The sequence below is a fragment of the Arthrobacter sp. TMN-50 genome, assembly GCF_054511125.1.
The window spans coordinates 57,255-114,925 of sequence record NZ_JBTNDG010000004.1 but is presented as its reverse complement, the minus strand read 5'-3'; the positions used below and the strand labels follow the sequence as shown (position 1 = coordinate 114,925).

The 57,671-nt window shown below is 64.0% G+C and carries 47 protein-coding genes and 2 pseudogenes (2 of these 49 cut by a window edge); 20 read left to right on the top strand and 29 right to left on the bottom strand.

Annotation, left to right across the window (positions count from 1 at the left end):
• The 4 genes from dxs to ACX80A_RS07915 form a co-directional block, all read right to left on the bottom strand.
• Positions 1 to 877, bottom strand: partial view of a 1-deoxy-D-xylulose-5-phosphate synthase gene (gene dxs, locus ACX80A_RS07930; RefSeq protein WP_459259157.1) — the 5' end (the start) only. 1,097 nt of this gene lie to the left of the window's left edge; 877 of the gene's 1,974 nt are visible here — the first part of the coding sequence; the start codon lies at positions 875 to 877; the stop codon falls past the left edge of the window.
• A 73-nt stretch (positions 878 to 950) separates the two neighbouring features.
• Positions 951 to 3,764 (bottom strand): aconitate hydratase AcnA, encoded by a 2,814-nt coding sequence (acnA, locus tag ACX80A_RS07925; protein WP_459259156.1) that lies wholly within the window; start codon positions 3,762 to 3,764, stop codon positions 951 to 953.
• 30 nt (positions 3,765 to 3,794) lie between these two features.
• Entirely contained in the window at positions 3,795 to 5,126 is a 1,332-nt protein-coding gene (locus tag ACX80A_RS07920; RefSeq protein ID WP_459259154.1) for a class I SAM-dependent RNA methyltransferase, read from the bottom strand.
• Between the two features lie 57 nt (positions 5,127 to 5,183).
• A complete protein-coding gene (locus ACX80A_RS07915) occupies positions 5,184 to 7,160 on the bottom strand; it encodes an APC family permease (protein WP_459259152.1) in 1,977 nt (658 codons plus the stop codon).
• 115 nt (positions 7,161 to 7,275) lie between these two features.
• Here ACX80A_RS07915 and ACX80A_RS07910 point away from each other — a divergent pair, with 115 nt between their 5' ends.
• The gene (locus ACX80A_RS07910) at positions 7,276 to 7,950 is read left to right on the top strand and encodes a potassium channel family protein (RefSeq protein ID WP_459259225.1); all 675 of its coding nucleotides are present in this window, start codon (positions 7,276 to 7,278) and stop codon (positions 7,948 to 7,950) included.
• On the top strand, positions 7,947 to 8,663 hold the full coding sequence (locus tag ACX80A_RS07905; protein ID WP_459259151.1) for a potassium channel family protein: 717 nt from the start codon (positions 7,947 to 7,949) through the stop codon (positions 8,661 to 8,663). The genes ACX80A_RS07910 and ACX80A_RS07905 overlap by 4 nt, the downstream gene beginning before the upstream one ends.
• Here the strand turns inward: ACX80A_RS07905 and ACX80A_RS07900 are convergent.
• From ACX80A_RS07900 to dut, 4 genes are all read right to left on the bottom strand, one after another.
• Positions 8,660 to 9,412 (bottom strand): DUF3159 domain-containing protein, encoded by a 753-nt coding sequence (locus tag ACX80A_RS07900; RefSeq protein WP_459259150.1) that lies wholly within the window; start codon positions 9,410 to 9,412, stop codon positions 8,660 to 8,662. The two genes, ACX80A_RS07905 and ACX80A_RS07900, sit on opposite strands and share 4 nt — an antisense overlap.
• Positions 9,409 to 9,789 carry a single stranded DNA-binding domain-containing protein gene (locus ACX80A_RS07895; RefSeq protein ID WP_459259148.1) on the bottom strand — a complete coding sequence of 127 codons (381 nt, stop codon included), beginning with the start codon at positions 9,787 to 9,789 and terminating at the stop codon, positions 9,409 to 9,411. Before ACX80A_RS07895 ends, ACX80A_RS07900 begins: the two co-directional genes overlap by 4 nt.
• Positions 9,782 to 10,678 (bottom strand): DUF3710 domain-containing protein, encoded by an 897-nt coding sequence (locus ACX80A_RS07890; RefSeq protein WP_459259147.1) that lies wholly within the window; start codon positions 10,676 to 10,678, stop codon positions 9,782 to 9,784. The genes ACX80A_RS07895 and ACX80A_RS07890 overlap by 8 nt, the downstream gene beginning before the upstream one ends.
• A gap of 67 nt (positions 10,679 to 10,745) precedes the next feature.
• Positions 10,746 to 11,240, bottom strand: coding sequence for a dUTP diphosphatase (gene dut, locus ACX80A_RS07885; protein WP_459259146.1), 495 nt, complete (start codon positions 11,238 to 11,240; stop codon positions 10,746 to 10,748).
• A gap of 124 nt (positions 11,241 to 11,364) precedes the next feature.
• Here dut and ACX80A_RS07880 point away from each other — a divergent pair, with 124 nt between their 5' ends.
• Positions 11,365 to 11,829, top strand: coding sequence for a DUF3093 domain-containing protein (locus tag ACX80A_RS07880; protein ID WP_459259145.1), 465 nt, complete (start codon positions 11,365 to 11,367; stop codon positions 11,827 to 11,829).
• A gap of 12 nt (positions 11,830 to 11,841) precedes the next feature.
• On the opposite strand, the gene ACX80A_RS07875 is transcribed toward ACX80A_RS07880, so the two are convergent.
• Entirely contained in the window at positions 11,842 to 12,141 is a 300-nt protein-coding gene (locus ACX80A_RS07875) for a DUF4193 domain-containing protein (RefSeq protein WP_459259224.1), read from the bottom strand.
• Positions 12,142 to 12,378: 237 nt separating this feature from the next.
• Between ACX80A_RS07875 and sepH the strand changes: the two genes are divergently transcribed.
• The gene (gene sepH, locus ACX80A_RS07870; RefSeq protein ID WP_459259143.1) at positions 12,379 to 13,692 is read left to right on the top strand and encodes a septation protein SepH; all 1,314 of its coding nucleotides are present in this window, start codon (positions 12,379 to 12,381) and stop codon (positions 13,690 to 13,692) included.
• Between the two features lie 26 nt (positions 13,693 to 13,718).
• Here sepH and ACX80A_RS07865 read toward each other — a convergent pair whose 3' ends face one another.
• The 4 genes from ACX80A_RS07865 to ACX80A_RS07850 form a co-directional block, all read right to left on the bottom strand.
• Entirely contained in the window at positions 13,719 to 14,432 is a 714-nt protein-coding gene (locus ACX80A_RS07865) for a thymidine kinase (RefSeq protein WP_459259142.1), read from the bottom strand.
• Positions 14,425 to 15,621 carry an alkaline phosphatase family protein gene (locus tag ACX80A_RS07860; protein ID WP_459259141.1) on the bottom strand — a complete coding sequence of 399 codons (1,197 nt, stop codon included), beginning with the start codon at positions 15,619 to 15,621 and terminating at the stop codon, positions 14,425 to 14,427. Before ACX80A_RS07860 ends, ACX80A_RS07865 begins: the two co-directional genes overlap by 8 nt.
• A 6-nt stretch (positions 15,622 to 15,627) precedes the next feature.
• Positions 15,628 to 16,302: a DUF5998 family protein gene (locus tag ACX80A_RS07855; protein ID WP_459259139.1), complete on the bottom strand. Its 675-nt coding sequence runs from the start codon at positions 16,300 to 16,302 to the stop codon at positions 15,628 to 15,630.
• A gap of 90 nt (positions 16,303 to 16,392) precedes the next feature.
• Positions 16,393 to 19,113, bottom strand: coding sequence for a bifunctional acetate--CoA ligase family protein/GNAT family N-acetyltransferase (locus tag ACX80A_RS07850; RefSeq protein WP_459259138.1), 2,721 nt, complete (start codon positions 19,111 to 19,113; stop codon positions 16,393 to 16,395).
• A gap of 81 nt (positions 19,114 to 19,194) precedes the next feature.
• Between ACX80A_RS07850 and ACX80A_RS07845 the strand changes: the two genes are divergently transcribed.
• Positions 19,195 to 21,675, top strand: coding sequence for a DNA gyrase/topoisomerase IV subunit A (locus ACX80A_RS07845; RefSeq protein ID WP_459259223.1), 2,481 nt, complete (start codon positions 19,195 to 19,197; stop codon positions 21,673 to 21,675).
• 15 nt (positions 21,676 to 21,690) lie between these two features.
• Here the strand turns inward: ACX80A_RS07845 and ACX80A_RS07840 are convergent, their stop codons facing one another.
• On the bottom strand, positions 21,691 to 22,710 hold the full coding sequence (locus tag ACX80A_RS07840) for a GNAT family N-acetyltransferase (protein ID WP_459259136.1): 1,020 nt from the start codon (positions 22,708 to 22,710) through the stop codon (positions 21,691 to 21,693).
• 135 nt (positions 22,711 to 22,845) lie between these two features.
• Between ACX80A_RS07840 and ACX80A_RS07835 the strand changes: the two genes are divergently transcribed.
• Together ACX80A_RS07835 and ACX80A_RS07830 are read left to right on the top strand one after the other, a co-directional pair.
• Positions 22,846 to 23,211: a BlaI/MecI/CopY family transcriptional regulator gene (locus tag ACX80A_RS07835; protein ID WP_459259135.1), complete on the top strand. Its 366-nt coding sequence runs from the start codon at positions 22,846 to 22,848 to the stop codon at positions 23,209 to 23,211.
• Positions 23,212 to 23,215: 4 nt separating this feature from the next.
• On the top strand, positions 23,216 to 24,196 hold the full coding sequence (locus tag ACX80A_RS07830; RefSeq protein WP_459259134.1) for a M56 family metallopeptidase: 981 nt from the start codon (positions 23,216 to 23,218) through the stop codon (positions 24,194 to 24,196).
• A 61-nt stretch (positions 24,197 to 24,257) separates the two neighbouring features.
• Here the strand turns inward: ACX80A_RS07830 and ACX80A_RS07825 are convergent.
• A pseudogene (locus ACX80A_RS07825) lies at positions 24,258 to 25,568 on the bottom strand (ISL3 family transposase).
• A 155-nt stretch (positions 25,569 to 25,723) separates the two neighbouring features.
• On the opposite strand from ACX80A_RS07825, the pseudogene ACX80A_RS07820 reads away from it, so the two are divergent.
• A pseudogene (locus ACX80A_RS07820) lies at positions 25,724 to 26,111 on the top strand (Asd/ArgC dimerization domain-containing protein); the annotation flags it as partial.
• A 284-nt stretch (positions 26,112 to 26,395) separates the two neighbouring features.
• Here the strand turns inward: ACX80A_RS07820 and ACX80A_RS07815 are convergent.
• The 4 genes from ACX80A_RS07815 to ACX80A_RS07800 form a co-directional block, all read right to left on the bottom strand.
• Complete coding sequence (locus ACX80A_RS07815) at positions 26,396 to 26,830, bottom strand: GNAT family acetyltransferase (RefSeq protein WP_459259133.1); 435 nt, start codon at positions 26,828 to 26,830, stop codon at positions 26,396 to 26,398.
• A gap of 104 nt (positions 26,831 to 26,934) precedes the next feature.
• Positions 26,935 to 27,699 (bottom strand): class I SAM-dependent methyltransferase, encoded by a 765-nt coding sequence (locus tag ACX80A_RS07810; RefSeq protein WP_459259132.1) that lies wholly within the window; start codon positions 27,697 to 27,699, stop codon positions 26,935 to 26,937.
• Positions 27,700 to 27,701: 2 nt separating this feature from the next.
• Positions 27,702 to 28,232, bottom strand: a complete 531-nt coding sequence (locus ACX80A_RS07805) for a hypothetical protein (protein WP_459259131.1) — start codon at positions 28,230 to 28,232, stop codon at positions 27,702 to 27,704.
• 263 nt (positions 28,233 to 28,495) lie between these two features.
• Positions 28,496 to 29,047: a GNAT family N-acetyltransferase gene (locus tag ACX80A_RS07800; RefSeq protein ID WP_459259129.1), complete on the bottom strand. Its 552-nt coding sequence runs from the start codon at positions 29,045 to 29,047 to the stop codon at positions 28,496 to 28,498.
• Between the two features lie 315 nt (positions 29,048 to 29,362).
• On the opposite strand from ACX80A_RS07800, the gene ACX80A_RS07795 reads away from it, so the two are divergent.
• Both ACX80A_RS07795 and ACX80A_RS07790 read left to right on the top strand, forming a co-directional pair.
• Complete coding sequence (locus ACX80A_RS07795; protein WP_459259128.1) at positions 29,363 to 30,220, top strand: hypothetical protein; 858 nt, start codon at positions 29,363 to 29,365, stop codon at positions 30,218 to 30,220.
• A 175-nt stretch (positions 30,221 to 30,395) separates the two neighbouring features.
• Positions 30,396 to 30,728, top strand: coding sequence for a hypothetical protein (locus ACX80A_RS07790; RefSeq protein ID WP_459259127.1), 333 nt, complete (start codon positions 30,396 to 30,398; stop codon positions 30,726 to 30,728).
• A gap of 391 nt (positions 30,729 to 31,119) precedes the next feature.
• Here the strand turns inward: ACX80A_RS07790 and ACX80A_RS07785 are convergent, their stop codons facing one another.
• Positions 31,120 to 33,228 (bottom strand): DNA gyrase/topoisomerase IV subunit B, encoded by a 2,109-nt coding sequence (locus tag ACX80A_RS07785; RefSeq protein ID WP_459259125.1) that lies wholly within the window; start codon positions 33,226 to 33,228, stop codon positions 31,120 to 31,122.
• Positions 33,229 to 33,485: 257 nt separating this feature from the next.
• Between ACX80A_RS07785 and ACX80A_RS07780 the strand changes: the two genes are divergently transcribed.
• Positions 33,486 to 33,710 (top strand): DUF7455 domain-containing protein, encoded by a 225-nt coding sequence (locus tag ACX80A_RS07780; protein ID WP_171585309.1) that lies wholly within the window; start codon positions 33,486 to 33,488, stop codon positions 33,708 to 33,710.
• 109 nt (positions 33,711 to 33,819) lie between these two features.
• On the opposite strand, the gene ACX80A_RS07775 is transcribed toward ACX80A_RS07780, so the two are convergent.
• The 3 genes from ACX80A_RS07775 to ACX80A_RS07765 form a co-directional block, all read right to left on the bottom strand.
• On the bottom strand, positions 33,820 to 35,070 hold the full coding sequence (locus ACX80A_RS07775; protein ID WP_459259124.1) for an RNA polymerase sigma factor: 1,251 nt from the start codon (positions 35,068 to 35,070) through the stop codon (positions 33,820 to 33,822).
• A 286-nt stretch (positions 35,071 to 35,356) separates the two neighbouring features.
• A complete protein-coding gene (locus tag ACX80A_RS07770) occupies positions 35,357 to 36,604 on the bottom strand; it encodes a DUF4192 domain-containing protein (protein WP_459259123.1) in 1,248 nt (415 codons plus the stop codon).
• Between the two features lie 109 nt (positions 36,605 to 36,713).
• Positions 36,714 to 37,751: a proteasome assembly chaperone family protein gene (locus ACX80A_RS07765; RefSeq protein WP_459259122.1), complete on the bottom strand. Its 1,038-nt coding sequence runs from the start codon at positions 37,749 to 37,751 to the stop codon at positions 36,714 to 36,716.
• Positions 37,752 to 37,929: 178 nt separating this feature from the next.
• On the opposite strand from ACX80A_RS07765, the gene ACX80A_RS07760 reads away from it, so the two are divergent.
• The 4 genes from ACX80A_RS07760 (at position 37,930) to ACX80A_RS07745 (ending at position 43,473) form a co-directional block, all read left to right on the top strand.
• Positions 37,930 to 39,468: a leucyl aminopeptidase gene (locus ACX80A_RS07760; protein ID WP_459259121.1), complete on the top strand. Its 1,539-nt coding sequence runs from the start codon at positions 37,930 to 37,932 to the stop codon at positions 39,466 to 39,468.
• Between the two features lie 189 nt (positions 39,469 to 39,657).
• Positions 39,658 to 41,040 (top strand): dihydrolipoyl dehydrogenase, encoded by a 1,383-nt coding sequence (lpdA, locus tag ACX80A_RS07755; RefSeq protein ID WP_459259120.1) that lies wholly within the window; start codon positions 39,658 to 39,660, stop codon positions 41,038 to 41,040.
• Positions 41,041 to 41,200: 160 nt separating this feature from the next.
• A complete protein-coding gene (gene sucB, locus ACX80A_RS07750; RefSeq protein WP_459259119.1) occupies positions 41,201 to 42,994 on the top strand; it encodes a 2-oxoglutarate dehydrogenase, E2 component, dihydrolipoamide succinyltransferase in 1,794 nt (597 codons plus the stop codon).
• A 47-nt stretch (positions 42,995 to 43,041) separates the two neighbouring features.
• Positions 43,042 to 43,473: an OsmC family peroxiredoxin gene (locus ACX80A_RS07745; protein ID WP_459259117.1), complete on the top strand. Its 432-nt coding sequence runs from the start codon at positions 43,042 to 43,044 to the stop codon at positions 43,471 to 43,473.
• Positions 43,474 to 43,567: 94 nt separating this feature from the next.
• Here ACX80A_RS07745 and ACX80A_RS07740 read toward each other — a convergent pair whose 3' ends face one another.
• Complete coding sequence (locus ACX80A_RS07740; protein ID WP_459259115.1) at positions 43,568 to 47,080, bottom strand: S41 family peptidase; 3,513 nt, start codon at positions 47,078 to 47,080, stop codon at positions 43,568 to 43,570.
• Positions 47,081 to 47,198: 118 nt separating this feature from the next.
• Between ACX80A_RS07740 and ACX80A_RS07735 the strand changes: the two genes are divergently transcribed.
• Entirely contained in the window at positions 47,199 to 48,098 is a 900-nt protein-coding gene (locus ACX80A_RS07735; RefSeq protein WP_459259114.1) for a TIGR01777 family oxidoreductase, read from the top strand.
• A 10-nt stretch (positions 48,099 to 48,108) separates the two neighbouring features.
• On the opposite strand, the gene ACX80A_RS07730 is transcribed toward ACX80A_RS07735, so the two are convergent.
• Positions 48,109 to 49,812, bottom strand: coding sequence for a serine/threonine-protein kinase (locus ACX80A_RS07730; protein WP_459259113.1), 1,704 nt, complete (start codon positions 49,810 to 49,812; stop codon positions 48,109 to 48,111).
• A 109-nt stretch (positions 49,813 to 49,921) separates the two neighbouring features.
• Between ACX80A_RS07730 and lipB the strand changes: the two genes are divergently transcribed.
• From lipB to ACX80A_RS07715, 3 genes are all read left to right on the top strand, one after another.
• The gene (lipB, locus tag ACX80A_RS07725; RefSeq protein WP_459259112.1) at positions 49,922 to 50,638 is read left to right on the top strand and encodes a lipoyl(octanoyl) transferase LipB; all 717 of its coding nucleotides are present in this window, start codon (positions 49,922 to 49,924) and stop codon (positions 50,636 to 50,638) included.
• A 3-nt stretch (positions 50,639 to 50,641) separates the two neighbouring features.
• The gene (gene lipA / locus ACX80A_RS07720; protein WP_459259111.1) at positions 50,642 to 51,646 is read left to right on the top strand and encodes a lipoyl synthase; all 1,005 of its coding nucleotides are present in this window, start codon (positions 50,642 to 50,644) and stop codon (positions 51,644 to 51,646) included.
• Between the two features lie 92 nt (positions 51,647 to 51,738).
• Positions 51,739 to 52,491, top strand: coding sequence for a DUF4191 domain-containing protein (locus ACX80A_RS07715; RefSeq protein WP_459259110.1), 753 nt, complete (start codon positions 51,739 to 51,741; stop codon positions 52,489 to 52,491).
• A gap of 137 nt (positions 52,492 to 52,628) precedes the next feature.
• On the opposite strand, the gene ACX80A_RS07710 is transcribed toward ACX80A_RS07715, so the two are convergent.
• On the bottom strand, positions 52,629 to 53,066 hold the full coding sequence (locus ACX80A_RS07710) for an RDD family protein (protein ID WP_459259109.1): 438 nt from the start codon (positions 53,064 to 53,066) through the stop codon (positions 52,629 to 52,631).
• A gap of 260 nt (positions 53,067 to 53,326) precedes the next feature.
• Here ACX80A_RS07710 and glnA point away from each other — a divergent pair, with 260 nt between their 5' ends.
• Positions 53,327 to 54,751 (top strand): type I glutamate--ammonia ligase, encoded by a 1,425-nt coding sequence (gene glnA / locus ACX80A_RS07705; protein WP_459259108.1) that lies wholly within the window; start codon positions 53,327 to 53,329, stop codon positions 54,749 to 54,751.
• Positions 54,752 to 54,821: 70 nt separating this feature from the next.
• Here the strand turns inward: glnA and ACX80A_RS07700 are convergent, their stop codons facing one another.
• The 3 genes from ACX80A_RS07700 to ACX80A_RS07690 all read right to left on the bottom strand — a co-directional run.
• On the bottom strand, positions 54,822 to 54,971 hold the full coding sequence (locus tag ACX80A_RS07700) for a hypothetical protein (RefSeq protein ID WP_459259107.1): 150 nt from the start codon (positions 54,969 to 54,971) through the stop codon (positions 54,822 to 54,824).
• A gap of 114 nt (positions 54,972 to 55,085) precedes the next feature.
• A complete protein-coding gene (locus ACX80A_RS07695) occupies positions 55,086 to 55,286 on the bottom strand; it encodes an AsnC family protein (RefSeq protein WP_459259106.1) in 201 nt (66 codons plus the stop codon).
• A 178-nt stretch (positions 55,287 to 55,464) separates the two neighbouring features.
• Positions 55,465 to 57,671, bottom strand: the 3' portion of a protein-coding gene (locus ACX80A_RS07690; RefSeq protein ID WP_459259105.1) for a bifunctional [glutamine synthetase] adenylyltransferase/[glutamine synthetase]-adenylyl-L-tyrosine phosphorylase. 805 nt of this gene lie beyond the right edge of the window; the window shows 2,207 of its 3,012 coding nt (coding positions 806–3,012); the start codon falls outside the window, past its right edge; its stop codon occupies positions 55,465 to 55,467.

The following is a 57,671-nucleotide window of genomic DNA, read 5'->3' as shown; positions in this document are numbered from 1 at the left end:
ACCCGTAGCCCTTCTCCGTGATCGCATGCACAATGACCGGGCCTTCGTAATTGCGAGCCTGGTGCAGGGCATGCTCGACGGCCGCCAGGTCGTGGCCGTTGATGGGTCCGATGTACTTCATGCCGAGGTCTTCGAAGAGACCCTGGGGTGCCCACCAGTCCTTGACGCCCTTTTTCGTGGCGTGCAGGCTCTTATAGGCGAAGCGGCCGAGCGGGCCACCGTTCTGGAGGCGCCGTTTGGACCACTCCAAAGTCCCTTCATAAACGCGGTGGGTGCGGACGGTGTCGAGGGTAGGTCGCAGGGAGGCCAGGTAGTCGGCCACTCCCCCAATGGTCGGCGCGTAGGACCGGCCGTTGTCGTTGACAACAATTACCACGCGACGTCGCTTGTCGGCCGCAATGTTGTTGATCGCTTCCCAGGCCATACCGCCGGTCAGGGCACCGTCGCCCACCATCACCACGGTGTAGCGGTCTCCTTCGCCGGCGATCACCCGGGCGCGGGAAATACCGTCGGCCCAGGAGAGGGAGGAGGATGCGTGGGAGCTTTCCACCACGTCGTGTTCGGATTCTGCGCGCGAAGGGTAACCGGATAGACCGCCCTGCTGGCGGAGCGTGCTGAAGTCCTGCCGTCCGGTCAGCAGTTTGTGCACGTAGGACTGGTGGCCGGTGTCGAAGATGATTGCGTCGCGGGGGGAATCGAAGACCCGGTGCATGCCGACGGTGAGCTCGACGACCCCCAGGTTGGGGCCGAGGTGCCCTCCGGTCCGGGATACGTTCGTGATGAGAAAGTCACGGATTTCCGCTGCCAGGCGGACCAGCTGGTCGCCGGTCAGCCGGTTGAGATCCTGAGGGTGGCGGATGGTTTCCAAGAGTCCCATCGGAGCCTCCTTGCGTTTGTCATTCCCGCCGGACGTGCACCTGCGGGTGATTAACTCTAACGCGGGTTGGCGGTCAGAGGCGCTCGATCGCTGTGAGCTGTCGTAGCACGTAGTGAAGAATACCGCCGTTGCGGTAGTAGTCGGCTTCACCCGGGGTGTCGATCCGCAGCACCGCGTCGAACGTGATCGTGTCGCCGCCTTCTTCCGGCACGGCGCTGACCTTGACGGTCGACGGTGTGCTGCCCTCGTTGAGGACCGTCACGCCGTCGACGGCGAACGTCTCGGTGCCGGTGAGGCCCAGGCTGGCGGCGCTTTCCCCCGCCGGGAACTGAAGCGGCAGCACTCCCATTCCGATCAGGTTGGAGCGGTGGATCCGTTCGTAGCTTTCGGCGATCACGGCACGGACGCCGAGCAGCGCAGTACCCTTGGCCGCCCAGTCGCGGGACGAGCCGGACCCGTACTCCTTCCCGGCGAGGATCAGCAGTGGAATTCCGGACGCCTCATAGTTCACTGCCGCATCGTAGATATAGGCCTGCGGGCCGCCAGTCTGGGTAAAGTCGCGGGTAAATCCACCCTCCACCCCCCGCAGCAGGGTGTTGCGCAGTCGGATATTGGCGAACGTTCCACGGATCATCACCTCGTGATTCCCGCGACGGGATCCGTAGGAGTTGAAGTCTTTCCGGGCCACTCCGTGTTCCAGCAGGTAGCGGCCGGCCGGGGTGTCGGACTTGAACGACCCGGCGGGGCTGATGTGGTCGGTGGTCACCGAGTCGCCTAACCTGGCCAGCACCCGTGCGCCCGAAATGTCGGTCACAGGATCCGGAACGGCCTTCATTTCCTCAAAGTACGGGGGTTTCCGCACATAGGTGGAGTTTTCGGCCCAGGCGAAGGTGTCGCCCTCGGGAGTATTAAGGGCTTTCCACCGGTGGTCCCCGTCGAACACCCCCTCATACCCTTTGGCGAACATTTCCTTGTCGATTGACTCGTCAATGATCTGCTGGACCTCGGCCGGGTTCGGCCAGATGTCGCGGAGGAAGACGTCGTTGCCGTCGTCGTCCTGACCCAGCGGGTCGGCGTCGAAGTCGAAGTCCATGGTGCCGGCCAAAGCATAAGCAACCACCAGCGGTGGGGACGCCAGGTAGTTCATCGTGATGTCCGGATTGATGCGGCCCTCAAAGTTCCGGTTCCCGGAGAGGACAGCGGCCACTGAGAGATCGTTCTCCTGGATTGCCGCGGTAATTTCGGCTTCGAGCGGGCCCGAATTTCCGATGCAGGTGGCGCAGCCATACCCGACGACGTAGAAGCCAAGCTTTTCCAGATAGGGGGTGAGCCCAGATTTATCGTAGTAGTCGGTGACCACCCTGGACCCGGGGGCGACCGACGTCTTCACCCACGGCTTGGAGGCGAGCCCGCGGCCCACTGCGTTCCGGGCCAGGAGGGCTGCTGCGAGCATCACTGAGGGGTTTGAGGTATTGGTGCAGGAAGTGATCGACGCGATGGTGACCGCGCCGTGGTCCAGCTCAAATGCCCGACCGTCGGACATGGTCACCGGGGCCGGCTTCGAGGGCCGCCCGATAGCGCTCGATCTCCCCGCGTGCCGCAGCGTGGACGTCATCGCCGGAACGTCGGACGCCGGAAAGGATTCCTCCAGCGCCTCATCCAGTGCCGCGTCACCCACCGAACCGACGTAGTTATGGATGTCCTTACGGAACTGTTTTTTGGCGTCGGTAAGTTCAATACGATCCTGGGGACGCTTCGGTCCGGCAATTGACGGGACCACCGTGGAGAGATCGAGTTCGAGGTTTTCGGAGAAGCGGATCTCCCGTGCTGGGTCGTGCCAGAGGCCCTGCTCCCTGGCGTAGGCCTCAACCAGGGCCACGCTCTGCGCTGACCGGCCCGTGAGCCTCAGGTATTCGAGGGTGACGTCGTCGATCGGGAACATTGCGGCAGTCGAGCCGAATTCGGGGCTCATGTTGCCGATGGTGGCACGGTTCGCCAGCGGCACGGCCGCGACACCCTCGCCGTAGAACTCAACGAACTTGCCCACCACTCCATGCTTGCGCAGCATCTCGGTGATGGTCAGAACGACGTCGGTCGCGGTGGCACCCGCCGGAATGGAACCGGCCAGTTTGAAGCCCACCACGCGGGGAATGAGCATTGAGACGGGCTGACCCAGCATGGCCGCCTCGGCTTCAATGCCGCCCACGCCCCAGCCCAGGACGCCCAGGCCGTTGACCATGGTGGTGTGCGAGTCGGTCCCGACGCAGGTGTCGGGGTAGGCCTGCAGGACGGTGCTGTCCCCGGTGCTGAGCTCGCGGGTCATCACGATTCGGGCCAGGTATTCAATGTTCACCTGATGAACGATCCCGGTACCGGGCGGCACCACTTTGAAGTCGGTGAAGGCAGTCTGCCCCCAGCGGAGGAACTGGTACCGCTCGCCGTTGCGTTGGTATTCGATGTCCATATTGCGTTCGATCGCGTCGGCGTTACCGAACACATCGATCTGAATCGAATGGTCGATCACCAGTTCCGCAGGTGCCAGGGGGTTGACCCGGTTCGGGTCACCGCCGAGGTCCCTGACTGCTTCACGCATGGTCGCCAGGTCCACAACGCAGGGCACACCGGTGAAGTCCTGCATGATGACGCGGCCAGGCGTGAACTGGATTTCGGTGTTCGGCTGGGCGTCTGCGTCCCAGCCCGCCAGGGCGCTGACGTGCCCGGCGGTTATGTTTGCTCCGTCCTCGGTGCGGAGCAGGTTCTCCAGCAGCACTTTGAGACTGAAAGGCAGGCTCTGGGCGCCGTCGACCGCGCTCAGCCGGAAGATCTCATACTCGGTCCCGGCGACCTCCAGTACGCCCCTGGAACCGAAGCTGTCCATACTTCTCACCGTTGGACTCCTCTCCCCTGCATTGTCATCCTAGTCCTTGGGCGTTGTCGATCCCCGCTCCGGACGAAGCACAGCGAAGGACTCCATGTGGTGGGTGTGGGGGTACAAATCAAACACGCGCAGCGTCTCCAGTTCCCAGCCTTCCTGCTGGAAGTAGCCGACGTCGCGGGCGAATGACGCCGGGTCGCAGGAGACGTAACCGACGGCCCGCGGGCCGGCAGCAATGATCTCGGAAATGGCCACCTGGCCGGCGCCAGCACGTGGCGGGTCCAGCACGACGACGTCGAGACCCGGTCTGCGCTCGTTGAGCACCCGATCGACTTTTCCCTGCACTATGTCCACCTGAGTGCGCCCGTGCAAATTCCGTTTCGCGTCACGGGACGCGCCGGGCGAACCCTCGACGGCCAGCACGCTGCCGGCGGCGCCCACGGCGTCGGCAATGGGTGCAGTGAAAAGCCCCGCGCCCGAATACAGATCGGCGGCGCGCTCCCCCGGCTGGATGTCCAGGCCGTCCAGCACGGCGTTCATGAGGAGGGCCGGCGCACCCCGGTGGATCTGCCAGAAACCGTCACCGGTGATCCGGTAGGTCTGCGATCCGACGGTCTCAGCCAGCCAGGTCCTGCCCCGGACCCGCTCCACTGTCGCCTTTTCCGGATCCCAGAGGGCTACCGAGGGTCCGTTGAGCTGGTGGATCACTGCAGCGGTTTGCTTCCGGCGCGCACCGGGTGCGGGTACCAGTAGCACCAGGGGTGGGCCCCCAGCTGAGCCGACCGCCACCTCCACCCGCTGGATTCCGGTGAAGTTGACGGTCCACAGCTGCAATTCGTTGATCGCGTCGGCGGCCAGTGGCATTTCAGCGACGGGAATCAGCACGTCAGAACGGTGGGCGTGCATGGCCAGGTGGCCGTCGGGGGCAACGGCGAAGCTGGCCCTGGTGCGCCACCGGAGGCCGTCGGGGGTTTCATCGGGGACGGGTTCGACCTCCACGTGCCGGTCAGTTCCGGCCAGCCGCCTGAGCTGTTCGCTGAAGACAGTTCCCTTGAGCTGACGCTGGGCGGGCAGCGCAATGTGGCCGAACTCGGCGCCTCCCACCGGCGGGGCACCACGATGGGCCGCCAGCAGCGCATCGGCTAGAGGCCATGGATGGTTGACCCGGTGCTCTGATGCGTCCAGCACCTCGATGACATCCGCACGCCAGAAGCTCGCACCGTCGTCGTGCTCGGTCAGCCTGGCTCGTACCGTTTCGCCGGGCAGGGCGTGGCGGACAAAGATGACCCGACCCTCGTGTCGTGCAACGCAATGGCCGCCGTGCGCCACCGGGCCGATGGTGAGGTCGAGGGTGCCTGACGGCTTACTGGTCACTGCTGATCCTTGTCACTGCTGATGTTTGTCACTGCTGGTTATGGTGAACGGTCTGTGTCATTGGAGGTCCTGGAACTTTCGCGCGGCGTCGGATGATGCGAGCTGCCACGGCACACTTGCCACCATAACGCCCGGCTCAAAATGCAGCCGGGTTTTGATCCGCAGCGCTGTCTGGTTGTGCACCAGTTGCTCCCACCACCGTCCCACCACGTACTCGGGGATATACACGACGATCAGGTCCCGGGGCGAGTCGCTGCGGATGCTGCGGATGTACTCCATGATGGGCATGATCGTGTCCCGGTACGGCGAGGCGAGAACTGTGATTGGCACCGGAATCTCGTACCGTTCCCAGTCGCGCAACGTCCGCTCGGTTTCCTCGGGGTCAACATCGACGACGATTGCGTCCAGTTTGGAGGGCCGCGACGCGCGGGCGAATGCCAGTGCCCGCAACACAGGCTTGCGGACGTGGGACACCAGAATCACGGCGTGCACACGCGACGGCAGGGCGCGGGAAAAGGTGGAGTCGTCAAGGGCCAGTTCTCGCGCCACCTGGTCGTAGTGCCGCTTGATGCCGTGCATGACGGCGAACAGCACCACCATGGCCAGCACCGCCACCCAGGCCCCGTATTCGAATTTGGTGACCAACACCACCACCAGCACCGCAGCGGTCAGCACGAAGCCCACGGTGTTGATGAAGCGGGACTTCTTCATCCGCCACCTGCGCTTTTTGTCGGCGGTGCTGCGCAGCTCGCGGGTCCAGTGTTTGATCAGGGCTGCCTGGCTCGCCGTGAACGACACAAACACGCCGACAATATATAGCTGAACCAGCTGGGTCACGTCGGCGCCGAAGACCAGGATCAACAAGATGGCGCCAGCGCCCAGGGCGAGGATGCCGTTGCTGAAGGTCAACCGGTCCCCGCGAGTCCGCAACTGGCGCGGCAGGTAGCCGTCCTTGGCCAGGATCGATGCGAGCACCGGGAACCCGTTGAACGCGGCGTGACCCGCCAACACCAGGATCAGGGCGGTAGCCCCGACCACAAGGATGAACGGAAGCGTTGCATCGCTGAAAATGGTGCGGGCCAGCTGGCTGACCACAGGATTTTGGACGTAGTCAGCCGGTACGGGGTTGCCGTCCAGCCGCAGCTGTTCCTGCGGATTCTGGACCACATGGACCTTCGCCGCATTGGCAAGATAAATCACCCCAGCCATCATGGCGCCCGCGGTCAATCCTAGGATCAGCAGGGTGGAAGCGGCGTTCCGACTGCGCGGGGCCTGGAAACTGGGCACGTTGGCGCTGGGAACCTCGACGCCGGTCAGCGCCGCGGCGCCAGCGGAGAAGGCCCTTAGGATTAACAGCGCCCCGGCCAGGCCCACGAGGCCCGCATCGAGGGCGGGATCGGGGATGATCTCAAACCTGGCGCTGGGCGCCTCGCCCAGCGTGCCGGCGAGCCGCTGGATGATTCCGACGGCGCACATGCCGAGGATCGCTGCCAGGAAGACGTAGGTGGGGACCGCCAGGGCCAGAGCGTTCCGGGTAACCCCGCGCAGGTTCAGGAGAACGAGGACGACGACGCCGGTCACCGCAATCGTCGTCTGCCCACCAGCCAGTCCCGGCGCCAGGGCAATCAGGTAGTGGGCGGCAGCCGAGACGGAGACGGCCACCGTGAGCACGTAATCGATCATCAGCGCCGATGCCACAGTGAGACCCGCCGAGCTGCCCAGATTACGGCGAGCAATCTCGTAGTCACCGCCTCCCGTGGGGTAGGCATGGACTGCCTGCCGGTAGGACGCAATCACCACGAGCAGCACCACCAGAACGGCCAGCCCCACCCACGGCGAAACAGACACTGCGGCGAGGCCCGCAAGGGCCAGGGTTAAGAGTATTTCGTCGGGTGCGTACGCCACCGAGGAGAGGGCATTAGCCGAAAAAACCGGCATCGCGATCCGCTTTGGCAGGGTCTGATGCCGCAGCCGGTCGTTGCGGAACGGCTTGCCCACCAGCACCCGCTTGACGGCTTCGAAGAAAGTCAGCACAGCCCACAGACTAGCGCGTTTCGGCCGCCGCAACTCCATTAGGCTGGGTGCAGCGGACGTAAGGCCCCCGAAGAGGGCCGCGTTGACAATTCGGTTCGAACGGCAGGTGGCACGGGTGGCGCATTTTGTGATCATGGGGTGTGGCAGGGTGGGCGTCAGCCTTGCCCACACGTTGGATGAGTCAGGGCACACCGTGGCCATCATCGATCAGGATGACCGTGCCTTCCGCCGGCTGAGGGGGTCCTTTGGCGGCCGGAAGGTAACCGGCGTCGGCTTTGACCGGGACACCCTGAAGAACGCCGACATTGAGAACGCGTATGCCTTCGCCGCGGTGTCCAGTGGCGATAACTCGAACATTCTCGCCACCCGGGTAGCCCGGGAAACGTTTCATGTGCCGCACGTGGTGGCACGGATTTATGATCCCGGCCGCGCCGAAATCTACCAGCGGCTCGGGATCCCCACGGTTGCAGCAGTCCGCTGGAGCGCCGATCAGGTGCTGCGCCGGATCCTCCCGGAGCAGAGCATCAACGGGGACTTCAGGGAGACTTCGGGGCGCCTGATCCTCGGTGAACTAGCCCTCCACGATGGTTGGCTCGGCCGGTCCCTGGCTGACATTGAGGCGGCCTCGGGTATCCGCATTGCCTACCTCACCCGGTTCGGTGAAGGTATGCTGCCCACCTCGGAGACCAGCTACCAGGAGGGTGACATCGTGCACGCCATGATGAAGACCGACGCCACCGACGACATTGGGCGCATTCTGACCAAAAAACCTGTGGAGGAATCCGAGTGAGAGTAGTTATTGCGGGTGCTGGGAGCGTTGGCTCATCGATCGCCAAGGAGTTGCTGTCCAATAACCACGAGATCCTTCTGATTGACGAGAAACCCGAGGTGATTGGCCGCAGCGGTCTCAAAGGCGCCAAGTGGCTCATCGGCGACGCCTGCGAGTTGACCACCCTCAAGGATGCCCGGCTGGATGAAGCCGACGTGGTGGTGTCCGCCACCGGCGATGACAAGGTGAACCTGGTGGTGTCCCTGCTTGCCAAAAGTGAGTTCGGGGTGGGGCGGACCGTCGGCCGGGTCAACAACCCGAAGAACGACTGGATGTTTGACGACTCGTGGGGCGTCGACGTCGCCGTTAACACGCCCCGCCTGATGACTGCCCTGGTGGAAGAGGCCGTGGAGATCGGCGACCTGGTGCGGCTGCTCACCCTGCAGAGCGGCGTCACCTCAATTGTGGAGTTCACGGTCCCCCAGGAGTCTCCGATCGTGGGCCGGACCCTTGGCTCATTGATCCTGCCGGAGGACTGCACCGTGGTCGCGATCCTGCGCGATGACGCATCGATTACGCCAAGCCCTGACGACGTCGTCGAACCCGGTGACGAACTGTTCCTGATTGCCGCGATCGCCGCTGAGGATGCGCTGCGCAGCGTCCTCCTCGCAGTGCCCGGTGAGACTGACGTCCCGGACGAGGGCGCGCCGATTAACGCGCCGGGCCTGCCCTAACGTCCTCCCTGAACCCCGGGTTCCTGCGACTCGGAATTGGTCGGTTTTGCCGCCGGACGCGACACCAGCCAGGCAAGCCAAAGCCCTAATGCGTAGAGCGGGAGGCCCATGATCAGCCTCGTGGTGCCCAGCGCCACAAAGTTTTCGGCGAAGTACAGCGGCATCTGCACCGCGAGCCGCAGGCCGAGGACGGTGATGATAATCCAGGTAGCAATGATGTAGGCCTTGACCCGCAGTGGGTCCTTACGCCAATCGACGCCCTCACCCCTAATGAATCCAAACAGCAGCCCAGCGATTGGCCAGCGGGCCGCAATGGAAATCACCATCACGATGATATAGGCGCCGTTGGTGAAAAACCCGGGGACGAAGAAGTCCTCCGCGTTGCCGGTTCGGCCGGCCACGAAGGCGCAGATAGCGACGCCGATCAGTCCTGAGAGTGCCTGGGTGAGGGGGCTCCGCGATACCAGTCGAATGATCGAGAAGAGCGCTGCTACCGCGATGGCGGCGATCAGGGCAGTCCGCAGGTCCTGGTTGATGGTGAAAATGACCGTGAAGATCAGTCCCGGCAGGATGCTTTCCGCCAGGCCACGAACACCGCCAATTGATTGGAGCACATCGATCTGGCCGTTCTCGGCGCGCTGCATCCCCGACTTGGCTGCGTACTGTTCGGCGAGCTCGGCCGCTGTGGGCGCCTGGCGGCGTGCTGGATCGTCCCCGGGCGGGGAGTTGGGTGGTTGGGGTGTGCTCACTGCTGTGCCTCCGGACGGCCAATAATTTCGTAACGCGGATTGTAGATCGTGGGCATCCCGTCGACGGGGCTGACCATTCCTTCAAACGCTATCTGGGTTCCCGCGTCTATCCCGGGGACCCGCCGCTGCCCAATCCAGACCAGGCGCACCTGGGCCGATTGACGGCGTGCCCGGTTGTCCCGACGATCGGCCCCGGTCACTGCTGGCGGGTCGTCATCCGAAACCACCGCAGCGAACTGCGGTGCCGAGCCGTGCGGCATGATGGTGATTCGTGAGATGAATCCCCGCGCACGGGCACGCCCCCGGGCGGGGAGGTCCGCGACGGTCGCCGGACGGCGCCGTGCGCTCAGGCCATCCGGCCACGGTCGGTCAGCCAATGTGGGTGATCTCGGGTCCGCGCTTCAGCGGATCAGTGAGATCTGGTGTCTGCTGCGTGGGCTCGGCCTGGGGTGCCGTCGCCGTCTCCTTCGGCAGGCGCAACTGGAGCAGTTCACGTGGTGGAAGTGGGTGATCTCCCCTGACCACCACCACATTGCGAAACAGCTCCTCGATCGGTGCGGCCGCTTCACGGTTGATGGCTGCTGGTCCGCCGATCACGCCGCGGAGGAACCAGCGTGGACCGTCCACTCCGACGAAGCGGGCCACCCGGTAGCCCGGCTGGCCCTCGGGCGTCTGGGCCGGCAGCTTGGCGACCAGCTCGGTGCCAAATGCACCAACCCGGTCCTGGACCGTGCCGCCCTGCGACCCGACCGAGACGCCAATCTGGGAACGAATTTCATCCCAGAGTCCGTCAGTCCGAGGCGCGGCAAAGGCCTGCAACTGCAGATTCGACCCATTGAGGTCCAGGGTGACGGCGATGACCCGCTTGGTTTTTTCCTCCACCTCGAGGCGCAGCTGAAGACCTTCGGCGGCACCGATGCGCAGCGCCCCGAGGTCAATGTAGCCAGCCTCCGAAGCCTTCTCGGAAAGGTCGAACGGGCCGTTACTGCGGGAGACGACGACACCCGCCACCGGTTCGGCAGGGTTGGCCGGTTCTGCCGCGTCTGCCGGTTCGACCGGTTCGGCTGACGCGGCAGAACCGTTGGCTGGAGCGACGGCGTCGCTGGCTGCAGTAGCTGACTCGGCAGGCACAACTGGTTCAACCGATTCTGGCGACGCGGCCGCCTCAGCGGAACTTGCTTCAGATACCTCGACCGGCGCATCAGCGGGTGTCGTGTCTTCCGCCGGGAGGGTTGGCTGCTTCTTCTTCAGGCGCCCAAAAACCATGATTGGGTTCCTTTCCTTGGGTGTGTGGGACCCCCTGTCAGGGGCTCCAATCTATTTATCCTTGAGGTTATGCGTGGGTTGGCTGGGCTGCAGCGTTCACGCTGTAGCCGCCGGTGGAACCGAACCCCGCGCTACCGCGGACCGATTCTGGGAGCTCTTCCACCACGGTGAAGTCCGCGTGTTCCACCCGCTGGATGAGAAGTTGGGCAATCCGGTCCCCTCGGTGGAAAGTCAGGGATTCGGTCTGGTCGGTGTTGAGCAGCGTGACTGCAATTTCGCCACGATATCCAGCGTCGATCGTGCCTGGAGCGTTCACCACAGTCACCCCGTGCTTCGTTGCCAGACCCGACCGCGGATGGATCAATCCGACGTAGCCGTCAGGCAAGGCGATGGCTACTCCGGTAGGTACCAGCGCACGCTCCCCGGGTGCCAGCCGAAAGTCGATGCGGGTCCGGAGATCGGCCCCGGCGTCGCCTGGCTGCGCGTACTCAGGTGGTGGGATGTCGCCGTCGAGCAGTGTGATCTGCACGGGAAGTCTCCGCTGTGGGTCCAGCACGTTCATACTCCAGCTGCCTCGATGATTCGGGTTAGGCCTTCACTGTAGCGCGAAAACCTGAGCGACAGCCGGGCGCCACGTGTTGCGGCGCGGGGATGAAGTAGGCCAGGAAATCTGGGATGGTTGGGGTATGTCAACACCCACGTCAGGATCACCGGTCGGCACGGTACATTACGAGGAGAGGCTGTGGCCGGCACCCTGGATCTGGCTGGTGGCCGCTGGCGCGGCCGGGGCGTCGGTGGTCACGTTTGCCCCGATCAATCTGACCACTGGATTTATTGCGGCTACCGTTATCGCCATCGTCCTGGCCACGATGCTGGTGCTCTCCACCCCACGGATCGTCGTGTCGGCAACCCATCTCACGGTGGGACGGGCCACTATCGAACGTCGCTTTCTGGGTGAGGCGTCAGCATATCTGGGCGACGACGCCACCGCGCAGCGAGGTCCGCTGCTCAATGCGACCGCCTACCTATGCATCCGCGGCTGGATCTCCCCGGTGGTGCGGGTGGCGATTACCGACCCAGACGACCCCACGCCTTACTGGTTGGCATCTACCCGGCGTCCTGACGAACTGTTGGCAGCCCTCAAGAGCTGACCAGTAAGTCGGTCAGCTCTCGCAGTCGCTGCAATACGCGAGGTCGCCGGCGTGCCTGGCGATCTGCGAGCGGTGGCGCACCAAGAAGCAGGAGGCACAGGTAAATTCGTCGGCCTGCGCCGGGACGATCCGCACCTGGACTTCCTCAGCGGAGAGATCAGCTCCGGGGAGTTCGAAAGAATCGGCGGCCTCAAGTTCGTCCTCGTCAACCACCGGTGACTGGTAGTCAGCACGATGCGCCTTCAATTCATCGATCGAGTCCTCGCCAGCGTCGTCGTGGGGGGTTCGTGGCGTGTCGTAATCAGTCGCCATAGCTAGGTGTTCACTCTCCGGTGTTCTGAGGTTGCTGGACTCTGGGCTGCCCGCCGTCGAGTCCAACGCTGGCAGGCGGCTTTTTGTGCCCGTCTGCAACAGATTGTTGCCGAACAATCCACTTTCAACCCAATCGGCGCCGAAAGTTCCGCGCCACACCATTGGTGTAGTAGGCATGTCGGCGAACAGGTGGCAGAGTTTCAGGGTAAGGAAGCAATGTCGGCTCGGAGGATTTTCATGCAGGAACTACGGCTGGTGGGTGTTCACGAGGATGGTGGACATCTGCTCCTGAACGGCGAGGACGGCTTCAGTTTCAGTCTGCCGATCAACGAGGCGCTGCGCATGGCGGTTTCCCGTCCCATGGAACACCAAAAAATCAGTACCCCGCCCCCACCGGTTGGTAAACCCGTCGTTCCACTCTCCCCCCGCGATATCCAGTCCCGGATTCGCAGCGGCGCGACAGCCCAGGACATCGTCAACGAGTCGGGACAGGATCTTGCCCAGGTGCTCCGCTACGAGAGCCCTGTGCGCGCCGAACGTGATTACATGGCCATCCTGGCGCAGCGGGTGGAAGTATCCTCACCCCTCCCGTCCCATGACGGTTACCGCTCGGCTTTCGGCGAAAATCCCGCACACCTCGGCGACATGGTCGCTTACCGGCTGCAGGCCTACGGTGTGGATTCCAACGCGGTGGAGTGGGACGCCTGGCGTCGACCCGATGGACTCTGGAACGTCGTTGCACGGTTTGACCTGGCAGCAGACACCCGGGTCACTGTGGGCGAGGAACCACCGGCCCAGTGGACTTTCAACCCGAGCCGGAAAACGGTCCTCAACACCAACCGGTGGGCCCAGTTGCTCAGCGAGCTGGAGCCGCTGGACGGCCCACTGCCCTCGCGGAAACTCAGCGCCGTCGCCGATCACGTGTTCGACTTCGAAGCCCAGAAAACTCCGGAGGCAGCTCCCGAGGAGGAGGCCTCCGACAACCTTCTCGATGTGCTCCGGTCACGGCGCGGTCAACGGCTCGGGGTGGACGAGGACGGCGACGACGCCCTGGCTCATCTGCTGGCCAAGGGCAGCATCCCTGCCGCCCATCCCCGCCCCCCGGAGGGCGATGAAACTGACACCCCAGACTCATCTATTGATGACGACGCCGAGCCGCACAGGTTCGCAGGCCTGAGCCTCGCTCCATCAGTTGCCGACGACGTCGGGTCCGGCATGGACAGCAAGGCGACCTACCGGGACGGCTCTGCGTACAATGACGGATCTGCGTACAATGACGGATCTGCGTACAGCGACGGGTCACCGCGGTTGTTTGACTCGGTGAGCACCGAAACGCGGGAAATCAGCATCTTCGCCCGACCCACCCCGCCAGCTCAACTGGCCGCCAGTCAGGAAAAAACGCCGCAGGACCGGGGATCGGCTCAGGTTCGTCCTGCCGCCACCGACGCCTCACCAAAGCCGGCCGAAGAACCGGCCGACCGAAAGATCCGCCCGAAGCGATCGAGTGTACCCAGCTGGGATGAAATCGTTTTCGGCACCAAGAGCGACTAGTTTTTCAGGCCGATCGGGCAACCAAGTTAGCGGGAAAACGGTAGCAGGACCTCTTGGCTTTTCATTGCTGTCGCGGTCCTGAGTGTCACCCGCCGGGTGTGATGGCGCCGGCATAGCGTCTCGTACCCGGTGACCGGGGAATGCGGGGCATCGGCCGCTTCCCCGACGATGGGTAACTCGGGTTGCAGGGGATCCCGTGGCGCTATCAGCAGCTCGACGTCTCCCATCACCACCTGATCACCCTCAACCACCATCACACCGTCGACGGTCCGCGCATTGTGGGTGGCCCGTCGGCCGCACCAGCAGAGCGCCTCCACCTGGAGGACCTGGACCCGGTCAGCGAGTTCGATCAGCCGCTGCGACCCCGGGAACAGCCTGGTCCTGAAATCTGAGGTGATCCCGAATGCGAAGACGTCGACATCCATCTCGTCGACGATGCGGGCCAACTGGTCAATGTGCTCGCCCGTGTAGAACTGAGCCTCGTCGCAGATCAGGTAGTCCACCCTTTCGGCGCCGGTACGCCGCCTGACAATCTCAGCCCAGAAGTCGGTCAGGTCGGTGACTTCGACGGCGCCGGTCTGCAAGCCGAGCCGGCTGGAGATCATCGCCTCCCCCGCGCGGTCATGGGAGCTGAAGAGCAGCCCGGCTCGACCTCGGGCGCGGTGGTTGTGGTCCATTTGCAGGGCGAGCGTTGATTTGCCGCAGTCCATGGTCCCGGAGAAGAAAATCAGTTCAGCCACGGGAGCCCTTCCCGCCGGGACGGTTCAGTGTCAGGAGCGGCACGTCCCGTTCGGCGCGGGTGAGCGAGCCGTGCTGGCCGACCACCTCCATCGCCGACGCGGAGGTGCGGCGCCGGTCGTAGAACGCGATGGGTTCCCGTGCCGCGACCATCAGGTCTCCGATCCGGGGCCGCACCCGCTGGTCGACCTGGCCAAACAGGCCGGCGGCGACCGCCTGATCGCGGGTGAAGATCCAGGCGAACTGGCCGTAGGCGTCCCGCCAGGCTTTGAGGAGCCGTTCACGACCCTGGATCGACAGGTCAGGCTCGAGGTACAGATGCAGCATTCGCGGCTCGCCGGCTGTGTGCGCCACCCCGTCAATCAGCGCCGGTTCGGTGGAGAAATCGTAGCGGTGCGACGCGTCGACGTCGACCATCCCGTGGTCGGCGGTGAGCAGCAGCAGTGTGTCGGAGGGCACGCGGGCGGCCAGCGTCTTGACGGCCGCATCGACGTCCTCCAGCTGATTGCCCCACTCGGCCGAGCCGCAGCCGTACCGGTGTCCGGCCTTGTCCAATTCGTTCAGATAGAGGTACACCAGAGACCGGTCGGCTGCGGCGAGTTGCTCATGGGCGGCGCGGATCCGGGCCTGAAGGGTGCCCGCGGCGACATAGCTGCCGCCCCTGAGCGCTGCCCTGGTCATTGCCGAATCGGCGAACTTGGGCAGGGACACACTGACCACTGGAAGCTGGCTTGCAGCCTGTTCGAAAACCGAAGGGTACGGTTGCCACCGCAGCGGGTCCACCCCTGCGTCCCAGCCGCCCAACATATTGACCACCTTGTTCTGGTCGGGGTCCAGAACGTCGTAGCCCACCAGCCCGTGCATGCCCGGCGGCAGCCCGGTCCCCAGGCTCCCCAAAGACGCGGCAGTAGTTGAGGGAAATGCAGAACCGATGGTTCGCGAACTTTCCAGATGCTGGCGCAGGAACGGGGCGTGTCCCCCGCGCTTCTTCAGCAGGGTCAGGCCAAGCCCGTCGACCACTACCACGCAGACCCGTGATGCTGCAGGGAGACCCAGCGCGTTGCTGAAGGGTCCCGACGACGAGTTGAGCCCCAGGGCGGCTGCCGCGCTGGTGAAGACCTCCGCGACGGTGCTGCGGCCATAGGCGGGTGCCGCCGGGAGGGCGTCCCGGTGTCCGTTGTCGTGTTCCACCAGCGGTTAGCCCTCGTGGTGGGTGCGGCTGAAGCGGGCGCCAAGTCCGGGCTGCCTACGGGGCGCCGGGGGGACAGTGCTGGCGGCGGACGGGGTCACCGGGTTGGCTGTGTTGACCTTCCGGAGGGCCCGGGCGAAGGACTTCGCGTTCTGGACTGCCTGCATGCCGTCGGCTTCCGCGCTGACTCGCAGCACAATGTCCTCCTGGGAGACGGTGCCGGTGTACCCGTGATCGGCGTCGCACTGTGGGTCGCTGCACCCGGCGGGACCCATATCGAGCCGCTGACCGCCGGACCAGGCGATGGCAAGGGTGAGCTCGCGTGCCTGGTCGGACGGCTTGTAATCCTGTGGCTGGGCGTACAGGTAACTGAGCACCACCGAGCGGATCTGGCTGACCGGCACCGATTCGGTGGAAACCTGAGCCATCATCTGCTGCCCGTCCTCGTCCAACTGCTGGTCGTCAACGTGGGTGATCACCAGCATGTCCTCGGTGAGAACCAGGACCGTGATATGACGGTGCACCTCATTGCGTTCGAAGTGCGTTTCGAGGTGCACCACGTGGGAGAGCGGTTCCCGGCCGTCGAGGGCGTCGTGCACCGTATCTGCGACCAGTCGCGGGTAAAAACCCGCCCGTTCCAGCGAGGCGTCGAGGCTGCGGCGTTCAGCGGAAAGCGATGTCATACCTCCAGTTTCCCCCACCCGGGCACCCGCTGCCTAACCCAGAGACCAGCGGGGCGCGCCGCCGACATTGCGCCGTCAACCGCTCAGCGATCAATCCCGCATAGCGCGGCGGGCACTGTCGGTGCGCCGCTGCGGGTTGCCCACCAGGATGTCCGTGCTGAGGATAACCAGTCCAGACGCCGAGACCAGCACCGGATTGAATTCGAGCAGGGCAATTTCCGGGTGCCTGTCCTTGAGCACGGCCACCCTGCCGATCAGGTTTTCGAGCGCCGCGATGTCGGTGGCGGGCAGTCCGTGATACCCAAATAACTTCCGTGAGGCGCGGGGGGCCCTGACCAGGTCCGAGATATCCACGGTCGACAGCGGCGGGATGCTGTGGGCCCAGTCGTCGAGGAGGTCGACGGCGTCGCCCGCCAGTCCGAAGGAGAGCACCGGCCCCAGCAACGGATCCTCGATCGCACGGAGCGTACAGGCCTGGCCGGAGGGCGCCATGGACTGTACTTCCATGCCACTGACTCCGAAGGGTGCCAGCACTTTCTCCATCTGGGCGATGTTCTGCCGGAGCGAGTCGGCGTCCTCGATGTTCAGCCGGACCCCGCCAAGATCGAGTCGGTGCCGGAGGTGTTCGTCGACGGTTTTGATGACCACCGGCCAGCCGAGCTGGTCCGCCGCCGCCACCGCCTCGTCGGCAGTGGTGAACCGGATGGCGGGGAGGAGCGCGACACCGTAGTGGCCCAGTAGAGTGGCGGCTTCGGTAGGGTCCAGTCGGGTCAGGCCATCACCGTCGACCCGGATCAGGGCTTGACGGAGTACCGCCGCCGCCGCGTCCGGGTCGACGTCCGACGGTTCATGGAACCCGCCGTTGTCCCGGGAGCGCCAGCGGGCATAGGTTACCACCGCGGTCAGTGCCGCGACAGCTGCCCCGGGCCCCGCGTAGCACGGCAACCCCCGCTGGCTCGGGAGTGATTCCTGATCGGCCTGGGCCACCTGCGGTCCGGCGGGGGTGGCCAGCAGGCCGTCGGATTGCACGGCGGGGTCAAGGATGCCAGCGAAGGATGCGATAACGGGTTTGTGAGCGGTCTCGGCGCAACCCCTGAGGCAGTTGGCGATGGCTTCGACGGTCAGCCCTGGCGCGGGGAGCAGGGCGACGACCGCCGAGTGCACCCCGTCCTCAGCGAGCGCCTCCAAGACCGCCTGCTGCAGGGCGGGCAGGGCGATGGATTGGCCGGTGTCCAAATCGAGGTCGGTCACGAGCCGTCGCACGTCAAGCGCCTGGGCTGCTGCGGCGTCGGCCACCACCTTGCCGAGGGCGAGCGAATTGCTGAAAACCGCGAGACCCGGACCCGCCGGGAGCGGCTGGCTGACCAGAATCTGTGCAATGTCAACGAGCTGGGCAGTGGTCTCCACCCGGATCACCCCGGACTGCCGGAGCATTGCGTCGAGGGCGCCGGCGGGCGCCTGGGTGGTGCGCACTGCGTGACCGGGCGGCAACTGGAGGCCCATCACATCGGACTTCGCCACGATCACCGGTTTGGTTTTGGAGAGTCTCCGGGCAATCCGGGAAAACTTGCGCGGGTTTCCAACCGATTCGAGATACAGTCCCACGGCCCGGGTGGACGGGTCGTCTTCCCAGTACTGCATGGCGTCGTTGCCCGAGATGTCCGCACGGTTGCCGGCGGATACAAAGGAGCTGAGTCCCAGCCCGCGACGCCCGGCTGCCGCGTAAAGGAGGACGCCGATGGCTGCAGACTGGCTGAACAGGCCCAAGGTGCCGGCGGCGGGCAGGGCTGGTGCCATCGACGCATTGAGGCGGACGTCGGGATGCGTGTTGACCAGGCCCAGCGATGCCGGTCCCACCACCCGCATGCCGTAGGCCCTCGCCCGGTGCACCAGGGTTCGTTGGCGCGCCAACCCGTCAGCGCCGTCGTCGGCGAACCCGGCGGTGGCCACGAGGAGGCCCTTCACACCGGCTGCCCCGCACTGGTCCACAACAGCAGCTACCTGGTCGTAGGGGACGGCGATCACCGCCAGATCCACCGGCCCGGGCACCTCGGCGATGGAGGCGAAGGAAATCATGCCTGCCAGCTCAAAGGCTTCGGGGTTCACCGCATACACGTCGCCGGTGTAGCCGGCGTCGATGATGTGTTCGAGGAAGGCGTACCCCACGGTCCCCCACTCACGGCTGGCCCCGATGACCGCTACCGACGACGGCGAGAGCAGGTCGGCGACGCTGCGTGCCTCGGCGCGGTGTTCGCGGGATTCCATCACGGCGCGGGACTTTTCGGTGGGGTCAATGTTGAACTGGAGCATCACCACGCCGTCGTCGAACCGCCGCTGCACTTCGTAGCCGGCCTCGGCGAACACAGTGATCATCTTGCGGTTCTCCGGCAGCACCTCCGCCGAGAATCGGCTGATGCCGTTCTCCCGCGCGGCAGCAGCGAGGTGTTCGAGCAGGATGGACCCGAGGCCCCGGCCCTGGTGCGCGTCGGAGACGTTGAAGGCCACCTCCGCCTCGGTGGGGTCGTCGAGGCGGTCGTACCGGCCGATGCCCAGGATGTCGGTGCCGCGGGTGACGACGAATGCCACCCGGTCCTGATGATCCACCTCGGTGAACCGTTTGAGTTCTTTGCTGCTCAGCGACGACTTGTAGGTGAAGAACCTCAGGTAGATGGAGTTCTCGGATTGCTGCATGTGAAAGTGCTGCACCGCCGCAGCATCATCGGGTGAAATGGGCCTCAAATGCGCCGTTGCGCCGTCCCGCAACACGACGTCGGCCTCCCAATATTCCGGGTAATGTCCGCCAGCCGCCATAGACTCACCCTAATGGGCGTTCGGCGCCCACGTCATTACCTTGGCAGCAGACCCCTTCCACAACCCGAGGACCACCCGATCATGGCCAGGCGCCAAAGCACAGCAGCCCCGGTGGACTACACCGAAAAAATCATCGACATTGACGTGACTTCCGAGATGGAAGGCTCCTTCCTGGAGTACGCGTACTCGGTGATCTACTCCCGGGCGCTGCCCGACGCGCGGGATGGGCTCAAGCCCGTTCAGCGGCGCATCCTGTACATGATGACCGATATGGGGTTGCGCCCTGACCGTGGCCATGTGAAGTCGGCCCGTGTGGTCGGCGAGGTGATGGGCAAGCTCCACCCGCACGGTGATGCAGCAATCTACGACGCCATGGTCCGCATGGCGCAGGACTTCTCGCTGCGCCTGCCCTTGATCGATGGGCACGGCAATTTCGGATCGCTCGACGACGGCCCGGCCGCCCCCCGCTACACCGAGGCGCGCCTCGCTGCCGCCGCCCTCACGATGACCGACCACCTTGACGAAGACGTGGTGGACTTCGTCCCCAACTATGACAACCAGCTCCTGCAACCGGAGGTGCTCCCGGCGGCCTTCCCCAACCTGTTGGTCAACGGTGCGACCGGCATCGCCGTCGGGATGGCCACCAACATGGCCCCCCATAATCTGGGCGAGGTGATTGCGGCGGCAAGGCATCTGATCGCCAACCCCGACGCCGGTCTGGATGACCTCATGCGCTTCATCCCGGGGCCAGATCTCCCCAGCGGGGGCAAAATTGTGGGACTTGAGGGGGTACGCGACGCCTACGCCACCGGCAGGGGGTCCTTCAAGACCCGTGCCACCGTGGGAATCGAACAGCTCTCGGCCCGGCGCACCGGTCTGGTGGTGACCGAACTTCCCTACACTGTGGGGCCGGAAAAGGTCATCGAGAAGATCAAGGACGCGGTTACCTCCAAGAAGCTGCAGGGAATCTCGGACATTGTCGACCTGACGGACCGCCGACATGGGCTGCGCCTGGTGATCGAGCTGAAGAATGGCTTCAATCCCAACGCCGTCCTCGCCCAGCTGTACCGGTACACCCCGATGGAGGATTCCTTCGGGATCAACAATGTGACCCTCGTCGACGGACAGCCCCGGACACTCGGGCTGGTGGAACTGCTCCAGGTCTACATCAAGCACCGGCTTTCGGTGGTCCGCCGGCGTACCGCCTACCGGCTGGGCCGGAAGAAAGACCGGTTGCACCTGGTCGAGGGCCTCCTGATTGCGATAGTGGATATCGATGAGGTCATCCAGATCATCCGCTCCTCGGATGAGTCGGCGCAGGCCCGGGAACGGCTGATGTCGATTTACGATCTGAGCGAGCTGCAGGCCAACTACATCCTCGAACTGCGCCTGCGTCAGCTGACCAAGTATTCGCGGATCGAGCTGGAAAAGGAGCAGGACGAGCTGCGCAGGGAGATTGCCCTCCTGGAAGAGCTCCTCGGATCCGAGGAACGGTTGCGTGCCCTCCTGTCCGAGGAACTTGCCGAGGTGGGGACGAAGTTCGCCACCCCGCGACGCACCGTGCTGCTGGCGTCCGAGTCGAGCGCTCCACTGAAGGGCACCGTCATGCCAGCGGTAGTCGCCCCGGGGGGGAAGGTTGCGCCGCTGCCCCTGGAAATTGCCGACGACCCCTGCTGGGTGATCCTCTCGACGTCGGGACAGTTGGCCCGCACATCCTCCCAGGAGGAATTCGGGGAGGGCGGGCAGCGCGTCAAGCATGATGTCTTCCGGTCGGTGATCCGCTCGACTGCCCGGGCCGAGGTGGGGGCTGTCACATCGGCCGGACGCATGCTGCGTCTTCAGGTGATGGATATGCCGGCCCTGGCGCCGACCGCGGGGATCCCGAATCTGGCCGGTGGGGTGCCGGCGCAGGAGTTCATGACCCTCGGCCCCGGCGAAACCCTGGTGGGGTTGGCCCCGCTCGATGCGGTGGTTGCCCTGGGCAGCGCCCAGGGTATCGTCAAGCGGGTGGTGCCCGAGTACCCACTCAACCGGGACGAATGGGAGATTATTTCCCTGAAGCCGAAAGACAGGGTGGTGGGTCTGGCGATGGCCAGCGACCAAGACGAGTTGGTCTTCATCACCGCCCAGGCGCAGCTGCTGCGTTTCCCTGCTTCGGCGGTCAGGCCGCAGGGACGCACCGCAGGGGGCATGGCAGGGATCAAGCTTGGCTCAGCCGACTCGGTCATCCACTTCGGTTCGGTCGGCGCTGAGGACGCGGCCGCCGTCGTCGTCACGATCGCCGCGGCGAGTGGCGCACTGCCGGGAACCTCGCCCGGGTCGGTCAAGGTGACCGACTTCGCCGAGTACCCGGTCAAGGGCAGGGCCACCGCTGGGGTCCGTGCACATCGGTTCCTCAAGGATGAAGACGGATTGCTGCTCGCCTGGGCGGGGCATGGCCCGGCGAAGGCGGCTTCGGCGACCGGCGTGTCACGGGCCCTCCCCACCGAGCATGGGCGCCGGGACGGGTCCGGGGTGGCATTGAGCCAGTCGGTCGACGCCATCGGACCCAACCCGGCGTAAACCATCGATGGGATGTCAGCCTTCGATGGGCAATTCGTAGACCCTTACACGATGAGTGGGTTCGTAGCCGAGGCGTTCGTAGAGGCCAAGGGCGCCGGAGGGGTTTTCGGTATCCACACCCAACCCGGCGTGCTCCATCCCGTCGGCCTTGAAGCGTCGCATCGCCTCGGCCAGGAGGGCCGGGGCGAGGCGGAGGCCCCGCCAGTTACGTCGCACCCCCAGCAGGTCGGTGTAGCCCTCGGTGTGGCCCAGCAATTCCCGCGACGCCGAATCGAAGCTGGCCAGCTGGTAGGCGGCAACCTCACCGGTGGCCTCGTCCACCACGGCCAGGCTCCACTCGGGCCTGAACTCGGGGTGGGTCACGGTGTGCCGCCACGACTCCTCGTCGCGTGGTTCACTGCCCCAATGGTCCTGGAACGCCTCATTGTGGGCCAGCCGGACAGCTTCGGAGAGCTGGTCGGTGAAGGTCACGATCTGCAGGCCCGGGTTGATCTCGACGACGGGGATCTCGGCCTCCAAGGACCGGGTCATTTCCGTGAAGTACCTGACCACTGTGTTCCCGGTTGCCTCCATCAGCGCGAGCTGCGACGGGACCCTCTCCTCGGCGTAGGTGCGGAGGACCCCTGCCGGGGCGCCGCCGTCGTCGGCGTCGGCGTCGTCGTCGTCGTCGGCAAGACAACGGCTGGCCCGGCCCGCCTGCCACGCGTAGAGGGCCGCGCCGATGCCCTTGCCCCGCCAGGCGGGATCCACCCCGCCCATGCTGTGAATCACGGTGGAGCCGGGGTTTCGCCGGATTGCACCAACGGCTCGGGGGACGCCGCCCCCATCGAACCCCAGGAGCGTGTCTTTCGCTGGATCGGTCTTCGACGACTCGAGGATTTGTTCGAGGTCGGCTCGCTCCTCGATCCAGTCGGGTTTATCCTCATCGGCCATGCGGAGCAGCAGGTCATGCCACTGGCCGATGTCGTTCGGTGTGATGGGACGCCACTGCAGGGGCGTCCCGGAGGGAAAGAAGTCCGACACTGACGTGGTCATGGCAAAAGCGTAAAACACTCCTGGGCGCCGAACCACCCATTCGAGCCCCGGGTGCCTGTTCTACCGCATGTAGAACCTTGCCGGAAAAGGGAGTAGATTTGGATGTGTTATCCACACTTGGAATGAAGGACGTGCATGGCCACCCTCGGAGAACTTGAACGCACAGTGATGGATCTGCTGTGGGGTAACCCCGGGGCTCTGACGGCCAACGCATTGCGCGATTTATTGGCGTTGGCCACCGATGAGGCAGCAGGCAAGGAACTCGCCGTGACGACGGTGCTCACTGTGCTGTCCAGGCTGGAGAAAAAGGGGCTCGTGGAGCGCGAGCGGGAAACCCGTCCGCACCGCTATCGGGCGATCACCAGCCGGGAAGAACATACCGCCGAGCTGATGCACGAAGTCCTCGTCACAGCTCCAGACCGGGAAGCCGTGCTGGCGCGGTTCATTGGCAGCGTTTCCGACAGCGAGGCACAGGCTCTGCGTAAACTGCTCGGCAGCTAAGCGGATGTTTTGGGCCGCCCATTTTCTGGCTGGGCTCGCCGTCGTCCTCGCCTGGCCGGCGCCTGTTGCATTGTCGCGGGCCAAGTGGCCCACCCGGGCTCCGTTCACTGCCATGATCCTGTGGCAGGCGATAGCGCTGGCCGGCGGCCTGTCCATGATCGGCGCCATGTTGGTGTGGGGCCTTGACCCTCTTGGGGACAATCTGGTGGAGGCGCTCGGCCGACTCGGGGACCTGATGTTCGCGAACCAGCCTGCCGCCACCCTCGGCCTGGTGCACGTTTTTGCCCTGAGTGCCGCTGGTCTGTTGGGCGCGCACCTGATCTTCACCCTCCTATTGACTTATGCCAAGATTCGGGGGCAGCGTAAACGGCACCGCGACATGCTGAACCTGCTCAGCTCACCGGCGGTAAACCGGCCAGCAACGCTGGTGATCAATCACCCCACCCCGGTGGCATACTGTCTCCCCGGGGGAGCCCGCTCGGTGACAGTCCTCTCCGACGGGCTGCTCGACCTGCTGACAGCCGCCGAACTCGACGCGGTGCTGGTGCATGAGCGGGCTCATCTGAATCAGCGGCATCATCTGCTCCTGTGGGCGTTTGCCTCGTGGCGTGCAGCGTTACCTTGGCTACCCACCTCCCAACTGGCGCAGCGCGCCGTCAACGAGCTGATTGAGATGCTCGCCGACGACGAAGCGCTGAAACGGGTCAGCGAACCCGTGCTGGCCCGCGCCATAGCGATCGTGGCGTCAGGGTCGCTTCCCGATCCGGATATTGTCTGCCCGCCCGAGGATTCGGTGGCGGCTGTTGCGCTCACTCCCGGCGCGCCCGACGACCAGGACACCGGAGCTACGGTCAACAGAATCCGACGGCTACTCGCCCCGCAGCCGTCGCTGTCGATCTTGCAGCAGACCACGGCATTCGGCCTCTCAGGCCTGCTGCTGGGAGTTCCCACGCTGCTGTTGATCGCGCCGTGGGTGCTGGGCTAGCACTTGCTGCCTCACCAGCGAGACGATGAAGTAACGCGCGGGGTGGAAGTTAAGCGGCTCTTCACAATGGAGGGTGTAGTTTCGGTCTGAATCCGCCGGATTCCAGGAGTGATCTGGCGACATAGTTGGTGAGGTTGCGGAAGCCGAGGGCGGAGCCGCGGAGGTGTTCGAGTCGTCCGTTGATTGCTTCGGTGGGTCCGTTGGACGTGCCGGGGGGCGGTCGAAGTAGGCCAGGATGTCGGGGGCTCGGCGTTTGAGGGTCCGTCCGAGGCTGATGGCCTCGGTCAATACGCTGGGAACGCCGTGGCTGACGGATTCGATCAGCTTGCTCATCAGCTCTCTGCCACTGGCGCGGTCTGGTTCGCGGTAAGCGGCGATCATGCGCTGGTAGATTCCCCAGGTCGCTTCGACCTCAACGTGCTCATCGGCCGCGAACAGATCAGTGAGCCGGTCTTTTTGCTTATCGGTGTGCAAATCAGCTCCCGTATGCAGGGTCCGTCGTGCACGGTAGAGCGGGTCATCCTTGCGGCCACGGTGACCGTGGGTACGCTGCTGGATCCGACGCCGGCACCCATCAAGGGCGTCGCCGGCCAGACGGACCACATGGAACGGGTCCATCACCGCGATAGCCTCGGGGAGCTCTTCGTTGGTGGCGGTCTTGAACCCGGTGAAGCCGTCCATCGCGACGACTTCCACGTCCTGACGCCAAGATGAGTCGCGTTCGGCCAGCCAGTCCTTGAACACCTGCTTCGAGCGCCCTTCGACCATGTCCAGCAGCCGCGCCGGCCCGGTACCGTCCCGGATCGGGGTCAAATCGATGATCACCGTCACGTATTTGTCGCCGCGGCGGGTGTGCCGCCAGACGTGCTCATCGACGCCGATGACCTTCACCGCCGTGAACCGGTCCGGGACATCAATGAGGACCCGCCTTCCCTCGGCCAAGACCGCGTCGTTCGCGGTGTTCCAGGACACGCCGAGACCCTTCAGCGACACGGGCGACGGTGAGATGCTGACACACGATGCCCTCTAACGCCCAGCGCAGCCCCCGGCGGGAAAGCTTCGCCCTCGGCTGGGCGGCCTTCGTCGTGTCTTGGCGCCACACATGCCCGCACCCGGCGCACCGGTACCGCCGGACCCGGATCAACAACGTCGTCGGTCGCCACCCCAACGGCTCGTGCGCGAGTCGGCGGATCACCGTGTCCCGAGGTACGCCCTGGCACCCGCAGCGCCGGCACCAGTCATCGGGCGCGACCACCCGACACGCGACCACCGCCCGACCGGGCTCCAAACACTGGCCAACGGCTTCCAAACCAACCGCGTCAAGGCGGCAAAACGTAGTCAGGTCGGGGCGAACAAAGGTAGCGTTAGACACGTCGGGGTCTTCCAGATGGGTTGTGTGAGAACTTCCATCATCGGGAGATCCCGACCCCAATCACCGGACCGACGCGCCGACCCCGACTACACCCTCCATTGTGAAGAGCCGGTTATGCAGCGCTTGTGGCCGAGTGCTCAGTCCCATAAGCCAGTGAGGAACAGAAGCTATGCCACGAGAGCCGAAAGACCTTCGAACTGCCCGAGTTGTTGGTCAGCGGCACTTGCACCCGTGTCCCCGTCCTGACCGAGCACTCGTTATCCATCAACGCGGAGTTCGCCAGTCCGCTGTCCGTCGGTCGCGCGATTGAACTTCTCAAGCGAGGCACCAGGCGTCACCCTTACCGAAGTTCCTACGCCTTTGAAGGCTGCTGGCCTGGATGTATCCCTTGTTGGGCGGCTTCGAGCTGATGAAGGAGCACCGACAGGTAGGGGCCTGGCCATGTTCATTAGCGGGGACAATCTCCGCAAAGGCGCGGCGCTGAACGCCCTGCAAATCGCCGAACTAGTAGCCGCATCGAGAACGGCACCACTAGTGTCCTAGCTTCAAAGCCCCTCAGCCCCGCGCAGCCGCTTAATCTGAAGCGTCGGTTCTCAGCAATACGATCTAAGGCCTGCTCGGGACGAGTTAGCCATCCGGCACTACTTTCACATGAGCATGGCGGGCGCCGACGTGACTGGGCGTTGGAGCGCAGGAGGATCCGATTCTTCGGACGGAGGGACGTGCATCACCTGGACGTGTTGGTGGATGCCCCTTGCCGACGCACAACGCGTGCTCGTCCCAGGATTCGGTGGCCTACTCGGCGTAATGCTCGAAGGTGATATGGCTTAGCGGAGGATGCTTCGCTGTCCGTTGTTCAGCCACTTAGCCCTCACCTGTACGTCCGAAAGCTCGTAACCGAGCTGCTCATAGAAACTGATCACCGGTTCATTGGTGGTGCGAATCATGAGTTGCACTTTGACAGCGCCGCGTTCAATCAGCCACTGCTCACAAGCCTCCATCATCATCCGACCCAAACCGTGTCCCTGCTTATGCGGGGCGACCGCTAAGTAATAGACCCACCCGCGATGACCATCGTGTCCCACCATTGCGGTAGCAACCAGGTCACCATCCATGGAAAGGCTGAGAACAGTGGACGATTCACCGCCAATCGCGCGTAGAAGATCAGCCATCGGGTCATTCCAAGGACGTGTGAGCCCTGTGACTTCCCACAGCGAGATGGCATCGCTGTAGTGATTTTCCAATAGGGTCGAAGCGTTCATTCCGCTGAGTGTATGCCACTCCCTATCTCGGCAGCGAAGCGCCGTAAGCCCATCCCCACTGCAACACGTACTGGGTCCTGCGTGCCTTCGATATGCTCAGCGGCTTAGGTCCGTGGGTTTGCTTCGACAACCATGATTAGTTCTGTGGCGGAGCCTGTGAATGGTGCACCATTCCAGTCTCTCCAAACGTTCGCCACCATTAGACCCGCATGGTTCAAGTCCGCCGTGATTTGGTCGAGCGTGCGGAACTGAAGACGCTGCTCGACGTCGACTATGTGGCCTGCGTCAATGAACTCGTTATGACATTGCATCGTGACCACTCCGTCGGGGGTAGGAGCCGTTGTCGTCGTCGTTTCCCAGAGTCGGCCGACGACGGTGTTTCGCTCGGATCCTGCGTCGTTCCATTTAGTCCAGGCCCGTGCTTGTGGGTTGCGGGTTTCGAAGGCCAGCACTCCTCCTGGTTTCAAACCCCGAGCGATGTCCTTCAAGGTGGCATGCCAGTCCTCGCCAAGGATGTGCATGGCGACGTTTCCAGTCATGATGGCCAGGTCATTTTCTCCGGCATCGATCAGATTCGATGTGCCTAGTCGCCATTCAACTGAGGCCCCCTTTGGCCGAGATGAGGCCCGCGCGAGCATGGCAGCTGCTGGGTCGATACCGATGACCGTTCGTCCCGGAGCAGTAAGTGTGACGGTAAGGATGCCCGTGCCGCATCCGAGGTCTGTGATTCGAGTTGCATTGAGGTTTGTTGCTAGCGCGCGGTAGTAGTCATGGTCGCGGCCATCGGGGTTGTCGGCGTCATATATCGCTGCCAAGAGATCGTCGTTGTATTCGTCATAGCTGTCGCGTTGCCCGGTCAGGTGAGCCATCGTCAGTGCAAGCTCTTGGCGTTTGCGATGAGTTCCTTAAGCTGCGCCTCCGTCGCACCCTTCCGCCGCCACAAACGAAGGTTGTTAGCGAAGTCCCGGGCCCACGTGTTCAACGGGGCACCTGCGGCAACGATCGCGTCAAGATCGGCATCGCTGCTAGGGGTTTTCGGCGCTAGGGCGAGCTTCCGCATGGATTCTGTACTCTGGACGAGGCCGGCGACGCGCTCGGCCTCAAACCATTCGGCGAGCAGGTCGTTGTCGTGTTTCGGACTAGATGCCTCCAACAGGGTGAGGCCGACGCGGAGGTCCCTGAGCGGTTCAGCTACTGACTCGGCTCGGAGGTTGATGGTGTTCAGCGTCGCGAGAGCAATTAGGGCTCGAACAAAGGCCCCATCACTGCGCTCTTCAGATCGGGCGGCCGCGGCGGCGATGCGCTCGGACTTCGCGAGGCCGACTGCGACCCACGTGGAGATGATGATCGCGGCGGCAGGGACAGCAATCCCAGTAATGATCTCCCGAGTTGAGTTGTCCATGCAATCACAGTAGGGCTGCCGCGGGTCCGCTGCGCGCATCCGTACCTCTGACGGCGGGTTGCTGCGGCGCTCGTAAGCCGGTCCCCCACCGCGACACATTCTCTCCACTCCCCCGGCAACAAAAATCTCACATAGTGTGCTGTTAGCCAGGAATGGCGGTTAATCGCAGCCTCGATTGGCGGTTATGTCGTCGCGTTAGCCAATCGTTCTACGGGACACCGAGGATGATCCCTATAGCTGCGCACTCAGCTGCCGAGAAGCTGTCAAGATCGCGTTGTCGCGTAGAGCAGCATGTTGCGCCGAGTGCCGCCGATTTCCTGGTGGCTGCGGAGCAGGCCCTCCCGTTGGTACCCGGACGCTTCTGCAACGTGGATTGAGCTGTTGTTCCACGGCTCAATGTAAAGCTCGACTCGGTACAGGGCGGGGATCGTCCAAGCGAATGTGGTCAGTGCTTTCAACGCACTGCTGGCCACGCCGCGACCTCGGTGCGCAGATGAGACCGAATAGCCAGCCGTCGCGCGGCCGGTCGATAGATTCTGTAGCCAGAGTCCGATCGCGCCGATGGCAACGTCGGAATCAACATCGGCGATGGCGAAGGAAAGCCCCCTTCCTTCGGTGAGGCGACCGCGCTGTCGGCTGATCCATTCCAAAGCCTGTTGGGCCGTAGGGTGGGGCGGCAGGCTGCCGATAAGCGGGATGTACGTGTCATCCCCCAGCTCGACAGCGAGGTGCACGTCCTCGTCGGTAAACGCACGAAGGACGATTGAACCGTGGGTCGGTGGTGTGGCCGGCCACGGCGGCAGCTGCTCTTTCACTCGTCCATTGTCGCTGGCCAGCGTCCAAGGCGCGCCCTAACGTTCGCGCCCATGCAGCAAAACGAACGGGAGGTATCGTCGGCCCGTTGAAGGGTGCCCAACCGCGACAACGGTTTCTGCGAACCTATGCGGAGTCCTGGATAGGACAGCATGTCCTCCTGAATAGCCCTTCCGGGCGCGTTCCGTGGTGCGTAAGAGCATCGGCTTACGGGCACATTGCAAGACGACATTGTTCGGGTTGCCGTGCTTACTTCTGCGCCCTATTGGTACCCTGCGACTAACGTTTTGATGATTATGACGGGAGACGGTGCAATCGTGGAACCAGGCCCCAAGAACCTGTTGGAGCTCAGGTGGGCGGGAGATGCCCAGCCCTTATGGTTCCTTGATCTTGTCCAGCCGCAGATCGGCGGTGGGAAATTTGATCCAGGACACCTCTTGAAAATCGAGGCACACCCTGAAGCAACGGCACTTCGTATCAGTGGACTGGACCAGGCCGTGTTTGAGCGATTGGTCTCCAGCTACGGAAGACAGTTCGCAGCGATTGAGTTCTGGAAGTGCCCCAGAATTGAGGACCTCACCCCGCTTGAGGACCTGTCAGGGCTCCGGATGGTCTCGTTTTATTGGAATCAGCGGTCCACGCGACTATGGAACCTTTCGCGTACGCCGCATTTGACTGCGTTGCGGGTACAGGACTTCACACGGTTCCACCTGCTGGATGACCTCTCGGCCGGGCACGCACTGAAGGAACTCATCCTCGGCGACGCGGTATGGAACAAGACCACTTTCGAGACGCTGGAGCCCATGGCCTCGCTGACGGGATTACTGAGTCTAAGCTTGCTTCCGAAACGCATCGACGATAGTCGGATCCAGCCTCTTGGTGAACTTACCAACCTCGAAAATCTACGGATACCATTCAACCTGTTTACGACAGAGCAGATCGCTTGGCTCCGAGCACGGTTGCCTGAAACAGTGGAATCGGAAGCATTGAAAGCCCTTCTCCCGCTTAGGATACCCTTCGACATTGACGGCAGGCTTCGCGACGTTCTCCTGATTGGGAAGCGTAAGCCCTGGCTCAACTCCGAACAGGACGCAGCAAGAATCCACAAGCACGTTTCCAGCTTCGAACAACTGTTGGCCAGCTTTCGAAGCGATCCGAGCCTCGAGCCGAAGTGACCAATCGCGCTAAGCACGAGTACTCCATAAGCCCGCGGTCCATCCGACTCTCTGGTGTCCGTTCAAGGATCCCTTATCGGACGAGGTCAAGTCAGGGGAATAACCTGCGGCAACTATCAACGTAGACTCAAGAAGTGAAAGATTCCAACACATAGCGAATACTCGGGGTGGGGCGATGCCCAGTGAATGGGGAGTACCTGAATACATCCTCGTTTTACAATGGCCAGCTACTTCTGAGGCCGATTTTGATGCACTCGTCTCGATGGAGGATCTGCTTCAGGCCGATCTCCCGGATGCATGTGGCTTCGTAGACGGCCACGACTTCGGCGCTGGCGAGATGAACATCTTTGTCCAAACCGACCGGCCGCTAGAAGCCTTTCAGCATGCGATGACATCGCTAGGCACCGACCCACGATGGGCCGGCGTGCGGGCGGCCTACAGGCCGGCCGATGGAGAACGCTATTTGGTCGTTTGGCCGAAGGCGCTTCAAGCGTTCTCAGTGTTGTGATGCCAGGGGCCGAGGTGCCAAATGGGTCATTCGGACCAACTCAAACTCTTGCAACATGAGGACCGAACGTGCCTGCTTTTGCGTGCGACCTTCCTCTCGGCTCTAGAAATCGGCGCCCGTAAGCCGGTCCCCCACCGCAACACGCTCTTCAGACAAAGACTCCCCACATTCTCGTGATGCCGTCTGACTAGGGGATTCGCGCATACCCCGCCCGGTAAAGTGCCCGGTGAAGGTAGCCCAACCGCTACAGGGTGCCCGCTGCAGCAGGCATACGGATCGAGCGCATATAACCGACCGGAACCTCGCCGAAGTTATGTACCTTCACCGCTGCTCTCCCATGAAGGAGCACGAAAGCCCAGGTCTTTACGGGAGAAAGAGGTAACCCACCGGGTCAGGCGTCGATCCGCTCTCGGTCCAGTGACGCGGCGCCGGCAACGATGAAGTCCTTGCGGGGGGCCACATCGCTGCCCATCAGAAGGTCGAACACCCGCTCAGCGGATTCGGCTTCCTGAATCCTGACCCGCCGGAGCGTTCGGTGTCGTGGATCCATGGTCGTCTCGGCCAGTTGCTCCGCGTCCATTTCCCCCAGTCCCTTGTACCGCTGGATGGGTTCCTTGTAGCGCTTGCCCTGCTTTTCCAACTCGGCGAGCAGCCGCGTCAGTTCCTGCTCAGAGTAGGTATAAATGGTGTCGTTGGCTTTGGACCCATGGTTGACCACCTCCACCCGGTGCAGCGGCGGCACAGCGGCGTAGACCCGTCCGGCGTCCACCAGCGGGCGCATATACCTGAAGAACAAGGTGAGGAGGAGGGTGCGGATGTGGGCGCCGTCGACGTCGGCGTCGGTCATCAGGATCACCTTCCCGTAGCGGGCCGCCTCCAACTGGAAGCTGCGGCCGGAGCCGGCGCCGACCACCTGGATCAGCGCGCCGCACTCGGCGTTCGCGAGCATGTCCCCCACCGACGCCTTCTGCACGTTGAGGATCTTTCCCCGGATGGGCAGCAGGGCCTGATAGTCGGAGGAGCGGGCCAGTTTGGCGGTGCCGAGCGCACTGTCTCCCTCGACGATGAACAGTTCGGAGCGTTCGACGTCGTCAATCCGGCAGTCGGCCAGCTTGGACGGCATGGACGAGGTTTCCAGGGCATTCTTGCGGCGCTGGGTTTCCTTGTGGACCCGGGCCGAAATCCGCGACTTCATTTCGGCGACGACCTTTTCGAGGAGCAGCGCGCTCTGCGCCTTGTCCCCCCGCGCCGTTGAGTTCAGCTTGGCAAGGATTTCCTTTTCCACCACCTTGGCCACGATGGCCCGCACCGCTGAGGTGCCGAGGATTTCTTTGGTCTGGCCCTCAAACTGCGGTTCGGCGAGCCGCACCGTCAGGACCGCGGTGAGGCCAGCGAACACGTCGTCCTTCTCGATCTTGTCGCTTCCCGCTTTGAGCTTCCGGGAGTTTGCCTCGATCACCTTGCGGAAGGACTTCAGAAGGGATTGTTCGAAACCGCTCTGGTGGGTGCCGCCCTTGGGGGTGGCAATGATGTTCACGAAGCTCTTCACCGTGGTGTCGTAGCCGATCCCCCAGCGCAGGGCAATATCCACCTCGCAATCGCGTTCCACCTCGGCGATCTCGCTGTGCCCATTCTCGCCGAGTACCGGGACCGACTCCTTGAAACGGCCGGAACCGTGCAGGCGCCAGACGTCGGTGACCGCGCTGTCCGCGGCGAGGAAGGTGGTGAACTCGGAGATCCCGCCGTCGTGCTGGAAGATTTCCTCCAGCGGTCCTGCCTCGGCCGCGGTGCCGGCCAGCCGGCGTTCGTCGCGCAGGGTGATCCGCAGCCCGGGGACCAGGAAAGAGGTCTGCCGGGCACGCGCCTGGAGTTCTTCGTAGGAAAATTTGGCGTCCGGGGTGAAAATCTGCCGGTCGGCCCAATACCGGATCCGAGTTCCGGTGACCCCGCGCTTGGTGGTGCCCACCACCTCAAGCCGTGAGCTCTCCAGGAAAGGTTCGAACTTGGAGGTCGGCGAAGGGGTCTTCGCGTCAAGGAAACGGCCTGGCTCGCCGCGTCTGAAGGACATCTGGTAGGTCTTGCTGCCGCGGTCAACCTGGACGTCGAGGCGCGAGGACAGGGCGTTCACCACGCTGGCGCCGACACCATGCAGTCCGCCCGAGGCCGTGTAGGACCCGCCGCCGAACTTTCCGCCGGCGTGCAGTTTGGTGAAAACCACTTCGACGCCGCTCAGGCCCGTCTTTGGTTCGGCGTCAACGGGGATGCCGCGGCCGTCGTCGTGAATCTCCACCGACCCGTCGGGGTGAAGGATGACCTTGATACTCTGACCGTGGCCAGCGAGGGCCTCGTCCACCGAGTTGTCGATGATTTCCCACAGGCAGTGCATCAACCCGCGGGAGTCAGTCGAACCGATATACATGCCCGGGCGCTTGCGGACGGCCTCGAGGCCTTCCAACACGGAGAGGTGCCGGGCGTTGTATTCAGTGCTGGGTGGCGCCACGTTGGGTGAAACTCCTCGGCCGGTGGTACAGGTAGGTGGCGACACCGGCAACCGGGCGCCGCGCCGGAATCCTCCGGACGCATTCGTCAAGCATATTCCCCCGGTCCCGGGGTTCGGCGGAGGCGGGGCGGTGCCCAGCCAGCAAAGTGTGACGGCGTCGGGCGATGCTACGCGCTCAGCGAAAGATCACCCAGCTTGCAATAGATCGGCAACGAATAGTGGTTATATGAAGTACAGGAACCACTAAGGAGGCAATCATGACAACAGCAGTAGCAACGCGCGAAATGACCGCGCTGGACCGCTGTGACCGCTGCGGAGCCCAGGCCTATGTGCGCGCAGTTCTTCAGTCCTCCGGTGGTGAGCTGCTCTTTTGTGGCCACCACGCGCGTTCCGTCGAGTCGAACCTGAGGCCGCTAACGTCCGAGTGGCAGGATGAGACCAACCGTCTGCATGCAGCACCCGGACCGGTAAGCGAAGACTAAGGGCGTCACCCGGGCCCGAACAGCGGTCCAAAACCAGAAGGGACCCCCGCACCTGAGGTGCGGGGGTCCCTTCTGGTTGAAGCCGGCTTCCCGGCCTACGAAAAGTCCCCTAGTCCAGGTAGTCGCGCAACACCTGCGACCTGGATGGGTGGCGCAGCTTGGACATCGTCTTCGATTCGATCTGGCGGATCCGCTCGCGGGTCACGCCGTAGACCTTGCCGATTTCGTCTAACGTCTTCGGCTGCCCATCGGTGAGTCCGAAGCGCATCGCGACGACTCCCGCTTCACGTTCCGACAGCGTGTCGAGCACCGAGTGCAACTGTTCCTGCAGCAGGGTGAAGCTGACGGCGTCGGCGGGAACCACTGCCTCGGAATCCTCGATGAGGTCACCGAACTCCGAGTCGCCGTCTTCACCCAGCGGGGTATGCAGCGAAATAGGCTCGCGGCCATACTTCTGGACTTCAACAACCTTCTCTGGAGTCATATCCAGTTCGAGGGCAAGCTCCTCGGGAGTCGGCTCGCGGCCAAGGTCCTGCAGCATCTGGCGCTGAACACGGGCCAGCTTGTTGATGACCTCGACCATGTGGACCGGTATACGGATGGTCCGAGCCTGGTCAGCCATGGCGCGCGTGATTGCCTGGCGAATCCACCAGGTGGCGTAGGTGGAGAACTTGAATCCCTTGGTGTAGTCGAACTTCTCAACCGCACGGATCAGACCCAGGTTACCTTCCTGGATGAGGTCGAGGAACAGCATCCCACGACCGGTGTACCGCTTGGCCAGGGACACCACCAGGCGCAGGTTGGCTTCCAGGAGGTGGTTCTTCGCACGCTTGCCATCGTGGATGACCCATTCCAGCTCACGGCGCAACTTCGGATCCAACGGCTTCGCTGCATCCTTATCGGCTGCCAGCTTTTCTTCGGCAAACAGGCCAGCTTCGATCCGCAGGGCAAGGTCGACTTCCTGCTCCGCGTTCAGGAGCGCTACCTTACCGATCTGCTTCAGGTAGTCCTTGACCGGGTCAGCCGTCGCGCCAGCTGAGATGACCTGCTGGGCGGGGGCATCGTCGTCGTCGGCGTCTGAGTAGACAAAGCCCGATCCGGCCTTGGTCTCGGCCTCGGCTGCGGCCCGCTCAGTGGTTTCAGCTGGCTCGACGGGGTTTCCCGCGGAGTCGAGCTCGGGACTGTCATCTTCAACCTCGACGGCTGCAGCGTTCTGGGCCGCAGCGGCCTTGGCGGCCCGCGCCGAGAGCGGCTTCGCGGCAGCGGTCTTCGGTGCCGCCTTCTTGGGGGCGGCCCGGCGTTTGGTAGTCGTTGCCCCGGCTTCTGTTACATCCGGTGCAGTTGTCTTCTTGGCCGACACAGAGAACCTTTCATACGGCGTCTGTGATGTTGCCAAGGGGGCAACACCACTATGACCCTGTCAAGTCCGTGAGTGAATTCAAACGGTTAGACGGGGCTTTCCTCACTGAAGAGAAACAGTCCCGCTCTCTGCACTATTCCCACACCACCCCGCAAAGGATGGCCGGTTGACATTGCAGAACACCAGTTGACACACGAACCCGACCGGGTCTCAATTCCCATTGTCGCACGATTCACGGGCTTCTATAAATCACCCTGCCTCCCCGAATCTGCCGCGTCGCCATTGATCACGCGGCGTGCGGGGCTCCGTTACGCCAGGCCAGTTCCTTGTCTCGGGACCACTCCGCGAGCATGCCGCGGGCGACCACTTGTTCAAGCAATCCGGCAAGGGAATAGCCGGGCATTTCCTTCAGCGCCTCCTGCAGATAGACATGGGCCCGGGACCCTCTCCCCCGGGCCCACTCAATCCAGCCGAGCATGGTAAGCAGGGCGACTCGCGGTTCACCCGTGGCCACCGCCGACAGCCGACTGAACAGCTGATGGGCTGTGTCCACCCGATCCCACAGCAGGTGACCCCGGTATTGTCCGATCAGCACATCGCAGAACTCCCGCGTGTGCCGCTGGCCTGCGGTGTCACGGGAGGTGGGCACCGCATAGCCTGGATCGAGGTCGAGCAATTTCCACGCAGCCGGAGGCAGGTCTGGGGTCCCCCTGCCCGGGCGCTGCACCCCATTACCGGCTGCACCTCTCACTGCGGTTTCCTTGCCGAGCGCCGCCGACACCAGCACGGCGTCGCGCAGCGAACGGGAAATGAGTGAAGCCAGGAGGTGGGCAGCGATGTCGTGGTCGCCGAGTGGGTCCGGTCCCGTGGGGGAAGCGAGCAGAAAATCCCACAGGGCAAGGGTCGCGGCAAATTGGGGTGCAGTTGTCCAGCGACTGCCCAGTCGCTCCTGCTGATTCTCGCACCGGTGGGCAATCTCCAACGGGTCGGCCCACGGTTGAGGCGTTTCGCCTTGCACCGCAGCGCTCAGCGACTGGGCAAAACTGCTGCCGCGAAAAACCAGCTCGGTGTTCAGGGTGCTATCCGTGACACTGTCCAACGGGTGTCCAGGCCACGGGCAGCACCCCGGGTCGTCGCAAAAGTAGTCGCGCCAGAAAGCGTCGGTGACGAGCCACCCGTAGCGTAGCAGCAGACCCGACGCGTACAGGGATTTTTTCAGGCAGCGAACCAGCTCCTGCCGGGGTGGGCCGGAGTGCAGCGCCCAGGAGTCGGCTGTATAGAGGACCAGCAGGGCGCCGTCGGCCGACGTGTCCGAGGCGAGGATGGAGCAGACCCTCGCCGCGTAGTCATCCGGGCAAAGGTCATCATTGGGCAGGTCGACGCGCAGGGTTGCCCCGATCCGCTTTCCGCACATGGTCAGCAGGACCAGACTTTCCGTCGGTTGAAACCCCAAGGTATGGAGGACGTAGCTGAGAATGTCGGCGGCCGAGGTGACCTGATAGGGCTGTTCAGAAGATCTGGTTGGAGGAGTCATGCGACGAGCATGGCCGCCGCATGGCTCCTCCAACGGAAGAATCAGCGCTATGTGGGCAACTACCGCGGATCAGCCGTTGTGGAGGACAGGTCGGGACCGGAGTCGTTCTTTACCGTCCGGAGTTTCCGTCACCATCTGGCTCAGCACCATTCGCGTCGGCAATATCGACGTCGGCCACTTCCGCACCGGCGGCATCGCCAGCTTTGCGGTCCTCTTCCAGTAGCTGCACCGATTCGTCAGCGGCCTGGGGACTCGCAAGATACGCCTCCACTGCGGCGCCAATCTCGTCGGCGTCAGCCAGCTCGCTGTTGTCCTTGACCAGCAATGAGCGCCGCTCGACGGACCCAGCGCGCTCATCGAAGCGCTTCTCCAGCGTGGACACCACTCCGCTGACCTCAGCGGAGCCATCAACCTGACGAGCTATCTGCCGCTCCACGTCCCGGCCCGCCTCCCGCAACCGGTCGGTAGGCAGGACGAGGGACGCTGAGGCGCCCAGGTATTCGAGGGCGGTGACGGCTGCCGGTGGGTACTCGGCCTCTGCAAGATAGTGAGGAACATGCACCACGTAGCCGACGACGTCGTGCCCCGATTCGATCAGGCGCAACTCAAGCAGGTGGCCCACCGAGGCCTGAAGCTCGGCCGTAGGACGCCAGGTGTTCATGCCCTCGATCAGATCCGAACGGTTACCGTGCACGGTGACTCCGAGGGGCCTGGTGTGCGGCACCGGCATGGGAATCGAGTTGATCCAGGACACCAGCGGCACCTCGAGGCGGTCGATGAGACCGGCGACCGCAGTGATGAACCGCTCCCACTGCAGGTCAGGCTCAAAGCCGGCGAGCAGAAGGAACGGCACGCCCATCCCGTCATACACCCGGTGCAGTTCGAGCCGGGGTGGGTGGTAATCCGCGAGGTGATCCTCGGCGAAGGTGATCCGTGGCCGCCGGCTGCGGTAATCGATCAGCTGATCGGCGTCGAACACAGCCACCAACTCGTGGTCAAGGGCGCTGAGCATTTCCTCGATCACCTGTGACACCACATGTCCGGCATCGACAAACCCCGTAAACCCCGCAAGAAGAGGGAGCCCCCGCAGTTGCTGATCGTCGATCAGGTCAGCGTTTGCATTGAATAGAGTCTCTGGATTAAGCATCTCCCCTCCTTACAGGTTCGCGGCTTTTCAGTGGATATTTAGTCCAACGCCGGAGGGGCGCACATTCATTCCGCCCGGCGACAGGTTCCCCAACAGACTACGATCGATACTGGATCGGCGCGTCATTGAGCGCTTACCCACCAATCTGTCCAGCACATGGAAGTGAGGAACATACCCAGTGAATAAAGCCAGCGAACTCAAGCTGACAGCTGTCGCCAAGGACTCCAAGAAGACCGCCGGCGACGCCCTGGTGATCGGCGTCGGCCAGCAGTCCGGCGGGCCCGTCCTGCTCGACTCTCCCCTCTCTGCGAAGGACTCGGCGGCACTGGCCGATTCCCTGCCGCTGCTCGGAATCACCGGAAGCGCTGACGAAGTGCGCCGGCTGCCGGGCATGGAGGGCGCCACCGCCGAAATTCTCGTCCTGACCGGCGTCGGCCAGCTTCCAGCGGACGGGAACCTCACCGAAGAGGCACTGCGCCGGGCTGCAGGCGCCGCCATCCGCCAGCTCATCGGACTCGACTCGGTCACGATCGCATTGCCTGCAGCCACAGTGGCTACCGCTGCGGCGGTAGCCGAAGGCGCGGCAATGGGAGCGTATTCCTACACCGAGCACCGGTCCGCCCGCTCCACGAAAGACGGCACCCCAGCGAAGCAGCCGGTTAGCAGCGTGACCATAGTCACCCCCGCCGCGCAGGATCGTCAGCTGAAAGCTGCGTTGCACCGCGCCGCCGTCCTGGGACGGGGAGTTAACGTCACCCGGTCGCTCGTCAACCAGCCGCCGAGCCATCTTTACCCGGAATCCTTCGCGCAGGCCGCCAAGGATCTTGCCAAAGGGTTGCCGGTCAAGGTCACCGTGCTCGATGAAGCGCGCTTGGAGAAAGACGGTTACGGCGGAATCCTCGGCGTCGGCAAGGGCTCATCCCGCCCACCGCGCCTCGTCAAGGTTGAGTACTCCCCCGGCTCAGCCAGGAAAAGCCTCGCGCTCGTCGGCAAGGGAATCACCTTCGATTCCGGCGGACTATCGCTGAAGCCTGCCGCCGGAATGCAGACGATGAAGCTCGACATGGCCGGAGCCGCCGTCGTCCTGAACACGGTCCTCGCCATCGCTGAGCTGGGCCTGCCCGTCAAGGTGACCGGCTGGCTCTGCCTGGCGGAGAACATGCCGTCCGGAACCGCCCAGCGCCCCTCGGACGTCATGACCACGTATGGCGGCCGCACCGTAGAGGTGCTCAACACCGATGCTGAAGGCCGACTGGTCATGGCGGATGCCCTGGCCGCAGCCAGTGAGGACGCACCGGACGCGCTCATCGATATCGCAACGCTCACCGGCGCGCAGATGATCGCCCTCGGGCGCCGGGTCTCGGGCGTGATGGGCGACGACGACGTCGTCGCCGCAGTCAAGGGAGCCGCTGACCGTTCGGGTGAACTGTTCTGGCCGATGCCCCTTCCCGAGGAGCTGCGCCCCAGCCTCGACTCGCAGGTCGCTGACATCGCCAACATCGGCGAAAAGTTCGGCGGGATGATGACCGCAGCGGTCTTCCTCCGCGAGTTCGTCGGCGAGGTGAACGGTCGCAAGATCCCCTGGGCGCACCTCGACATCGCTGGGCCGGCGTTCAACGAGGGTGCCGCTCATGGCTATACCCCGAAGGAGGCCACCGGCGTCGGTGTCCGCACCCTGCTGGCGTACGCCGAGGATCTGGCAGCCACAGGCAAGTAAGCCTGCTGGGCAGACTCACCCCGACGAACGGGGTGAGACTGCCCACATCAGCGCATGGGTCCTCTCACACCGAGTGGATGCTGGCCGGATCTGCGGATAGGGTGAGTCCTGATCACACCAAGCATTCCGCCAAAATCATCAACCGACGGGCGCATCAGTCCGTCACAGATTACGCGAGGGAGCGTTCAAGTGGCCGATATGGCAGCTGCGCAAGAATTCGACATCCTGATCCTGGGCGGAGGCAGCGGTGGCTATGCCGCCGCACTCCGAGCCGTCCAGCTGGGATTCACTGTGGGACTCATCGAGAAGGGCAAGCTCGGTGGCACCTGCCTGCATAACGGGTGCATTCCCACCAAGGCACTGCTGCACTCGGCCGAGGTTGCTGACACTGCACGCTCCGCCGGGAAGTACGGCATCAACGCGACGTTCGAGTCAATCGACATGCCCGCGGTCAATGCGTACAAGGACGGCATCATCGCTGGCAAGTACAAGGGATTGCAGGGCCTGATCAAGTCCAAGGGCATCACCGTGATCGAGGGTGCCGGCAAACTCACCTCCACCAAAACCGTTGATGTCGATGGCACCTCGTACACGGGCAAGAACATCATTCTGGCGACCGGTTCCTACTCTCGGACCCTCCCCGGTCTGGAAATCGGCGGGAAGGTCATCACTTCCGACCACGCACTGAAAATGGACACCCTCCCCAAGAAGGCTATCGTGCTCGGCGGCGGCGTGATCGGCTGCGAATTTGCTTCGGTCTGGAAGTCCTTCGGCGTCGACGTCACCATCATTGAGGGCCTTCCCTCCCTCGTCCCCAACGAGGACGCCACCATCATCAAGGCGTTCGAGCGGGCGTTCAAGAAGCGCGGCATCAACTTCACCACCGGCACCTTTTTCGAGAAGGTCGAGCAGAACGACGACGGCGTCGTCGTCACTCTCGTCGATGGCAAGACTTTCGAAGCCGACCTGATGCTCGTCGCCGTCGGCCGCGGGCCCGTCACTGACGGACTTGGGTACGAAGAGGCCGGCATCACCATCGACCGTGGCTTCGTCATCACCGATGAGCGCCTGCACACTGGCGTCGAGAACGTCTACGCCGTTGGCGACATCGTTCCGGGCCTCCAGTTGGCCCACCGCGGGTTCCAGCAGGGCATCTTTGTCGCCGAGGAGATTGCCGGCCTGAAGCCGGTCATCGTTGAGGACGTCAACATCCCCAAGGTCACCTACAGCGAACCGGAAATCGCCTCGGTCGGTCTGACCGAAAAGGCCGCCAAGGAGAAACTGGGTGAGGACAATGTCCTGACCCAGGAATACAACCTCGCCGGCAACGGCAAGACCTCGATCCTGGGGTCGGCAGGTCTCGTCAAGCTGGTCAGCGAAAAGAACGGGCCGGTGGTCGGCGTGCACATGATCGGCACCCGGATGGGCGAGCAGATCGGTGAGGCTCAGCTGATCGTGAACTGGGAAGCGTACCCAGAAGACGTGGCTCAGCTGATCCACGCCCACCCCACCCAGAACGAGGCACTGGGCGAAGCTCACCTCGCCCTCGCTGGCAAGGCCTTGCACGGATAGTCCGGCACGCCCCGCCGCTCCCCGGAGCAGCTACACAACGTGCACTAAGCTCGCAACTAAGCGTTCCACCAGCATTACTCGCAACCTCGGCCTCACGGCGCCGGGTCTCCAGGGATCCGGCACCGCAAGGCAAGAACTAATAAGGAGAAACGGGGACACTATGTCTGAATCCGTCAACTTACCCGCCCTCGGCGAAAGCGTTACCGAAGGCACCGTCACGCGCTGGCTCAAGGCGGTCGGCGACCGCGTGGAGGTTGACGAACCCCTGCTCGAGGTGTCCACCGACAAAGTCGACACTGAGATCCCTTCGCCAATCGCCGGGGTCATTGAGGAAATCCTTGTTGCCGAGGACGAAACCGCTGAAGTCGGGGCGCCGCTCGTGCGCATCGGCGACGGGTCCGGTGGGTCGGACGATTCGGACTCCTCAGGGGACGCCGCCGAACAACCGGCGGCAGAGGCCAAAGAGCCGGCCGCTGAAGAACCCGCAGCCGAGGCTCAGCCCGAAGAGAAGGCGCCGGAGCCCGCCGCAGCGGAGTCCTCAGACGATTCAGCGGACGACTCATCCGGCGGGGAGAGCACCGAGGTGACGCTTCCAGCCTTGGGTGAAAGCGTCACCGAAGGCACCGTCACCCGGTGGTTGAAGGCGGTCGGCGATGACGTCGAGGTTGACGAGCCGCTGTTGGAGGTGTCCACCGACAAAGTGGATACCGAAATTCCTTCCCCGGTGGCCGGCAAGCTCCAGAAGATTCTGGTTGCCGAGGACGAGACCGCCGAGGTCGGCGCGGTACTCGCCATCATCGGATCCGGCAGTTCCGCTCCAGCCAAGGCTGAGGGCGGCGCCGAGCCAGTAGCCGCAGCCTCCTCCGAGGAGCGCGAAGAGCCAGTCGCCGAGCCGGCCAAGTCCGAGGAGCCACCGGCGAAGGAAGAAGCGCCTGCCCCCAAGGAGGAAGCCGGGCCAGCCGCACCGAAGGCTGAAGAAAAACCAGCAGAGCCCAAGCCTGCGCAGGACAAGCCGTCAGGTTCCGACTCTGCCTATGTCACTCCCCTGGTCCGCCGTCTGGCCAACCAGCAGGGCGTTGATCTGCAGTCCGTGAAGGGTACCGGCGTCGGCGGTCGGATCCGCAAGCAGGATGTCCTGGAAGCCGCTGAGGCAGCCAAGAAGACGGCAGCACCCGCCCCGGCAGCAGCACCGGCGCAGGCAGCACCCGCGGCCCCGACCGCCGAGGCATCAAAGCTTCGTGGAACGGTCGAGAAGGCCCCGCGCATCAGGCAGACCATTGCCCGTCGCATGCGCGAGTCGCTTGAAATCTCGGCCCAGCTAACCCAGGTCATCGAAGTGGACATGAGCAAGGTGGCGCGGCTGCGCACCTCAGCTAAAGACAACTTTCAGGCGCAGAACGGTGCCAAGCTCACTTTCCTGCCCTTCATTTCCAAGGCGGTGACCGAGGCGCTCAAGCAGCACCCCAAGCTGAACGCCTCGTTCGATGAGGAAGCCAAGGAAATCACGTACCACGACGCCGAGCACCTCGCGATCGCCGTGGACACCGAGAAGGGGCTCCTGGTTCCGGTGATCAGCGATGCGGGCAACCTCAACCTAGCTGGCCTGGCCAAGAAGATCGCCGACGTCGGGTCCCGGACCCGCAGCGGGAAGATCGGACCGGACGAGCTGTCTGGCGGCACCTTCACCATCACGAACATCGGGTCGGTTGGCGCGCTGTTCGACACCCCGATCATCAACCAGCCACAGGTAGGTATCCTTGGCACCGGGGCGATTGTGAAGCGCCCGGTCGTGGTGACCGCCAACGGGGAAGACACCATTGCGATCCGTTCGATGATGTACCTGAGTCTGAGTTACGACCACCGTCTGGTGGACGGAGCCGACGCCGGCCGCTTCCTGCAGTCGCTGAAGGCCCGTCTCGAGGGCGGCGCGTTTGAATCAGATCTTGGTCTGTAACCAGCAACACCCCGAGGTCAGTAATTAACCACAAAGGAGAATCAGTTATGGCTACAGTACGTTCAGCCCACACCGTCTGGAGCGGCAACCTGCAGTCCGGAAGCGGACAGGTCAGTCTCGACACCTCCGGCCTTGGTACCTATGACGTCACGTGGAAGGCCCGCGCGGAGGAGGCAGGGGGCAAGACCAGTCCTGAAGAGCTGATCGCCGCCGCGCACTCCTCCTGCTTCTCCATGGCCTTCAGCCTGGCGCTCAGCGAGGAAGGCAAGACTGCCGACCGGATTGAGACCAAGGCCGAGGTCGATTTTGTGCCAGGAGAAGGAATCACCGCCATCCGGTTGATCCTGGACGCTTCAATCCCGGACATCGAGGACGCTGACTTCCAGCGAATCGCCGAGTCCGCCAAGACGGGCTGCCCTGTGTCCCAGGCGCTGGCCGGTGTCAAGAGCATCACCCTTGAGGCAACCCTGCAGTCGTAACAGCGGCTGCAAAAAGGCGGCCATTCGGTTCTCACCGAATGGCCGCCTTATTGCGGGCGCGCTGCGTCCATCCCGAGCGTCGGGCCCCTGTGGTCTAGCCCCTGGCGGGCCGTGGCGGCAGGGGACCCGGGTTGAGCTGGGGATGGTTCGTGCGCACCGGTGGCACATCAGTGGGCAGTTCCGAGATCATTTCGCGCAGGATGGCCACCCCCTGTTCGAGCTGGGGGTCCTCCCCCGCCGCGTAGGCATGTGGTGGGAACGGTACCTCAATGTCAGGATCCACCCCATAGTTCTCCACGCCCCATCCGACGCCACCGGTCATCCAGAACGCGTAGCGCGGCTGGGTCACGGCCGTGCCGTCGGCGAGGGAGAACCTGCCGTCGATGCCCACGACGCCGCCCCAGGTGCGCGTCCCAATGACCGGGCCGATCCCCCTGAGTTTGGCTACCTGGGTAATGATGTCGCCGTCGGATCCGGCGAACTCGTCGGTCAGGATGACCACCGGTCCGCGGGGTGCGTGGGCTGGGTAGGTGCCGGGCTGCTCACCCCGGGGAAAGGACCAGGCGGTGACCTTCCGGCCGATGAGCTCTGCGACGAGCTGGGAGGTGTGGCCGCCGCGGTTTCGCCGGACGTCGACGATGAGCCCATCGCGAGCGGTTTCCCGGTCCAGATCGCGGTGCAGCTGGGCCCAGCCACGCGCCACCATGTCCGGTACATGCAGGTACCCAAAGGCTCCCTCTGAGGCCTGGTGCACGATTGCCCGGTTGGCGTTGACCCAGTTCTGGTACCGGAGGCGTTCCTCGCTGCGCAGCGGGACCACGGCGACCCGCCTGACCGACGATCCGCCGTCGTCGGTATCGGTCCCCGTTTGCCGGACCACTGTCAGTTCAACGGTCTTCCCTGCGGCTCCGGTGAGCAGGACCGCCGGCCCGTGAGCCAACGGCACCGGCACCCCGTCCACTGCGGCGATGATGTCACCAACAGCAACGGCCACGCCCGGGGCGGTCAGCGGGGACACGGCCTGCGGGTCCGAGGACTCTCCGGCAAAGATCCGCTCCACCACCCAGCCATCGGCTGACGGGGCCAGCTCCGCACCGAGGAAACCCTGGGCACCTGTTCCCGGTTCGCCGATCAGCATCGGCGTCACATAGGCGTGGGAGGTCCCCAGCTCCCCGTGCACCTCCCACAGCACATCCACCAGGTCGTCATGCGAACCGAGGCGCTCGACCAAGGGCCGGTACCTCTCGCGAATGGCCGGCCAGTCGAGGCCACCCATGTCGTCGGCCCAGAAGAAGTCACGCTGGAGCCGCCAGGTTTCATCAAATGCCTGGCGCCACACGCTGACCGGGTCAAGTAGTACGCGGATCCGTCCCAGGTCAACCTCGACGTAATCCGGTGAATCCTTGTCCACCTTGCCCTTGGTGGGCACGGCCGTCACCTTTCCGGCGTGGATCAGGACCGCCTTGGCGCCGTCGCTGCTCACCTCGAAGCTGTCCACCTCAGTCACCAGCGTCTCCGTGTCACGCTTGGCGAGATCAAATCGTTCCAGCCGCTTCGCCGGGTCCTTGGCGGTGGTGGTGGCCCGACCGTCGCCGGTCACGCCAACGCGTTCCATCACCGTCCACAGCAGTGCGCCGTCGACGGCGCGTAGTCCTTCGTATCCGCCCTGCTGCACCGGAACGGCGATGATCCGCTCGGCAAGATGGTCCGGGTCTACGACGACTGGCTGGCTGGCCTCGTCGTTGATGGCTGCAGCGGAGGACATGGCGGGGTCGGCTGCGTGTACCGACGGGCCGAACGGCGACGGCGTGTCAGCGGCAAGTGGCACGAGATACGGCTTGGTGGAGACGGGGAAGCTGAGGTCAAAACGGTGGGTGTCATAGACCGGGTCGAAGCTTCGGTCCGAGAGGAAAGCGAGGAAGCGGCCATCGCGGGTGAAGACCGGTGAATGATCGCGGAACCGTCCGTCCGTCACATCGAGCACCTTGGCACCGGATTCTGCCTGGGCCATCCGGACGCGGGTCCGCGCACCCTCACCGGTTACCGGCTCCGCCCACGTCAACCACCGGGAATCCGGTGAGAAGGCTAGATCGTCGACCGCCCCGTGACGGGTTGAGGCAAGGGTGAACAGTTCGCCGGCGGTGACCTGCAGGACCAGGATCTCCCCCATTTCGCCGGCGACCGCCACGCGGGAGCCGTCGGGGCTGGTGATGAGGTTGCTGGCCCGGAACAATCCGTCGAACGCCCACCGGGTGACTCCGGCCTCGGCCGCGCTGTCCTGCGCCACCACAATGTCTTCGGCCGGACCGCTTTCGTGCTCACCGTCGCTGTGAGCCTCATGTTCGGATTCCGAGTGGCTGTTCTGACCCGGGTGGGATGCGTCGTCGGGCTTGCTGACAGCAGGAACGGGCGCCGGCAGCTCCGGCTCCGCGTGAACGGGTGGGCTCGCCGGGGATGTGGAGGTGGCCGCGTTGACGCCGCCGGGCACTGTCCCATCGGCCGGGCCAGCGTGACCGCGCGACTCAAAGACGTTACTGATGAACAGCGCCTCCTCGCCGTCACGGTCGGCGATGTAGGCGACGCGGTCGACGCCGAGGGGTCGGCCCAGCCGGGCGCGGACACCTGCGGTGGCCTCCACCACCCGCGAGGGTCCATCCCGGTGAGTCAGCCAGTGCAGGGTACCGTGGCTCTCCACTACGCTGGCCGAACCGGACGCTACCGGAGTGACCGCGGCGAGGTGCCTGACCACGTTCAGCGGCTGGGGGCGCCGCCCGGTCGAGGCGGAACCAAGCGAGATGTCCAGCCTGACCGGCTCCGCGTCGAGGGAAGCCATCAGCCAGATGGATCCGGCGGATTCGAACACGATCCGGGTGCCGTCGGAGGTGGCGTGTCGTACATAGAATTCCTGGTGATCGGTGTGGCGTTGCAGGTCCTCGCCTTGCGGCGACACGGAGTACAGGTTGCCGTAGCCTTCATGGTCGGAGAGGAAGGCTACGCGGTTGTCAATCCACATGGGGTCGGCGAGATTGCCGTTGAGCTCGGGGAGGAAACGGGCGAAGTCCCCAGACCCATCGGCGTCCATCCACAGTTTCCCGGCGGTTCCGCCCCGGTATCGCTTCCACCAGGCGGGCTCGCGGGTGAGCACGCTGGCGATGATGAGAGGCCGCTCGTCACCGACCGCAGTGCCAGAAACGATGGCGTCGAGCGGGCCGTAGGGGAAAGCAGTCTGGACTGAGCCGTCCAGTGGGACCCGGTAACCCCAGGCGTGGCGGGGGTCCTCATGCCGGAAGGCGCTCGTGGCGATGACATCGCCGTCGGCGGTAAATCCTCGGACCTTGGTGCTCTGGTGTCCCCAGTAGGTCAGGCGGCGGAAATTGCCACCCTCGGTGTTGGCAGCCACCACTTCTGGCGCCCCCGCCTGAGTGACGGTCCAGGCGATAGTTAACCCATCGGGGGAAAACCGGGGACCCCGTGCAGGCAACTGCATGGCCGAGATCCGCCACGCGCGTCCGCCGGACACTGGCACCACCCAGACATCGTTTTCGGCTACAAAAGTGAGCAGGTCACCGTGGACATGTGGAAAGCGCAAGTAATGTGAAGAACCCATCAACCGATCATAGCCACAGACCCACCCCGCGACGGCGCTGGGCGTCCGCGGCCAGACGACTCTGCGCCACGAGAGTAAGTTGTTCCCATCCGGCCCGTGCGGGTGGTGGGATAGGGGTATGAAAATTCTGATCTCCGGTGCCTCCGGAACCATTGGCAAAGCCTTCATCAAGCAGCTCGACCAGGGCACGTATCAGGTGAAACGACTGGTCCGCCGTACGCCGTCGAGACCTGATGAAATCCAGTGGGACCCTACGGGCGGCGAGTTGGATCCGGCGATCATGGACAACACCGATGCTGTAGTCAACCTGTCGGGGGCAGGAATTGCAGGGGCGCCCTGGACCCGCGGCTACAAGGAGACCCTCTACTCGTCCCGGCTGACGGCAACCCGGACGCTGGTGGACAGCATGCGCTGTGCCGTATCGCCGCCGACCGTGTTTCTGAGCCAGTCGGCGTCGGGCTACTACGGGGACCGCGGGTCAGAGGTGTTGCCGGAAAGCGCCGAGTCTGGTGGTTTGCTCCTTTCCGATATCTGCAGGCGGTGGGAAGCCGAGGCACTCCGCGCGCCGTCGTCAGTGCGCACCGTCCTGATGCGCACCGGGGTGGTGATGTCCCCCACCGGCGGCGCGTTGCCCAAGCTGCTACTGCCGTTGAAGTTCTTCGTCGGCGGACCACTCGGCTCCGGCGCGCAGTGGTGGCCGTGGGTGACCCTCGATGACCAGGTCCGCGCGATGGCCTTCCTGCTCGAGTCCGAGGTCAGGGGCCCAGTCAATATCTCTTCCCCCTCCCCCGCGACGGTCACTGACCTGACCAACGCACTCGGCACGGCGCTGAACCGCCCCACCCGGTTCAGGGTACCCGAGCGGGTGTTGACCACTGTTCTGGGACAGCTGGCCCGCGAGCTGTTGTTGCCCAGCGCCCGGCTTGACCCCACGGTGCTCAAGCAGGCTGGGTTCGAGTTTCGTCATGAGTCCCTCGATGACCTGGCTCGCTGGGTGCGGGAATCCCGGCCCGCTTAGCCATCGGCGCCTAGGGTTCGTGGACCGCGCGAATTCGCCATCTGCCGTCCTCCAGTTGCAGAACGAAGACAAGCTTCTGAGTGACCGGGGCGGATTGGGGCTGCAGCCCGTCGTCGGGCCGCGTTCCAGTGTCCGGCACCTCGGCGTACCCCGACGTCGTTGACGTCGCGGTGACTGCCGCGGTAGCTCCGGCGTCATCCCCGGAGCCGGTCTCGTGGGTGCCCGCGGCCCCTGCACCGGTGGCCGGGTCGACGTCGGGGGCTGGGGAGAGGTCGGTGAGCTCTATCGTGAGACCAGTGAGGAAATGCCCCCGGCGCGCCAGTTCCGCGACCGCCTCACGATCCGTGGCCATGGCCGTTGACCCTTTCACGTTGACCAGCTGTAACAGGTCCGGGTCGGCGGTTTCAAAGGCATGCTCCCTGACCCTCGACAGGTAAGGGAGGACGGCCAGCGGATCCGTCCCGGCGAGGGCCTCGGCTGGTATTCCGGGGATAGTACGTCCGCCCAACTCGGTAGGTACTGCCGCGGCGGGTGGCGGCTCCCGCGCCTGGCTAGAGTCCGGGGTGCTGAAGTCTTTGGGAGTCGCTGAGGTGGGTGGCGCGACAGTGTCTCCATCTCCGCCCAGCAGCGCAGGCACAGCGCCCAGCACTCCGGAGATCGTGAGTCCGACCAGGGCGAAAACGGCGACAGCCAATCCCGCAACCCCAACGGCGTGGTTCCCCACGGCGCGAATCCGCATTCTCCGGACGCGGCCAGTACGCGCTCCGGAATGGCGTCGGCCGAATCGGTGCCCGGCCCGACGTCGGGGCCGTCGGCCTCGTCCGGGCCCTGTTGCTGTTTCATCAGGATGGGACCGGCGCGTCCTGAGAGTGGGAAGTACTTCCGGGTGGACTGCCGCCACCAGGTCGAGCGGCTCGGCCGGGGCCGTGCGCTGGACTGCCCGGGCGAACTCGTGGGCTCCGGGCCGTGCCGCCGGGTCACCGTCCAGGCCCCAGTTGATGAGGTCGAGGAGCTCCACCGGTGTCTCAGGCACCAGCAGGGACAGCGGCGGACGCAGCATCGCTGGCCCCGGCACCCTGCCGGTCAACGCGAACCAGCCAACAGCGGCCAGTGCATAGATGTCCGCCTCGGTGTTCAACCGGTCGGGATCCGGGGACCCCTCGTGGAACCCTGGGGTCCCGCCCACAGCATGTCCTCCCTCTCCGAGGAGGCGACTGATCCCGAAATCCCCAAGCAGGGGCTTGCCCAGCTCAGTGAACACAATGTTGCCCGGCGAGACGTCACCGTGGGCCGCTCCCTCATCGTGAAGGTAGGCGAGAACCTGGGCCATGGGCGTCAGCACTGTGACCACCTCTCCCGGTGGCAGAGGCCCCCGGACGGACACAAGGTTGAGCAGGGACCCGCCAGCGGCGTAGTCCATTCTCAACGCAATGCCCTGGTCGGTAGTCACGACATCGTGGATCGCGAGCAGGTGATCGTGGTGGAACCGAGCGAGAAACTGTTCCTCCCGCCGCAAGGCCTTCGCATCGAGGTGGACGTCAAAGGACGGGTCAATGACTTTCAGGGCGAAAGCTTCTCCTGACACGCCGCGAACCAGCCAGACTCTGGCACTCCCCCCGCACCCCAGCAGGCGTTCACAGTGGTAGCCCTGCAGCAACGGCGGAGCGGGTGCCGGGATGTGTCGGGTTCCGATGCTGGCGGGTGTGCTGTCCATGCACCAGTTGTAGCGGATCGTGAGAGATCCCGCAGAAGTTATCCACAGGGACGCCGGGCAAGGCGCCGTCGATGTCAGTGATGTCCTCCCGCAGGTCTACCCTTAACCCATGACACTTCAGTATTTGCGTGTTGGGCTGGACCCGGAATTTGTTGACTACGAGGCTGGCTGGGACCTGCAGCGTGAACTGCACGCCGGTGTTGTCGCAGGGACCGCGCCCAGCACCGTCCTCCTGCTGGAACATGCGGCCGTTTATACAGCAGGGCGGCGAACCGAAGACCACGAACGGCCCTTCGACGGGACGCCGGTTGTCCCGGTCGATCGTGGCGGGAAACTCACCTGGCACGGGCCCGGCCAACTGGTGGGGTACCCCATTCTGGCCCTTCCCGAACCGACACGGGTGACCGGGTACGTGGCCATCCTGGAAGACGTGATCATCGCCGTCCTCCGGGACTATGGAATCTTGGGGATCCGGATCGATGGCAGGTCCGGTGTCTGGGTCGCCGCCGATGAGCGCGGGCCAGACCGCAAAATCGCTGCCATTGGGATCCGCATCAACCGGCGGGTCACCATGCACGGGTTTGCGGTGAACTGCAGCAATGATCTGGCGCCCTTTACCCAGATTGTGCCGTGCGGTATCTCCGATGCGGGGGTGACCACCATTTCGGCTGAAGCGGGGCGCACGGTGACGCCGTCGGACATCGTTTCGCGGATTGAAGAAGAACTGCGCAAGAATGAACTATTACTGGTTGCCGAGGTGGCAGAGAATATCCGCCCGGCAAGCACAGCCAACCCAGCCGGTATTATCCGGCCGGAAGGAGCATAACCCGTGAGCCTGGCCCCCGAAGGACGCCGTCTTCTGCGCATCGAGGCGAGAAACGCTGAGATTCCGGTGGAGCGCAAACCCGACTGGATCAAAGCGAAGGTGAACATCGGCCCCGAATTCGTGGCCATGAAGAACCTGGTGAAGAAAGAGGGACTCCATACTGTCTGTGAAGAGGCCGGTTGTCCCAATATTTTTGAGTGCTGGGAAGACCGCGAGGCCACTTTCCTGATCGGCGGCTCGGAGTGCACCCGCCGCTGCGACTTCTGCCAGATCGATACCGGCAAACCTCAACCGCTGGACCGAAGCGAACCGTTCAAGGTTGCGCAGTCCGTGCAGTCGATGAATCTGCGGTACGCCACGGTGACTGGCGTCGCCCGCGATGACCTGGCCGATGAGGGTGTCTGGCTGTATGCGGAGACAATCCGCCAGATCCACAGTATGAACCCCGGCACCGGCGTCGAAATCCTGATTCCTGACTTCTCGGGCAAGCCTGAGCACATCGAGGCCATCTGCGACGCCGCGCCCGAGGTCTTCGCTCACAACGTTGAGACCGTCCCTCGCATCTTCAAGCGCATCCGTCCCGCCTTCCGCTATGAGCGGTCCCTCGACGTCCTCACGCAGGGCCGGGACCGCGGCAGGGTCACCAAGTCCAACCTGATCCTGGGTATGGGTGAAACCCGCGAGGAAATTTCCGAGGCCATGCAGGACCTGCACGACGCCGGCTGTGACCTGATCACCATCAACCAGTACCTGCGGCCCAGCGAACGCCACCTCCCTGTGGATCGGTGGGTGAAGCCACAGGAGTTCGTCGAGCTTCGGGAAGAGGCCGAGGAGATTGGCTTCCTTGGCGTCATGAGCGGACCGCTCGTACGTTCGTCCTACCGTGCCGGACGGTTGTGGGCACGCGCCATGCGCAAGAAAGGCCTGGAGTTGCCACCCGCGTTGGCGCACATCGAAGATTCCGGCTCGACGCTCCAGGAAGCGTCTAGCCTCGCACCAACGGGCTAGCCCCTGGGTCAGTTCGGGACCACCCTGATCGTTCGATCGGGGTGGTTTCGCACGTCCACCCGACGTTCCGGATCACGTAGAATTGAAGCACTATGGCCAACAGCATTGAATCAGACGGATCATCCACCCCTAAGCGGCGCCTCTTTTCCCGGAAGCCAAAGCCCGGGAAGGGACCGAAGAAGACCGGGCGGATGAAGCAAATCTCCGAGGTCTTCAAGATGACCCGGCGGAATGATCCAAACGTCGTCTGGATCATGCTGCTGGCTTTCCTGTCGATCGTCGCCATCGGCCTGGTGATCGGCTTCCTGATTCAAAACTGGATCACGATGCTGATTATCGCCATCCCGCTGGGCTTCCTTGCCGCAGTCTTCATCTTGTCCCGGCGGGCCGAGCGGGCAGCGTTCTCCCAGATCGAGGGCCAGGCAGGCGCTGCTGGGGCGGCACTGAGCGTACTGCGGCGCGGGTGGATCCTTCAGGACCAGCCAGTCGCGATGAATCCGCGCTCACAGGACGCGGTTTTCCGTGCCATTGGCCGGCCAGGCATTGTCCTCGTCACCGAAGGCCCGTCGGCCCGGGTCAAGCCGCTGGCTGAAGCCGAACGCCGCAAAATGGCCAGAATCGTACCCAACGTGAAGGTCCATGTCATTGAGGCTGGACGCGGCGAGGGGCAGGTTCCTCTGGCCCAGGTAGCCAAGAAGGCCCAGAAGCTCAAGAAGAACCTCACCAAGCAGGAAGTCCAGGCTGTGAACAAGCGACTTACCGCGCTGGGAACCAAGTTGCCGATCCCCAAGGGCATCGACCCGTTCAAGGCACGCCCGGACCGTAAGGCAATGCGCGGCCGCTAACCGAACGTAAAAGCCGGCCCGCCCCTGAGAGCATTTTCTCAGGAGTGAGGCCGGCTTTACTATGTCTGCGGGTTTCTTCTTGGTCGGCAGGGCGTGGAGTGATCAGGACACGCGCGGCCGGCTGGACTCGCAGACAGCTAGATGCGGACCAGGACGGTGTTCACAGCACGGTCGTGGATGCCCCGCTGATCGCGGTCAACGATGACAGCCGGAATCACGAGGCAGATCAAGAGGGTGCGGACCAGCGCCTTGCCGTAGCCTGCCGGACGGCCCGCGACCGTTTGGACCTGCATACCCATGATCCGATGGCCGATGCTGTACCCGAAGAAACCGACCAACAGAATCTGGGTGAGGGCGAAGACACCCAGCGTGGCAAAGCTGTTGTAGTCGAAGAACCCGTAGGAAATCAGCGATGCAAGGGCCCAATCGATGAGCAGAGCCACGACTCGGCGCCCCGGCCGGGCAATCGCCGCGAGACCATCCTTGGGGCGGCCCATCCCCTGGCCGGGCCAGTAGTTTGAGCTATCGGCCGGTGTACCACCGAGCCATGAACCGATGTCATTTCTGTCTACCACGGTTCAATCTTAACGCGTCTGATCGGGCGGGCTGCGCGCCGTCGTCGTCGTCATCCGGGCGTCCCTTCCGACCCACAGACGCAAATCAGGCTAGGCTGGAAGCGCCTTCAGGCCCAGACCAGTCATTAAGTAACGTGCCGGAAACAATCGCGACACCAGTGGGAAACTGCAAACTCCTACAGTTGTAACCATTGCGGCGGCGCTCACTGTCACTGATCTGCGCCCGGTCGTTACCCCCACATGCGTTAGGAGCATAAACGATGTTCAAGAATGCGGACGAAGTCCTCAAGTTCATCGCTGACGAAGACGTAAAGTTTGTCGACGTCCGATTCACCGATCTTCCCGGAGTGCAGCAGCACTTCAACGTTCCGGCAAAGTCAGTCGATGCAGACTTCTTTGTCAACGGCCAACTGTTCGACGGTTCGTCGATCCGTGGCTTCCAGGGAATCGCCGAGTCGGACATGCAGCTGATTCCGGACGTCACCACTGCGTTCATTGATCCGTTCCGCATGGAGAAGACGCTTGCGCTGAGCTTCTCGATTGTTAACCCTCGGACCGGCGATCCCTACCACCGGGACCCACGGGGTGTGGCAGAACGTGCCGAGGCGTACCTGAGCTCCACCGGCATCGCGGACACTGCGTTCTTCGCGCCGGAAGCCGAGTTCTACATCTTCGACAACGTGCAGTACGAGTCCCTTCCCCAGGGCAGCTTCTACAAGGTTGACTCGATCGAGGCACCCTGGAACAGCGGCCGCGAAGAAGAGGGCGGGAACCTTGGCAACAAGACCCCGTTCAAGGGCGGCTACTTCCCGGTCTCCCCGGTCGACAAGCAGGCCGACCTCCGCGACGCGATCTGTGTCGAGCTGGACAACGCCGGCCTCGAGGTTGAGCGGTCCCACCACGAAGTAGGTGGCGCTGGTCAGGCCGAGATCAACTACAAGTTCACCACCATGACGCATGCTGCTGACGACCTGCAGAAGTTCAAGTACATCGTCAAGAACGTTTCCGATGCGTGGGGCAAATCGGCAACGTTCATGCCGAAGCCAGTCTTTGGCGACAACGGCTCGGGCATGCACTGCCACCAGTCGCTGTGGAGCGCCGGCGAGCCCCTCTTCTACGACGAGCGCGGTTACGCAGGACTGTCCGACATGGCCCGCTGGTACATCGGCGGGCTGCTGAAGCACGCCTCGGCCGTCCTCGCGTTCACCAACCCGACGGTGAACTCCTACCGTCGCCTGGTCAAGGGCTTCGAAGCCCCGGTCAACATGGTGTACTCGCAGGGCAACCGTTCAGCCGGTATCCGGATCCCGATCACGGGCTCGAACCCAAAGGCAAAGCGCATCGAGTTCCGCGCGCCGGACCCCTCATCCAACCCGTACCTGGCATTCGCCGCCCAGCTGATGGCTGGGCTCGACGGCATCAAGAACCGGATCGAGCCAGCTGATCCGATCGACAAGGACCTCTACGAGTTGCCTGCCGAGGAAGCCAAGGACATCCAGAAGGCTCCAGGCTCGCTGGAGGAAGCTCTGCTCGCCCTTGAGGCCGACAACGAGTTCCTGCAGGCCGGCGGCGTCTTCACCCAGGACCTGATCGACACCTGGATCGACTACAAGCGCGAATTCGAGATCATCCCGCTGTCACTGCGCCCGAACCCTTACGAGTTCGAGCTGTACTACGGCGTCTAGTCTCTTGCTGAAATAAGACCCGCGCGGATTCCCGTGCGGGTCTTATTTTTTGCTATAGATCTGCGACGATTCAGTAGGATGCTTCGTCCAGCGAGGTGAGTACCATGACGGCGTCCCGCACCGCTGTAGTGACCCTGATGGCAGCCTCGACACCCATCGCTCCGGCCACAGCGAGCAGCGAGCGAACACCAACTTGCGTCATTGCATTGTTGTGCATCATCACGAGCATCCTCCCTGAAGGGTTCTTACCTGATATCAAAAGGTAACGGCTGATGCTGGTGGAACTGTGCAAGCTTCCTTGATGAATCCCAGGGTGTGTCGCAGCTCACGCGGCCTAGGTCTTGCCATACTTTTTGTGCACCGCCTGGCGGGTCACCCCGAGCGCCTGGGCGATGGCCTCCCACGAGAGCCCTGCCCGGCGCGCCTGGCGCACGGCGGTCGTCTCAGCCCGGCCGAGTTCCCTGCGTAGCTCACTAACGGCCTGCAACCGGTTGACCGGTCCGCCGTCGTCGAGCGATCCGACGAGTGTCTTCATACGTTCCACCTCCATGATGTCAACCATAGTTGACAACTGGCGTGAATTTCTAGGGAGCTTTACCGCCATTCCCAGTGGCCGGGCACGGTCACTGGGAATGTCTAGACAATCCCAGTGACGGAGGCTGACCGGAGGGAAACTCCGTCGGCAGAACCAGGAACCGGACCAGAAAAGTGCCTCAGTAGCCGTAAAACGACCGTTCGAAGATGGCACGGCTCCGGCGGGTGAGCCGCAGGTAATCCTCTTCCAGCCGTGCGCCCATTCCGGGCCCGTACCCGCACCAGCGGGCCACCGCCTCGAGGTCGCGCCGCGAGGACGGCAGCAGATCCGAGGCCTTGCCACTCCAGATCACGTTCGCTGCCCGAACCCGGCTCGACAGGCACCAGCTCTGCCGCAGGGTCTGCACCTCGGGAGCGGGCAGGAGCTCGGAAGCCTCGATCGCGTCCATGGCTGCGAGGGTTGAGGTGGTCTTCAGGTCAGGATTGGCGTGGGCATGCTGCAACTGCAGCAGTTGCACCAGCCACTCGACGTCGCTGAGCCCGCCGCGACCGAGTTTAAGGTGGCGCGACGGGTCGGCCCCGCGAGGGAGACGCTCCGACTCCATCCGTGCCTTCAACCGGCGGATTTCGCGCAGGCCCTGGCCGAACAGTTCGGCCGGGTACCGGATGGGGTCAATCAGTTCGGTGAACGCCGCGGCCAGATCGTCGCTGCCCGCGACGGGCAGTGCACGCAGGAGCGCCTGCGACTCCCAGACCAGGGACCACCGCCGGTAATACTCGCGGAACGACTCGAGGGATCTCACCATCGGCCCCTGTTTGCCCTCCGGGCGCAGATCGGCGTCGATCTCAAGTACCCGCTCCGCCTGGATGGCGGGTGAACAGGGCTGCTGCAGCAGGGCAGACAGCTGGCTGACAATCCGCTCCGCCTGGCCTTGCGCCGCTGACTCGTCGGCCCCTGGGCGGGCCCGGTGCACATACATCACGTCAGCGTCGGAGCCATAGGTGATCTCGCGGCCACCCTGCCGCCCCATGGCAACGACGACGACGTCCGTCAACGGTTCTTCGTTCGAGAAGATTGCCCCCTCGGCCACGTGCAGGGCGCCGAGGATGGCCGCGCGATCCGTGGCGGAAAGGGCAGCGCCCACCGCAGCCTGATCCAGCAACCCTGAACTGTCGGCGATGGCAATGCGCAGCAGCTCCCGCCGGCGAATGAGCCTGATCAGGCGCATCGCCTCGCGGGGTTCGGGGTGCCGCGACATTTTCGACTGGATTTCGCCCCATTGCGCCACGAACCCGATCGGGACCAGGTCCTTGTCATTGCCCAGCCATTTGGTCGACTCGGGTGAGACTTCCAGCAGGTCCGCGATAAAGCGGCTGCTGGAGAGGATGTGACAGAGTCGCTCCGCTGCCGCCTTCGAGTCACGGAGCATGCCCAGGTACCAGTGGGTCTGCCCGAGACCCTCGCTGAGACGACGGAAGCCCAGGAGCCCGGCGTCGGGATCTACCCCGTCAGCCAACCAGCCCAAAAGGACCGGCAGGAGGTTCCGTTGCAGCGCGGACCGCCTGCTAAGGCCTGAGGTGAGCGCTTCGATGTGGCGCATCGCCACCTTCGGGTCCAGATAGCCCAACGCGGCGAGCCGTGCGCGGGCTGCCTCGGGGGTCAGCCTGACCTCGTCAACGCTGAGATTTGCGGCGGTGTTCAGCAGTGGACGGTAAAAGATGCTCTCATGCAGCCCGCGCACGAGCCGCTTGGTCTGCTGCCATTGTTCGATCAGGACTGCAGCGGCAGGACGGGTGGTGACCTGAGCGCCCTGGGAGGACATGGCGAGGGCGCGCCGTGACGCGTCACCCTCAGGCATCAGGTGGGTACGGCGCATATTGACGAGCTGAATCCGGTGCTCCAGGACACGCAGATAGCGGTAGGACTCATCGAACGCCTTGGCGTCGGTCCGGCCGATATAACCTGCAGCGCTGAGGGCGGCGATTGCCGAGGTGGTGTCGCGGATCCGGATCGATTCGTCAGCTTTGCCGTGCACCAGCTGCAGCAGCTGGACGGTGAATTCGACGTCGCGAAGCCCTCCCGGTCCGAGCTTGAGCTGGCGTTCCGCCTCGTGGGACGGGATATTGTCGGTCACCCGGCGGCGCATCGCCTGCACCGAGTCGACAAACCCCTCACGTTCGGACGAATTCCAGACCAGCGGCGCCACCGACTCCTCGTAGCGGCGGCCCAGATCGGCGTCGCCGGCGATGGTGCGGGCCTTAAGCAGAGCCTGGAACTCCCAGCTCTGCGCCCACCGCGCGTAGTAGGACAGGTGGGAATCGAGGGTGCGCACCAGGGGTCCGTCCCGCCCCTCGGGGCGAAGGTTGGCGTCCACCTCCCACAGTC

What these genes read in the sequence shown, in the direction of transcription:
- ACX80A_RS07840 (WP_459259136.1), bottom strand. Translation starts at nt 22,710, where the DNA reads ATGACCACGTCAGTGTCGGACTTCTTTCCCTCCGGGACGCCCCTGCAG.
- ACX80A_RS07730 (WP_459259113.1), bottom strand. Translation starts at nt 49,812, where the DNA reads ATGGACAGCACACCCGCCAGCATCGGAACCCGACACATCCCGGCACCC.
- ACX80A_RS07740 (WP_459259115.1), bottom strand. Translation starts at nt 47,080, where the DNA reads ATGGGTTCTTCACATTACTTGCGCTTTCCACATGTCCACGGTGACCTG.
- ACX80A_RS07805 (WP_459259131.1), bottom strand. Translation starts at nt 28,232, where the DNA reads ATGGACAACTCAACTCGGGAGATCATTACTGGGATTGCTGTCCCTGCC.
- ACX80A_RS07890 (WP_459259147.1), bottom strand. Translation starts at nt 10,678, where the DNA reads ATGGTTTTTGGGCGCCTGAAGAAGAAGCAGCCAACCCTCCCGGCGGAA.
- sepH (WP_459259143.1), top strand. Translation starts at nt 12,379, where the DNA reads ATGCAGGAACTACGGCTGGTGGGTGTTCACGAGGATGGTGGACATCTG.
- ACX80A_RS07850 (WP_459259138.1), bottom strand. Translation starts at nt 19,113, where the DNA reads ATGGCGGCTGGCGGACATTACCCGGAATATTGGGAGGCCGACGTCGTG.
- ACX80A_RS07875 (WP_459259224.1), bottom strand. Translation starts at nt 12,141, where the DNA reads ATGGCGACTGATTACGACACGCCACGAACCCCCCACGACGACGCTGGC.
- lipB (WP_459259112.1), top strand. Translation starts at nt 49,922, where the DNA reads ATGACACTTCAGTATTTGCGTGTTGGGCTGGACCCGGAATTTGTTGAC.
- ACX80A_RS07845 (WP_459259223.1), top strand. Translation starts at nt 19,195, where the DNA reads ATGGCCAGGCGCCAAAGCACAGCAGCCCCGGTGGACTACACCGAAAAA.
- ACX80A_RS07835 (WP_459259135.1), top strand. Translation starts at nt 22,846, where the DNA reads ATGGCCACCCTCGGAGAACTTGAACGCACAGTGATGGATCTGCTGTGG.
- ACX80A_RS07810 (WP_459259132.1), bottom strand. Translation starts at nt 27,699, where the DNA reads ATGGCTCACCTGACCGGGCAACGCGACAGCTATGACGAATACAACGAC.
- ACX80A_RS07695 (WP_459259106.1), bottom strand. Translation starts at nt 55,286, where the DNA reads ATGAAGACACTCGTCGGATCGCTCGACGACGGCGGACCGGTCAACCGG.
- sucB (WP_459259119.1), top strand. Translation starts at nt 41,201, where the DNA reads ATGTCTGAATCCGTCAACTTACCCGCCCTCGGCGAAAGCGTTACCGAA.
- dut (WP_459259146.1), bottom strand. Translation starts at nt 11,240, where the DNA reads ATGAACGTGCTGGACCCACAGCGGAGACTTCCCGTGCAGATCACACTG.
- glnA (WP_459259108.1), top strand. Translation starts at nt 53,327, where the DNA reads ATGTTCAAGAATGCGGACGAAGTCCTCAAGTTCATCGCTGACGAAGAC.
- ACX80A_RS07700 (WP_459259107.1), bottom strand. Translation starts at nt 54,971, where the DNA reads ATGATGCACAACAATGCAATGACGCAAGTTGGTGTTCGCTCGCTGCTC.
- ACX80A_RS07880 (WP_459259145.1), top strand. Translation starts at nt 11,365, where the DNA reads ATGTCAACACCCACGTCAGGATCACCGGTCGGCACGGTACATTACGAG.
- ACX80A_RS07715 (WP_459259110.1), top strand. Translation starts at nt 51,739, where the DNA reads ATGGCCAACAGCATTGAATCAGACGGATCATCCACCCCTAAGCGGCGC.
- ACX80A_RS07735 (WP_459259114.1), top strand. Translation starts at nt 47,199, where the DNA reads ATGAAAATTCTGATCTCCGGTGCCTCCGGAACCATTGGCAAAGCCTTC.
- ACX80A_RS07815 (WP_459259133.1), bottom strand. Translation starts at nt 26,830, where the DNA reads ATGAACGCTTCGACCCTATTGGAAAATCACTACAGCGATGCCATCTCG.
- ACX80A_RS07770 (WP_459259123.1), bottom strand. Translation starts at nt 36,604, where the DNA reads ATGACTCCTCCAACCAGATCTTCTGAACAGCCCTATCAGGTCACCTCG.
- ACX80A_RS07790 (WP_459259127.1), top strand. Translation starts at nt 30,396, where the DNA reads ATGCCCAGTGAATGGGGAGTACCTGAATACATCCTCGTTTTACAATGG.
- ACX80A_RS07745 (WP_459259117.1), top strand. Translation starts at nt 43,042, where the DNA reads ATGGCTACAGTACGTTCAGCCCACACCGTCTGGAGCGGCAACCTGCAG.
- ACX80A_RS07830 (WP_459259134.1), top strand. Translation starts at nt 23,216, where the DNA reads ATGTTTTGGGCCGCCCATTTTCTGGCTGGGCTCGCCGTCGTCCTCGCC.
- ACX80A_RS07780 (WP_171585309.1), top strand. Translation starts at nt 33,486, where the DNA reads ATGACAACAGCAGTAGCAACGCGCGAAATGACCGCGCTGGACCGCTGT.
- ACX80A_RS07765 (WP_459259122.1), bottom strand. Translation starts at nt 37,751, where the DNA reads ATGCTTAATCCAGAGACTCTATTCAATGCAAACGCTGACCTGATCGAC.
- ACX80A_RS07855 (WP_459259139.1), bottom strand. Translation starts at nt 16,302, where the DNA reads ATGACATCGCTTTCCGCTGAACGCCGCAGCCTCGACGCCTCGCTGGAA.